Here is a 57,671-nt window from a genome sequence, read left to right as displayed (position 1 = left end):
CTTTTAATATATCTTCCTTTAATTGAGATTTTTTTGTAGAATCTGTTTCGTATATGTATAGGTTAGTAATATAGGCTAACTTATAACTTCTCATTCTTTCACTGCCCGATAAGTTTATAGCAGCAGCATCTCCATTTAATTTTGAGAGTGTATAAAAATTAGTAGCAATTATTGATAAAATAAGTGCAGTTACTAAAATTAACACTAAAAATAATTTTGTTTTAATTTTCATAGTACCTTTATTTATATCTTTCATGTAATAATCCCCCTTCGTCATTTCCGAATATAATTCCACCATATTCTACTTGTTACAAAATTATACTACAAAATTTTCACTTATGCTATACAATTTTGGAATAATTATTAAATGATAATTATTATTTCTAAAATCTATATTTAAGAAAACAACTTAAGGGTACAAAAAATAAAAAATGCTACATAATGTTTCTTATACTATTTTAATATAATGAGAAGTTCTAAAATAAATTAAGAATCTCTAGATCTTGCTCAAATGCATAAGGGCGCATCACATATTATTTTTAAGTTTTACACGATGAAATTGTAAAAGTAACTATTTAAGAGACTAAACTGTCATAATATAAATTTGAAAATATATTTTTAAACTATAAAAGAGCTAAGTATATAGTGAAATAGCGACTTTTTATTGGAGCGTCTTCACTATATATTTAGCTCTCTATTTGTAAAACTAAATTATTTTTGTAGGAATTTATAAATGTAAAAAACATTTCATAAATATATGTTTATATGGATAGCCTCTTAAATTTTTTAATAATAAATATGTACTTAAAAAGATTCTTGTTGAACCTTACTATCGATAAGCTGTAAATTATATTCCTTTATAATTTGTATGAGAAGGTCTGCATACATGTTTTTTCCAGTTTCATCTTTTTTTGTGCTATACCCTGCTTTATCAATTGCTTTAGCTTGATTTATGTAATCAACAGCATTGAAAACTCCATTTTCTTTGTATCGCTGATTATTTTTAAGGAATTGAGCATAATCAGCTAAGGAATCTTTTTGAGAATCATATGCTCTAAATGTAGCAACTATGGTATCATCATAGTTTTCAGAAGTTTTCATATCTACAGTTTTACCTTTCCACGATTTAGTAGACTTTATGCCGAATAAATTATTATGTTCAGCAGAAAGAGTAGAATTACCCCAATTAGATTCTATAATGGCTTGTCCAATTGCTATAGAGGGAAGAATATCATAATTTTTATATATGTCTATAGCTGTAGGAGTCAATTCCTCTATGAAAGCTTTTTTACTTTCATCTACCTGAACTAAATATTTATCATTTAGCTTATCTAAAAATTTATAAATTTTCTCTTGTTCTTTATTGGTATAGGAAAATTTGTTTATAACTTCATCAAAGCTTAACAATTTATATTTAGAATTCTTAAATTTATTCTCTGAAGTATTTACTTCTAAAAATTCATCAGCTATTCTCTTTGCATCCTCTATATTTGCCTTTGAAAAGTCATTATTTATACGCAAGGAATCTAATGCGGCTACATATTTCCAATTTACTTGAAGTTTATCTTCGCTTACTTCATCGCAAGCTTTAATATAAATTCTCATAGCAGATGTAGGGAGCACATCTTTGTTTAAATTAAAATTATGTAGGACTTTAAACATAGCCACTATAAATATCATAAAAAATATTGTTCTAAATAATCTTTTTAGTTTTCTCATAGCATCACTTACCTCGTATTAGTTTCATATATTTATTAATTATACCAAAGATTTATAGAGATTTTATTAAAGGAATTTGTCCAATTTCTTAATAATTTCTTAAAAATTATATTATCAAGCTATATCTGTATAAAAAATTAGCAAAATTTAATATATTATGGGGGAGAAAGAGGAATATAGTGATAAAATATGAAATAAAGTAAAGAATGGACTGTTGATATATTGACTTACTCTAATATAATTGATAAAATGTAACAGATATTAATGATATTGATAATCATTATCAGTAATATAAAATTATTTAATTTATTAGGTAAAATAAAAGATTTAAAGGATGAAATTGATTATGAATTATATTTGGATAAACCCGGTTGTTAAGAGTATGTATGGGATTAAATTTGAAAATTTATTACAAGAGCTAAAAAGAAAAGATTATGAAGTGGTAGAGCCTCCTAGTCAAATAGATGTGGTGAAAAATAAATTTAAAACCTTATGTAGTGAAAAGGAAGATAAAATAATATTGGATACAAGATGTCCAGCGGCTATTGAATACATAGAAGATAAAATAAATCATAGTAAATTTTGCATACCTAAAATAGAGCCAATATTAATTCATACAGCTAGATCTTTATATGATTTATATATAAAAGGTGATGAAAATAATAGACTTTTTATAACTACTCCTTGCAACTGCCTAAAGGACATGGGAAATAATATATTTAAAAAAGAAGGAAAGACGGGAGTGGTTTTTGAAACCTGGAATGATATATGTGAAAACTTACATATAAAAAAGGAAGATAGATGTAGTGAATCTCCCATCCCACTTGGGTTTTTTAGAGATTTAAATCTAGATGTTTTAGAGTTAAGCGGAGAAGAAGAAATATTAAAAGAGGTAGAAAATATAGAGAAAACAAAGGAAAAAGTTAATCTTATAGAGATGCTGTTGTGCGAAGGAGGATGTAATAGGGGAGATGGGGTATAAGTTAAAAGGATATATACTTATTATAGCCATAATTCTTCTATGGTATGTGGGTAGTATAAATAACTATTGGACTTCTTATATACTTCCTTCACCAAAATCCGTAGCCCAAAGCGCAGTCACCCTCATGGCCTCAGGAGTTTTATTTAAACATATAGGGCACAGTTTAATAAGAGTTTTAACAGGATTTTTTATAACTCTACTTTTAGCAGTTCCCCTTGGAATTTTATTTGGAGTAAATAAGAAAATATATATTTACTTTAAGCCAGCATTAGAGTTTATAAGGCACACTCCGCCTTTAGCTTTAGTTCCGATGCTTATTTTATGGTTCGGCATTGGGGAAAAATCTAAAATAATAATTATAATATTAGCTTCATTTTTTCCAGTGTTCTTAAATACCATAAAAGGTGTAGAAAGTTGTGATAAAAAATTAATTGAAGTGGGAAAAATTTTTGATCTCCCTAAAAAGGATATATTTTTTAAAATAGTAATTCCTTCTGCACTTCCTAATATATTAGTTGGAATGAGGCTAGGTATAGGCTATAGTTGGAGAGCTATAATAGGAGCAGAAATGGTGGCGGCTTCATCGGGATTAGGATATCTTATTTTAGATGGACAACAGCTTTCAAGGTCAGATGTTGTGATTGTTGGAATTTTGTGCATGGGAATTTTAGGAAGCTTAATGGATTATTTATTTTCCGTTTTAGTAAAAAAGATTAATGTGTAGAATATAGGGGTAGATGATAATGAGAGGATATAGCGTAAATGATTTAAGTAAAGATTACATAGTAAACGGGAAAAGTCATAGGGTTTTAGAGGGTATAAATTTAAATATTGAAAGCAATATGATAACTATAATACTTGGTAAAAGTGGATGTGGGAAAACGACTCTATTAAGATTATTAGCAAAATTAGAAGAGGCTACTTTAGGGAATATATCATTTTATAGAGATGAGGTTCAGGTTAAACCTAAAATAGGAATGGTGTTTCAAGAGAACAGACTTATGCCTTGGCTTACAGTAAGAGAAAATATAACTTTCTATTTAAAGAAAGGGAATAATGAGATAGAAGATAAATTTTTGAAGCTTATGAAGTTAGAGAAGTTTTCTGAGGCTTATCCTAGTCAGCTTTCGGGGGGAATGGCTCACAGAGTTTCCATAGCCCGTGCTCTTGCTTATGAGCCAGATATAATGTTAATGGACGAGCCTTTTGCAGCACTGGATTACTTCACAAGGTCTAATCTTCAAGGAGAAATTATAAATTTATATGAGGAAACTAAAAAAGGGATAGTTTTTGTAACTCATAATGTAGATGAGGCAATTTTACTAGGGCATAGAATTATAATTTTAGATAAAGGAAAGGTAATAAAAGATTATAGAATAGAGGAAAGTTACCCAAGAAATTTATCTTTAAATAATCTTATATATATTAAGGAAGATATTTTAGAAACTCTTTCTAAGGATGAATATTAATTAGTTTAAATAAATTGGAGGGATACACATGATAAAAGGAAAAAAGATATTATCATTATTACTAACGCTTGCCATTGGGGGAAGTGTGTTAGCTGGGTGTGCTAGTACAGAAAACAAAGCTAAAGGGGAAAATAATAAACCAATAAATATAACTTACGTAAAGGCACCTTTGAATGTACCATCAATAATTGAAAAGAATAAAGAAAGCTTTGAGAAAGAGTTTGAAAAAGACAAAATAGAGGTAAAGTGGCATGAAATAACCTCAGGACCTCAACAAACCCAAGCTCTTGCTGCTGGGGAAATACAATTTGTACATGCCCTTGGAGGAACTTCTGCTATTTTAGCTGCATCTAATGGGGTAGATTTAAAAATAATTAATGTATACAGTAGAGCACCTAAAGCTTTCATGATAATAACAAAAAATGATGATATAAAGAGCTCTAAGGATCTTTTAGGAAAAAAGGTAGCGGGACCTAAAGGAACAGTGCTTCACCAACTTTTACTTGGAACCTTAGAAAAGGACGGATTAAAACAGGATGATATAGAATTTATAAATATGGGAATACCAGAAGCTTTAGCTGCACTTAATAATGAAAGTGTAGATGTAGCACTTTTAGCTGGACCAGCAGCTCTAAATGCTATAAAGGCAGGAGGAAAAGTTGTAGCTAATGGAGAGGGAATAGTAGAAGGTACTATAGTAACTGCTGTAAGTGAAAAGTTTTTAAAGGAAAACCAAGAATTAGTTAATAGATTTAAAAAAGTTCATGAAGATACCATTGACTATATAAATAATAACCTTGATGAAGCTATGGAGATAACAGCTAAGGAAGTTGGACTAACACCTGAAGAAACAAAAGAAATGTATTCTTGGTATGATTTTGATAGCAATATAAGTGATAAAGACATAGAAGAACTTAAAAGAACACAAGAGTTTATGTTGAAGAATGGACTACAAGAAAAAGAGATTAATATTGAAGATTTAATTGTAAAATAGAATATAAATTTAACGTATAAAGGCAAAGGGGTGAGTCTCTTTGCCTTTGTATATTTATTTTAACTAGGCATAGTAAAATTGTATTTGTCAAGAACAAAAGAACGTGGTATATTATCAAGTGGTTCTTAATTTCAGAACCTATAAAACTAAAACTAAAATCAAAGCCTAGCGCTATAATAATAAAATTAAAAATTAAGATTTAAACTATGAAGGGAGGCATGTCTAAGCTTTTCTAGGCTTTCATTAGGCAAAAAAGAATATGAAAAACAGAATATCTACAGCAGAAATGATGGAGAAAGAGAGTATATCCAAGGTGCTTTTAAAATTATCAGTACCTGCAATAATAGCTATGTTAATTAATGCTATTTACAACATAGTTGATACTATGTTTGTTGGTATGTTAAATAATACTAGTGCTATTGCTGCCGTATCTATAGTATATCCACTGTTTATGTTTATTGGAGCTATAGGGGTTATGTTTGGTGCAGGAGGTGCTTCTTATCTATCAAGATTGTTGGGAGAAAAGAAAAAAGAGGAAGCTGATAAGACTCTAACATCTATTATAATAATTGGGTGCATATTTAGTTTAATTTTTACTGTAATAGCTACAATATTTTTAGATCAATTTTTATTAATGTATGGAGCAACAGAAACCATAATGCCCTATGCCAGAGAATATGGATATTCAATAGTATTGGGATCAGTTTTTACTATTGGAACAGCAATAATGAGTAATACTATTAGAGCAGAAGGAAATTCAAAATATAGTATGATATCTACTTGTATAGGAGGTATTATAAACATAATACTAGATCCTATATTTATGTTTACATTTGATATGGGTATAAAAGGTGCCGCAGTTGCTACGGTTATATCACAGTTAGTATCCTTCATTTTTCTTTTAAGATATTATTATTCTAAGAAAAGCTATATAAAATTAAGCATTAAGCTTTTAAAGCCAACTTTTAATATGTTTTTTGAAATACTTAAGATAGGTATTCCTATTTTTGTAACTCAAGTATTGGCAAGTTTTGCCTTAGGTTTTATGAATTTAGGAGCAAAACCTTACGGAGATGCAGCAGTAGCTGCCATGGGTATAGTATTTAGAGTTATGTCTATAGGATTTTATATAGTGTTTGGAATCGGACAGGGATTCCAACCTGTTGCAGGATATAATTATGGAGCTAAAAATTTTACTAGATTAAAAGAAGCCATAAAAATATCTATTAAATGGAGCACCATTGCTGCCATATTTGTATCTATTATATTTATAACTTTTGGAGAACAGTGTATGCTCGTATTTACAAGAGATAGGGAAGTTATAGATATAGGAATAAAGGCCTTTAGATCAGCAAGTTTATTATTCCCACTTTTCGGATATATAAATACCTATGCAGTATTATTCCAAGCTTTAGGTAAAGCAGTGGGAGCTTTTATATTATCTATATCCAGACAGGGAATATTTTATATTCCATTAATGTACGTTTTACCAAAGTTTATGGGGTTAAATGGAGTAATATTCTGTCAAACGGCAGCCGATGGACTGGCATTTATAGAAACTCTTATAATGTCTATTTGGTTAAATAAGAGCTTAAAAAAAGAGATGCTTGAGGAAGAGACTTTAGATAATCCTAAAAAAGTTGCAACAGTTTAAATTTCATTATAGAATTTTACATTATACTATTATAAATATAAAATTAGTGAACGGAAAATAATTAATAAAATAAGAATCTTAATAATTAAAACTAAGCTTTCCAATATGGGTAGCTTAGTTTTTTATTTTATAATTTGCATTTATAATATTTATTTAAAATTTTAGAATTCATAGTAATTACTATGATGTGAATGACTTTTATACACTGTAGCAGGAGTATTTCGGATGATAATTATAGGATGAAATTGGCAAGAAAATAATTTCTAATCATATATCTGTTTATATTTTCTTTGCGTATTAAATATTGAGACAAGCTAAATATTTAATTACAAGAGGAGGAGATAGCATGAATAAAAAAATACTTATGTTTTTACTTGTCATTGTGAGCTTATTTTCACTATTTGGATGTGGCAAAGCTACTAAAGAAGTAAATGTGTCAGTTAGAGAAATAGCAGAAAAAATTAAAAATGAGGTAGAAAGTTCACCTATGGTAGAGTTAAAAGAGGAAGAAGTAAAAGAAAAATACTACGTTAACCCTGATATTATAGAAGAGTTTGTTGTTGAAATCCCATTAATGAATGTAAAAGCAGATGAATTAGGGATAATTAAAGTAAAAGATGAAAAGAATGTTGATGAAGTAATTGAAGGAATAAAGAAGCGTGCAGGGGATGTACAGAAAACTTTTGAAACATACTTACCAGATCAATATGAAAACGCAAAAAACTATACATTAAAAAACAACGGTAAATATATATTATTTATTATTTCAGAGGATAGTGAAAAAATAGAAAGTATTTTCGATGGATATTTTAAATAATTACTAGATTTTGCTCAAATGTGCAAAGCTCATCACATAGCATTTTTAAAGTTTTGTGCAATGAAATTATAAAAGTTAATATTTAGCAAATTAAACTGTCATAATATAAATTTTAAAATATATCTGTAAAACATAGAAAGACTGAGGTATATAGTGGGAGGAGCGCCTTTTTTGAAGCGACGTCACTATGTATCTCAGTTCCTCTTTCTGATATATAAATATATTTGTAAAAATTTACAATTGCAACTAATCTTATATAACTTAATTTAGAAAATATCTTCGTAAAACCTAAAAGAGCTAAGTATGTAGTGAAATACCAATTTTTTCTGGAGAGGTTTCACTACATACTTAGCTCTCTATTTTACAACCTAAACTATCTTTTAAAAACTATTATTTTTACAGTAAGTTGCTACAAATATCAAATAATACATGGGATTTGTACAACATAAAATCTCAGAGATTGTTAAAAAAAAAGTTTTTTGAAAATTCTGTTTATATAGAGGAATCATTTGGAATATGTGGAATAATATAAAGTAGTAGTAAAGAATTAGTTAATACGATTAACTAATTACATTTATTATATTTTAAAAAAGGAGGGTATGTTATGTCAAAATCTTTTACTAAACGTTTAGCTTCTATAATTACACTAATTTTTATTGCGGGAGCAATTGTTGTTCCTAACAAAGTTGGAGCGGAACAGGTTAGAGCAGAGCGTGGGGTTGTAGAACTTTGGAAGGCTATAAAACCTCTAACTACAGTGACAAGTGTTATGAATGTTTGTGCTCATCCTGATGATGAACACAGTGCTCTTTTAGCTTATACTTCTCTTGGTTTAGGGGTAGATACCTCTATAGTAAGTGTAACTCGAGGGCAAGGGGGACAAAATGAGATTGGTTCAGAACTAGAGGATGCCCTAAGTGTTTTAAGAACTAGAGAGTATGAAGAGGCGGCTAAAATATTAGATGTAGATTTAGAGATTCTTCGTAAAGATATTGATGAACCCTTAAAGGATTTTGGTTTCTCTAAAACTTGGGAGGAAACTTTAAAAAAATGGGGAGAAGATGTGGTTTTAGAGCGTCTTGTAAGGAGCATAAGAACACATCGTCCAGATGTAATTTTCCCTGCATTTGAAAATGTAAAAAGTACCCATGGACATCACCAAGCTATAAATATTTTGACTAAGAAGGCTTATGAATTGGCACAAGATCCTACCAAATATCCGGAACATCTAAAAGAAGGTTTAATGCCTTGGAAGGCAAAGAAGTTATATGAACCTGGAAGCAAGGACAAACACACTACAGCTGTACCTGTTGGGACTTATGATAAAGTCTACGCTTCATCCTATGTTCAATTAGGAGAGGAATCACGATATATGCATAAATGTCAGGGCATGGGAAGAGATTATGAGGAAGGTCCATCTTATCGCTATTACACATTATTAAAGCCTGAGGTAAAAGGAAAGGAGAATTTTTTTGATGGCATGGCCTTTACATTTAAAGATTTAGCAGAAGAAATAAAAAAAGATAAGAATTCTAAAGGCGTGGTAGAAGCTCTTTTGAAACTTCAAAGAGATGTTGAAGATATAGAAAAGTCCTTCCCTAGCTTTGAAGCGGTTAATAAAAATATACACAAGATGATAGTAGATGTAGAATCTACAATAAAAAAAGTTAATGAGTCTTCTTTAAATAAAGAATTAAAAGGGGATCTTTTACACCGATTAAATAAGAAAGTTGACCAACTTTATAATGCTAGTAGCGTTAGTAATTCTATAGTGATAAGAGTTATTCCAGAAACTTCCGAAGTAACTAGAGGACAGACTATAAAGACTACTGTGAAGGTGTACAACGGTGGAAATCTGGATATTAAAAATTTAGGGGCAAAGTTAAATTTACCAACTGGCTGGAAGGCCAATGGGAAATCTCCTATAAAAAATACTTTAAAGAATGGTGAAACAGCTATATTTGAATTTGATGTAACCGTATCTAATAATGCAAAAACTTTTCACCCCTATGAAGAAAATATTATGAAAGCTACTGTAGAATATGAAAGCTTCGGTTCAAAATCTATTTTAAATGTTAGTTCTAAAGAGCTTTTTGCAGTATTGCCAGAGTTCTCAGTATCTCCTAATCCATCAGCAACTATATTAAATACTCTAGAACCTGAGAAGCCTATTCCTGTTACCGTGACTTTAACTAATTATACTTCTTCCTCTAATAAAGCTACAGTATATCTTGATGTGCCTAAGGGTTGGTCAGTAGAACCTAAATCCACAGTAGTTGAATTTAGTAAAAAAGGTGAAATTCAATCTGCAGATTTTACTGTAAAGCCTCCTACTAAAGTAGAGAATGGAACACATGAAATTAAAGCTAAGGCACTAAGAGGTTCCGTAGTAAGTGAAGAATCAATCCAAGTTATTGAATATCCACATATAGGTCGCACCTATTTTGTTCAGCCATCTCAAGTGAAGGTTCAGGCCTTTGATGTTAAATTTGATAAAAATTTAAAGGTAGGATATATATCTAGTGGTTTTGATGAAACTGACGAATTCCTTCGCCGTGTTGGTTTGAATGTAACAAATCTAACTAAGGAAGATTTAGAAGCAGGTAACCTATCTAATTTTGATACTATTGTAGTAGGAATTAGAGCCTATCTTGCACGACCTGACCTTGTAAAGAGCAACAATAGACTTTTAGAATATGTTAAAAATGGTGGAAATTTAGTAGTACAATATAATAAAGCTGAAGATAATTGGAAGCCAGAGTTAGCGCCCTACTCATTGACCATAGGAACACCTGTTATGAATTGGCGTGTGGTAGATGAAAACTCAAAGGTTACAATGTTAAAGCCTGAGCATAAATTTTTCAATTCTCCTAATAAAATAACAGAAAAGGATTGGGAGAATTGGATTCAGGATAGAGCTGCTTATAATCCATCTAAATGGGATAGTAAATATGTAGAGCTTATTTCAACTGGTGATCCTGGAGAAAGTGAATTTACTAGCACACTTTTAACAACTCAATATGGAAAGGGAACCTACACTTATTCATCCCTTGCTTGGTATCGTCAAATTCCTAATTTAGTACCTGGCGCCTATAGAGTTTTAATAAATCTTCTTCATAAGTAAAATATCAATATAAAAAACAAAAGAGCTAGGTATGTAGCGGAAAAGCAACTTTTTTCAAAGGAACTTTACTACGTGCTTAGCTCTCTATTTGATACAACAAACTATCTCTGTAGAAATTTACGACTGTGAAAATATATCTGTAAAATATAAAGGAACTGAGGTATATAATGGAAGGAACGCCTTTTGTGAAGTGACGTCATTATGTATCTCAGTTCTTATTTTTGATATATAAATATACTTGTGAAAATTTATAATTGTAAAATAATCTTATATAACTAAATTTAGCAAGTATCTTCGGAAAATCTAAAAGAGCTGAGTATGCAGTGAAATAGCGACTTTTTCCGGAGCGGCTTCACTACGTACTTAGCTCTATATTTGTGAAACTAAATTAAGAATTTCTAAATTTTGCTCAAATGCATAGGGCACATTACGTAGCATTTTTAAGTTGCGTACAATAAATAAGTGTTTACTGCTACACATACATAGCAAGGGGGATGACTTGAATGGCAGGGCCTTGTATTTTAGTAGTAAACTCTTTGGGCAATATGATATTATTTTTAGTTAATAAGTCTAAATATGGCTGTGATTGATTAAAAAGCTCTGTATAGTAATCACTCATGCAAGTTTTACATAATAAATCTATATAATCATTTTCATCTACAACTTTAATAACCTTGCATAAAACCTTGCAGGGACAATGAACGGTATCATACATATAGGCGTTTTTATCTGAAAAATTATTTACATTTACATTCAATACGGAGGTAAAAGAATTGCAATCCATTATCATATTTACTGTATTATTTCTATTTAAAGACGCAGATAAGTTTTTCATTTGTTTTAACATAACGGAGTAATTGTTTAAAGGTTCATCAGCATCGTTATTTTTTAATAATTTATCTAAATTTTTGCAGTCATAGCATTCAAAGATATCTATCATAGTATTTATTTGAGATAATGGAGATGTGGGAGAAATATGTCCTTCAAATTCTATAAATTCCCCAGGGTAAGTGTTATAGTCCATTATGCTATTGTTTCCTATGGATTTTAACATGCTTTTCTCTAACATAATATTTCTTAGGTCAAAAAATATTTGAAATGTAGTAAATATTTGTTTGATGCTTATTTCGTTCTTAGTGGCATCTCTAGTATCAAGAATTGCTGAAAAATCTTCGGAACAGTTTAAGGATGAATCCTTTGATACATTTTTTTCTTTATTATTATTTTTAGATTTTTTCTTTCCACTACCTTCACTGGTTTTCCATCCTTTTTGTAGTTTTAATAAATTAGCTCTGTCCTCTAAGAATCTTACTGCCCTACTTTCTATAAATCCATTTACTAATATGGAATGTAAATCTACTATTAAATTTTTATTTATATAAATAGGAGTATCAATAGATAAGCTCACCTAAAATACCTCCAAAGCATTTTTCTTACTATATGATATTCTAAAGTATTTAACTTGCTATAAAAATCAACAGAAGACAAGTAGATCTTAAACAAAGTAAAAATATTAACTTATTCTTAATAATTGTATTTTTTGTTGATAGAATAAGGCAGCTATGTCATAATTTAATATATTGAATTATAAAAGGTGATTAGTTTGAAAAAATTTTTAGCAGTAGCATTGTGCGTATTATGGATAGGATTTATATTTTATAATTCCTCTAATAATGGTGTAAAATCAAATTATCGAAGTAACAACACATTAAATATGATAAAAACTGTTTATAGAAATGCTAAAAAAATTATACAAAAAGACAAAAGTAATAAATCAGAACTTAATAATAAGGTTTTTTTAGCATCTAACAAAGCTAAGGGAGGACAAGCGTTTCAAAATTACTTAGTTAGAAGAGGGGCTCACGCTTTTGAGTACTGTGTGTTAGCCATACTAATAAGCAACGCTTTTTATCAATTTAACATTAAAGGAAAAAGAGCTTTTATTTACATAATATTTTTCTGTTTATTTACTGCAGTATTAGATGAATTTTATCAAAGCTTTGTTCCAGGTAGAACTTCCGCAGTAGGAGACATTTTACTTGACTTTACGGGAAGTATTTTTGGTACCTTTTTATTTTATATTTCTTTTTATAGAAAAAAATTAAATTAAAGTGAATTCCCTTTAAGATAGAAGTAACAAAATGTGTCTAAAATCTATTTTAAAGGGAATTTTTATGTCGAATTGTAATGGTTTTGTAAATTATCTGTAATACCCATGTAATTAGTTTGACGTTATAAAATATTATAATATATATAAAGACAAAGATTAGAGTTAGACAATGGAGATGAGCTAATATGAAAATAAGAGAAAGAAGAATTAAAAGAAGAAATAAGAGAAGGAATAAAATAATTAAAAGAACGGTTGGATTATTGGCAGTATTTATAATTGGTGTAGGTATGGGAATAGGAGCTTTTAATAAGGATAATAACAAGAAAACATCTTTAGTTTATGCTAGCCATGAAAAGTCTGAAAGCAATAGCTCAAAGGAAAATAGTAACAAGGAAAGTGACAATAAGGACAAGAGTAATGAAACAGAAGTAGATAAAGCAAAAGAAGATGAAACAAAAGATAGTAAAAGTAACCAAGCTGAAAGTGCTAAAGATAGTACAACTAATAAAGCAGTTAATGATTCGAGTAAAAATAATAATACTAAAACACCGGCTAAAACTGACACAACTAGGTCAAATAATTCTACTAATTATAAGGAGTTTTTTAAAGAAGATGTTTTCATGGGAGACTCCGTTACAGAAGCGTTATCATACTATGAATTTGTACAAGAGGAGAATGTTTATGCCAAAAAAGGAAGCCATATTAATATTATAAAAAATGAACTAAATAAAATTGAAATAGAAAATCCGAGAAATATTTATCTTTTATATGGACTTAATGATTTGGGTGCTATATCAAATCAGTGGTTTATAGATCAATACAGAGAATTAGTTCATAGCTTAAAAGCAAAGTTTCCAAATTCAAATATATATGTACAATCCATATTGCCGGTTTTACCAAAGGCTGAGGGTAGCAAAACAGGTGTTAATAATAAGAAGGTAAATGAATATAATAATATGCTTATAGAGATGGCAAAAGAGGAGAATATAAATTTTCTTAATATAGCATCTTTGTTAAATGATAGTAATAAAAATCTTTACGAACCAGATGGAATACATTTCAAAGCTGATTTTTATAAATTAATGCTAAATTATATAAGAGACAATGTAAATTAAGCAAAATAAACATCTGGAATATGAAAAACCAGATGTTTATTTTATTATTGAACTATATGTACATTTACGTATTTTAATCCCCAGTCACAAGCTTCTTTATATGTATCAAAGAAAACATCTATAAAATTTCCTTTTACTGCGGTACCTGTATCTGCTGCTATAGCATGGCCATAACCTTCAACATAGAGTTTTGTTCCTAAAGGAATAACCCTTGGATCTACGGCTATGGTACTATATCCATCGGGGTTTCTTACTGCTTTTCTACCAGATGCAGTATAGGTAGTTCCTACCCCATGAACTGCCCAATAGGCAGTAGCCTTTACTCTAAAGGAGTTCCCTTGTGAGCCATTTCCTCTAGAAGCATACATAGGTGATAAAGTACCTTGTACTACAATTTTATCCTTAGGTTTCTTAGTTACAACTTCTTTAACAACCTTTCTGGATACTTCTTTACCATTTTCATAGACTATGTTTGTAGTAATTTGTTTTTCTCCATTTTGTCCTGGCTGTAAAACCTTAGTCTTAGATTTTAATAAATTATTATCTTTTCTAACGGTAGTTTTAAAATTAACAGGAGCTGTTGATGTAACTACTTTAGTTTCAACTCTTACTACTTCTACCTCCATTCCTTCAGATAATTCTGATTCCACTCCAGGTAAAACTTTATCCTCAGGTTTTAAAGATATCTTTTCCGCATTTAACATTGAACCTATGTTATCTTCTGCAGACTTTACGTCTAGCTCCTTGCTATCTACAATAACTTTAAGGCTTACTGCCCTTTTTATGTTTATATTATCATTTTTAGCTATTTTTGAGTTTAAATCCTTGTCTATTTTATCCTTTTCATGTATTTCTATATTTGCATTTTTTAAAGCTTTATCAAAAGTACTTTGATAAGTAGTAAATTTTTTTTCTTCACCATCTATAACTACTGTAACGTTTTTTCCTGTTGAATATAGAAAGATGACTAAAATAAAGCTTATTGCAACCATAATAAATTCTGGTGCATATGTTTTTATTCTATTTTTCATCAAAGGTTTTTTAGAGTTAATTATAACCTTCATCCCCTTTCAATAGACGTATATGGAAATAATAGCGTTAAAACTAGTTTTTGTCAACAAAAAGTAAGAAAACATTGGAAGTAATAGTAAAATTTTTATTTTACAGGAAATCTATAGAGACAAAATATAAACATTTATCGATTATAAGTATATATTATTGTAAAGTGACAATGTTGATTTATATTTATAATTATGGAATAATTTACATAGAATTATACACAATGTGAAATTAAATTCTTTGGAGGGATTGTAGTGATTTATAAGGATAAATACTTTCAATGGTTAAATAATAACTATTTTGATGAGGAAACTAGAGAAGAGTTGAAAAATATTTCAGGGGATGAAAAAGAAATAGAAGATAGATTTTATAAAGATTTAGAATTTGGTACTGGGGGACTTAGGGGGATTATTGGAGCTGGTACTAATAGAATAAATATATATACTGTTCGCCGTGCTACTCAAGGATTATGCAACTATATATTAAATTATGGAGAAGAAGGAAAGGATAAGGGAGTTGCTATTGCTTATGATTCTAGATTTAAGTCTAGGGAATTTGCAGAGGAAACAGCTAAGGTTATAGCTGGTAATGGAATTAAGGTGTATTTATTTAAATCCTTACGTCCTACTCCGGAGCTATCTTTTGCCGTACGTGAAAAAAAATGTATTGCAGGGATTGTAATCACAGCTAGCCATAATCCACCTGAGTATAATGGATATAAGGTTTATTGGGAAGATGGTGGACAAATAGTATCCCATGCAAATAAAATTATAAAAGAAGTGAAGGAAATTGATAATTTTGAGGATATTAAAATAGCAAACTTTGAAGAAGCAAAGAGTTTAGGTTTAATTAAAATTTTAGGGGAAGAAATGGATGACCTCTATATTAATAGGTTAAAGGAAGAGGTTATTAATAAAGAGGTAGTCGAAAAAGTGGGGGATGAATTTAAAATTGTTTATACCCCTATTCATGGAACAGGAAATATTCCTGTAAGGAGGGTACTAACTGAAATAGGCTTTAAAAATGTTTTAGTGGTTAAAAAACAAGAGCTTCCAGACCCAAATTTCCCTACAGTAAAATATCCTAATCCCGAAGAAAAAGAAGTTTTTGAATTAGCTATAGAATTAGCAAAGAAAGAAAATGCTGACATAATTATGGGGACGGACCCTGATTCTGATAGAGTTGGAGTAGTAGTAAAAAACAATGAAGGAGAGTATACAATTTTAAATGGAAACCAAATAGGATGTCTCCTTACAGAGTACATTTTATCATCAAGTGAAAAGAAAGGAATTCTACCTGAAAATGCTGCTGTTATTAAGACTATAGTTACATCACCTATGGCAAATATTATAGGGGATAATTATGGTGTTAAGGTTATTGATGTATTGACTGGATTTAAATATATTGGGGAGATGATTCTTCAGTTTGAAAAAGATAATAGTTATAAGTATATCTTTGGATTTGAAGAAAGCTATGGTTCCTTAAAAGGAGATTATGTAAGGGATAAGGATGCAGTGAATGCTTGTATGATGATTGGAGAAATGGCTGCATATTACAAATCAAATGGATTAAGTTTATATGAAGCATTGGTAAATCTCTATGAAAAATACGGCTACTATGAAGAAAATCTACATTCTTTAACTTTAAAAGGAAAAGAAGGTTTAGAAAAAATAAATAGCATATTAAAAGATTTTAGAGAAAATACTCCTGATAGCTTTAATGGAAAAAAAGTAGTAGAGTTTAGAGATTATAAAACTAGAGAATCAATAAATATGTTAAAGGGCACTAAGAATAAGATCCACCTTCCTGAATCCGATGTACTATATTTTACTTTGGAAGATGAATCTTGGGTAGCAATACGTCCTTCAGGAACAGAACCTAAGATAAAATTCTATTTTGGAGTTAAGGGGGATTCCTTTAAGGATTCTAAGGATAAATTAAATTCATTATGTAATTGGGTTGTTAATTATGTGAGTAAATAAGTCATAAATATTTGGTAAAAAGTTAATAGAAGAAAAAGCCTATATAAACTAAGTTTTATTTGCAAAGGGTGTTTATAAAAGCGTAAAAGCAGAGCATAAAGAGATATGATATTTTTTATGCTCTACTTTTAATTTGATTTTATTTAAGTTGTATATAAACGTAAACTATTTAAACATAAATCATTTAATTGATATAGTGATTAACAATTAACATCTTTAGAAGTAGGATTTTCAAAGTTATATATGATTTTATCCATAACTTCATCCATATTTAAACCGTTTTTTTCTAATATATATTTTATCCTTCTAGCTATAGATGGATGAGTTTGTAGTTTTTCATCCAATTTATTAAATTTCATTACAGAATTGTTGAGTTTTGCAAGTTTGTAAAGAGCGCTGGCATATACCATTGGATCAATTCCCATTTCTAAAGCAAAGGCATCTGCTTGTCTTTCTTGAGTTCTGCTTATGAAATATTTTAAGAATACTAAATATCCAATCATAACTGCTGCTAGTATAAGTAGACCAAGCCAAAATGGTATTTCATAAAAATTATCTTCAAAAAGCTCCATTAAATTTCCTAATACAGGACCTAGAATAAATAAACCTAGAATAAGAGCTGTTCTTATCCATAAATGATGTTTTTTTATGTGGCCTATTTCATGGGCTAAAATACCTTTTGCTTCTTCTGTTGAGAAATTTTCTAAAAGATAGTCTGACATAAATATTTCTTTGGTTAAAAGTCCAGAAACTAAAGCATTAGCATGTTTGTTATCTTTTGTAGCCCATAGGTATAATTTAAATTTTTTAACACCTGATTTTTCTACGAAGGCTGTAAAGTCATCCTTTAGCTCCCCTTCTTCAAAGGGTTTTCCTTTTAACATGTATTTAGTGAAAAGAGGCATTATGAATGATAATAAAATGTATATTACCATTGGCGTTAATATTTTTATATATTTTTGCATCTTAGCGCTGCCTAAGTTTTTAAAGGGTTGAGTGTCTATTATAACTAACATTATTATCATAGGTATTACGGAAAATATTAAAACTCTCAAAAGGAGCTTGATATCCTCCCATTTTGTTGAAGTAGTTTTTCTCAAGGATTTATTTAAATCATGTAGTATAAGTGAATTTAAAATTAATATTATAAATAGATTAAAATATACAAAAATCAAAGCCCCTAATATTTTCAAATTACCCATCCATTCTAAATGAGGCATTATAGATAAAGTTAAAAGAAAAGCTGTTATAAGAGTGGAAATAAACTGAAGATATTTACCTAACATTTGTTGAAAATACAAGGTCTCTTCCACTGAATTAGTTTTCTTATATTTTTTCTTTGTAGCTGATTTTATAAACAATGATAATAAAATATTTATAAATATCATACCTATGTTCATAAATATTACTTGTGCTAATGACAAGTTAAATAGAAATTCAAAAAAGTCAATCATTGATGTCCCTCCTAAAATTGAAAAAATTATAGTTACCATTATATATATGTAAAGTAAATTATTTTAAATATATCACATGTGATTTATAAAGTAAAACTAGTTTTTATAGATATATAAGTGGTTTTAAAATGGAGTATAAAATTTATCTTTAATATTTAAATAAGAAAGTAATTTGAAATAAATCTAAAATATGTTAGTAAAAAGCTTATATATTATGAATAGTTTGTGAATTGTATATGGAATATGTTGATTTTGGAAGTGACAGGAATATAATGATACTAGACGATTAGTCAGTTGTTATTAAAAAGGCAATTAAAAATCATTTTTATGTCGGGAGGAATCATAAATGAGAGTTATGGAGTCCATGGAAAAGTCAGCAAAGGATGTGCTTGTAAAAAAAGCTGCAGAATTGCTCAGTAAAGACCCGGAGAAAAATGTTGACAAGGTGTTTGACATTATTAAAAGGGCTGTAAAGGATGAGGAAAACCTAAAGAAAGTTTATAATGTGGAAAAGTACTACAAAGAAATGCCTTCAGTGAACGAATATGTACAAAACATATTAAAAACTACAGATAAAAATTGCCTACAAAAACTATTTACAAATTTTTTTGCCAATGCTGTTTGGTATGGAATGCCTAAGAGGTCTAAATTACTAGAGAAAGAGGATATAAAAACTCCTTTTGTTATATTATTAAGCCCTTCAATGAGATGCAACCTTAGGTGTACTGGATGTTATGCAGCAAGTTATAGTAAAGAGGACGATATACCTTATGAAGAAGTAGATAGGATAGTTAAGGAAGCCAGAGATATTGGAATATATTACTTTGTTATACTTGGAGGAGAGCCATTCTTCAATGAATATATGCTAGATATATATGAAAAATACAATGATGTAATATTTACTCCTTTTACTAATGGAACTTTATTTGACGAAAAATTAGCAGATAAAATAAGAGATTTAGGGAACGTTCTACCTATGTTTTCATTGGAAGGATTTGAGAAAGAAACCGATGAGAGAAGAGGAAAAGGTGTATTTAAAAAAGTAATGCATGGAATGGATCTTTTAAGAGAAAGAGGAGTTTTATTTGGAGTATCTTCAGCTACAGGTAGACATAATGTAGATACAGTAACTTCAGATGAATTTATAGATATGCTGATAGAAAAAGGTGCAAAGATGAGTTGGTACTTTATATTTATGCCTGTTGGGGACGAGCCAGACTTCGATCTTATGCTAACTTCAGAGCAAAGATTAATGTTAGGAGAAAGGGTAAGAGAAATTAGAACAACGAAACCTTATTTTGTCATAGATTTTTTCAATGATGCACCTTATGTTGGAGGATGTATTGCAGGAAAATATTATTGTCATATAAATTCTCATGGAGATGTGGAGCCGTGCATATTTGCACACTTTGCTACAGATAATGTAAAAGGCAAGCCTTTATTAGATGTTTTTAAAGGTCCTTTCTTTAAGGAGATAAGAAAAATGCAACCATACAACGATAATTTATTATTGCCTTGTATGATGATCGATAATCCAGAGACCATAAGAAATTTAGTAGTAAAGACTGGTGCTAAGCCTACAGACAAAGGGGCAGAGATGATGATACATGATGAGGAGTTTAAGAAAAATTTAGATAAACTAGCTGAAGAATTTAAACCTTATGCAGAGAAGGCTTGGAAGGAAGAGTTTAATTCGACGGGCAATTATGCAATGTCTAAGGGTTAATAAAGATAATTAATTAAAAAATAATATAGATTATAGATTATAGATTATAGAGTATATTTAAAAATACTCTATTTTTTTATGATATTGATATGTTAAACTAAGTGAACTTTACGTTGTATATGATATAATTAAAAGAGTTGAATTTGTTTATATGATATCAGATGATTTATTGAAGTATTGAAGTATTGGAGTATAGAATGAATAAAATAAATTATAAAAAAATTTTAAAATATTTTTTGGTGATTGCTTGGATGATAGTAATCTATAAATTTTCCTCAGACCCTGCAGATATATCGGATGGTAAAAGTGGACTTGTAATTGAAGTATTAACTTCAATAGGTATAGATATGAATAGTATTTTTGGAGAGTTCACTAGCTTTGTAGTGAGGAAACTGGGACACTTTACTGAGTATTTTATATTGAATTTATTGTTGATAAATGCCTTAAAGCAGGACTATGAATTAAGAAAAAGCTTTAAAATGGCTTTAGGTATTTCATTTTTATATGCTTGCAGCGATGAATATCATCAAACCTTTGTACCGGGTAGGGGTGGGAAGTTTACTGATGTGTTAATAGACACTAGTGGAGCGTTGTTCGCTTTGTTATTGTATTACATAAGAGTAAAGAAGAGAAAATAAGTTAACAAATATATATTGAGAGCATACATAGAATTGTGTAAATTAAATCTATGTATGCTCTATTTTTATTTAATAATTTGAGTCAAATAATTCATAAAGTTATCTCTTAAATCTTCTCTTTTTAAAGCAAATTCTACAGTAGCTTGCAAGAAACCTAACTTGTCTCCTACATCATATCTTTTGCCTTCAAATATATAGGCATACATAGCTTCGTCTTTTATTAAAGTTTTAAGAGCATCTGTAAGTTGGATTTCTCCGTTTTTACCTGGTTTTGTATTTTCTAATATATTAAATATTTTTGGAGTTATTATGTATCTTCCTAGTATAGCGATGTCAGATGGAGCTTCCTCCATACTTGGTTTTTCGACTAAGTCTTTAACTTTGTGAACTCTATCCTCTATGTGTAATCCTTTAACTATTCCGTATTTAGAAACGTCTTCTTGGGGAACTTCTTGCACTCCAAGTATTGTAGTTTTATATTCGTCATAACAATCAATTAATTGTTTTAAGCAAGGAGTGGTGCTGTCTACTATGTCATCACCTAGCATAACTGCAAAGGGTTCATCACCAACGAAGGTTTTAGCGCAACTTATAGCATGTCCTAAACCTCTTGGCTCCTTTTGTCTTATGTAATATATATTAATCATATTAGATATATCTTTGACCATGGACAATAATTCTTCTTTATTGTGATCTTGTAACTCTTTTTCTAATTCCACAGATTTATCAAAATGGTCTTCAATAGCACGTTTGTTTCTTCCTGTGATTATAAGGATTTCCTCAATGCCTGAAGCCACAGCCTCTTCAATTATGTATTGTATTGTTGGTTTGTCAACGATAGGAAGCATTTCCTTGGGTTGCGCTTTAGTAGCAGGTAAAAATCTCGTTCCTAATCCTGCGGCAGGTATTACTGCTTTTTTTACTCTCATATAATTCATCCTCTCTAAAGTATTCTTTTAAATGTATATCTAAAATAAATTATTCTATGAAATTCCATAAAACCCTTTTAATATTAAATAATTAGAGATTTGGATTCAGGTTAATCTACATAAACAAACAAATAAATAAAAAGAACCCTTCTGTGGATTCTTTTAAATATAAGATATTAACATTGTTATACCTACTACGAAGACTACTGCAAGGATTGATAATGTCCAAGTTAACTTTTTTATATGCTTCTTTCTTGCTTCAATGGGGCTTAATTGTTGCACAAAATATCACCTCTTGTTATATATTGTAAAAAAATAATGCCTAAACAAAACTATTAAAAAAATTTTAATATTATTATAATTTAAATTATATAATTAATATAACATAATATCAATAAAAAATTAAGATAATTTGTAGATTAATTTTACTTACATGGTAATTTAGGTTAAAATAGGTTTATAAATGTAGAATAAAAGGTTATAATTTCAAAAAAAAGAGCAATAATTTATTAATTTTTTAAATTATTAAACGATAATTAATATAATATAAAATAATCAAAAGGTGATGTTTAATGACAAAGAAAAGAGTTATAGTAGTAGCGACCTTAATATTATGTCTCATTAGTAGCAAGGTATTAGCTGCTCCAAAAACCACTCGTATTTATGGAGATGATAGGTATGAAACTGCTGCAAAGGTTTGTAATACCGGATGGAAAGGCAAAAGTAATTATGCTGTAGTTGTTTCTGGAGAGAATTTTCCAGATGCGGTATCTGCTGCTCCGCTAGCTAAAAAGTATAATGCTCCTATACTTTTAACAAATAAAAATGTTTTAAATATGTATACATCAGTAGAACTTAAAAGATTAGGAGTTAAAAATGTATTTTTAGTAGGACAAAAGGGAGTTATTTCACAGAATGTAGAAGATGGTTTAAAAGCCATGGGAATTAAAACTACTAGAATTGGTGGAAAGGATAGATACGAAACTTCACTAGAAGTAGCTAAAAAGCTTGGTAAGCCAAAGCAAATTGCTATCGTAAATGGAAGCTATTTTGAAGATGCTGTATCTATGGCACCTATAGCAGCTATAAAGGGAATGCCAATTTTAATGGTTGGCAAAGACAGTGTAGACAGTAAGGTAATGAGTTACATTAATTCCAATAAGAAAGCAGAACAAATATATGTAATTGGTGGAGAAGATATTATAAGCAGGAAGGTTTTTAATAGCATACCTAATGCTAAGAGAGTCGGTAAGGGAGATAAGTATCAAAGAAATATTGATATTATAAATTACTTTAGAAATGAAATGAATATGGATAACTTATTTCTAGCTTCGGGTAGATCCTATGCTGATGCTTTAGCTGGCTCTACATTAGCAGCTTTGGATAATGGATTTATTTTATTAGGGGACAGTCCATTACCTAGTTCTACTACCAAATTTTTATCCACTGAAGTAGTAAATAATTTAACTATACTTGGAGGGCCTTCAATTATAGGTTATGACCTAGAAAGTGCCGCTAAGTATTTACCTAAGGAAGTTTCATATGTATCAGATGTCTATGACAATATATATCAAAATGATGATTACACTCCTCCTAAGTCTCTTATCGCTAGGGCGTCAGATGGATCAAAGGTGGAAGTGGATGTTAATTGGAACCTTAAAAAAGTTAATACTTCTAAGCCAGGATTATTTACTTTTTATGGTGATGTAGAGGGATATTATAGAAGAGTAGCATTAAATTTAGTTGTAAATCCAATACCTATAAAAATACCGGATGTTTACAAAACTTCCTATAGTAGATATGACTTTGTGTTACCAGAGAAAGTATTGGCAACTTTGAGCGATGGTACTTCTACTGAACTTCCAGTAGTCTGGGATTATGGAACACAGCAGAAAAATTCTCCAGGTTTATATGTGTTTAATGGTACTGTAGATAGATACAATAAGAAAGTTAAATTAACTTTACAGATAACAGATACTGGTGGAGGATATCCATCAAACATATTTGATGATACAACAATGGAAATAGTTCAAGGTGAACCTTACAAGCTTCCTAAAACTGTACTTGATAAAGTTACTAATAAAAATATGCCAGTAACTTGGAACACTAGAAGTATTGATACAAGTAAAACAGGTATAGTAAGACTTGAGGGTACGGTGAAAGATTCTCCATACAAGGCTTATATGACATTAATAGTTCTTCCAAAGATTAAGGATATTCCAGAAATACGTGTAAGGAAAGTACAGGGAGAATATTACTATCTTCCAAATCAAATATTAGCTACTACATCAGATGATAGAAATATTTGGGTTGATGTTACTTGGGACAATCCTTTCATAGATATGGGAACACCACAAACTTACTATATTAAAGGTAGGGTTAAACATTATGACAAGCCAGTATTATTAGTACTTGAAGTAGTATCAAACTAAAAATTATGCAATATAAGTAAGTTGAATAAATCTAGGCAAAGTTAGTTAAAGTTAGGGACGGTTCATGAAAATTGATGAAAAGTCTGTGATAAGAATCAGGGACAGTTCGTGAAAGTCATGAACCGTTTGTTGAAAAAAACTTAGGAAATTTAGGGACAGTTCGTGAGAATTCGGGCATTAATAAGGAATTAAAATTAAGAAAAATTAGGGTCAATTAGGGGCAGTTCATAAATTTCAATTTTAAAATATATAAATATGAATATTTGGAAAGGTGGATTTAAATGAAAAAAACAAAGGCTTTTGTGGCTTCCATAGTTTTAGCTACAATGTTGTCATCTTCTGTTTCAGCAGCACTACCTTATGGTGCTATAGTTATTGGAAATAAATCATATAGCGTAGAATATATAACTAATAACGCGAAACAATTTAATGATATTTTAAATAATTCATCCTATAAGGATCTTTATTATGTAAAGGATAGTTCAGGGACAATAACTTCACTATTCAATGGTGGTGACTTAAAGCCAGGAGATTCAGGATATGTAAGTGAGGATATTATAACTCATTATGTATCAAATGGGAAACAAGTACCATATAAAAAACAATCAAATGGAGATTATTTGGCAGATAGTAATTTAACAGTAAAGCTAGAGATAAGCAGTAAGGTTACAAAGCTTGGGAATAGTGGCTTAATGCTGATGAGTATAACTATACCAGATAAGGATAAGATGGATTTATCTCCAAGCAGTTTAAAAGGAGAGCATTTCAAAGTTATAAATAAGAACAATAGTGATTTAGTTAAAAAAATAGGTAAGATTCCCCAGGGACAAGAAGATGATTATACAATTAACTTATTGACTACAGATCCAAAGGTTAGAATTCAAATATTAACTTCAGATAAGTCACCTATAGCAACTACAGAAACTGTTGAATTAAAAGAGGGAATTACAACGGTACAATTTTTCAATTTAGAAAATTCCAATCCGGAAAATGCGTATAATGGAAAAAATGGAAATGGATTAGGAAATCTAAATAATAACGGATTGATAGCTCAAGATGGAGGGTGGAAATACTATAGCCATTCAGCAGATGGAGGCGGAATTTACAGGACTAACGATGTTATTAGCGAAAAAATCTGTGAAGATAATGCTAAATTTATAAACGTTGTTGGAGATTATATTTATTACGTTAACTATTCAGATGGTCAAAAGATTTATAAGATTAAAAAAGATGGTACAGGAAGAAGAATAGTGAGTACAGACCAGGCTTCTTATTTAACAGTTTCAGGTGAGCATATTTATTATACTTATCATTCAGGAAGAGGCGTTGGGAACATTAGAAAAGTTAGCAAAAATGCTAATAAATCAACAGGTATCAATATAACCAATGACGAGGCTGAATATTTAATTGTAAGTGGAGATATAATTTACTTTGTAAATAAAAATGAAGGAAATTCTATATATTCAGTTCATACAGATGGAACTTATAGAAGTAAAATCTCTAGCGATAGAGCAAAGTTTATAACCCTTTCAGAAGCAAAAGGTAAAATTTATTATATAACAGATTCTGGACAATTAAAGGCTATGAATAAAAGCGGATCAAATTCAGCTCCTATTTCAGTAACTAACGGAAGCACTGGAAATAATGCTATTATAACAGCTATGAATGTAACTGATAATGGAAATTACATTTATTACACAGATGCTTCAGATGGAAATAAAATATATAGAGCACCGTTAACTGATTATTTTAGAGTTACTGGAGAAAAATACTCAAATGACTATGCTAACTTTATAAATATAGTAGATGATAAGATTTATTACACTAAAGGAAATAATATGTCAATTGCTAATGAGCCACAGATTTCTCCAAATAGGGATCCTTATGGAAGAGCTATATATACATATTCATCTACTCCTTTAGCAAAACCTAAGAGAGATTTAAAAATAATATCTTATGATAAAATTGCTACCCCAAAGAAGGATGCAATAGGGGCGGATATAAATAATTTGGAAGAATATTTACCAGATAAAGTTACAGCTGTAATGAGTGATAACAGTGTAAGAGAGCTTTTGGTCAACTGGGATTTAAATCCTAAGAATAATGGCAAAGGCGGGGCAGCTAGCTACACTGGTGTTATTGTTGGATATGGTGCAAAAGTTACATTAGTGTTATCTATGGCAAGTGAGGCTATTCCTTCAGAATCTGTAAGGGTTGTAAATAATGCTGGTTTAGCAGAGGATAAGATATTTGTAAATATAGAAAAAGACGGAACACGTACACCTATACAAGCTAACTTACAAATAGGAGATGTTATAAAAGTATACAGGGATAAGAATATGACTCAGTTGCTTGGACAAGAAGTTGTATTCCCATCAATTGATGATAAACTAAATGTTACAATAATACTCAGAAAAGATAAGACATTGCCAGATGATGCAACAGCTGTATATGTAACTAGAACCTCTCAAAATATGATAGAAAGTGCACCAACAGTATGTACAATAAAACCTGAAGATGATTTAATTGGAGTGCCTGATGGTATAGACAAGAGTTTAATTAAAATAATTAAATATGGTATAATGCAAGACGGTTATACAGTAAATAGTAAAGTTAAAATTATGCCAAATACTACTTTAAAACCTGGAGATGGTGTAAATGTTTATATCAAAGATAATAACCAAAGATATGAAAGAATAGGATATGGAATAGGTACGCCAGTATATGATTCTGATATATGGGCTGACATAAAATGCGAGGCAACTATAGACCTTTCTGCTCAAAGTTTAGCAAATAGTAGCGATGGAAGATTATATATTACTAGAAGTACACAACTTGCAGAAAGTAAAGATTCTACTGGTATAGAAATACCACAAGGTATAGCATTACCATTAGAAGGATTAGATGTTATAGGAGATCCAAATGATTTAACTGTAATAGCAGAAGGATTGAATTCATTTAACGAAGAATATGACAACTATGAATATAAGTATAAAATTGTAAGAGGCGGAGTTGGAAGCAACAGAATACCAGAAGAGGAGTTGCCAGTATTAGGATCAAGCGTAGCAGATGGATGGACAACTATAGATAAAGAAAATCCTAGAATTACTGGAGAAAATTTAAGAAGTGGAGACATTGTATATGTTGTTAACACTTATAATGGTAAAGCATTTAAAGCTGGCTATGTAAATTATCGTTAATAAAGATGTACAAGCATATTTATTAAAATAATATAGTATTCATACTTTTAAATGCATGTTATAATTATTGTTGCAAAATTAAAAGCTTAATGATGTCATAAATTCAGGGACGGTTCATGAATTTGTGATAATTAATTACAGAATTAATAGGGGAAAGTTTAGAAAGGTTAAGGACAGTTCACAAACTTTCCCTCTGTTAATTTATATAAAGAAAGGAGAGTTAAACTTGAATTTAACAAAAAAAATGAAATATAGAAAACTTAGTTTGTTTTTATGCGTATTAATATTAGGGACGGTTCAGATTAATTTACCTAATGGATTAATAAATAAAAAATCAGGAGTAGTTTATGCAGCAAACAACGAAGACACAGTAAAAGAGGTGCTCAATAAAGCTACAACAGATACGAATAAAGTTTGGACTATTAAGTTTAATTCAGCGGTAGAATTTCATTCTGTAAAAGATAGAATTCAAGTAAACGAAGTTAATAACAATATTTTAGGTAGTTCTGTTTCAGTAGGTATTGAACAAAATGATAATATGTCTATAAAAATAACTCCACCATCAGGTGGTTATAAAAAAGGACAGACATATCAAATAACTATTAGAAAAGGTGCTCAAGGAAAAGATGGAAAGTTTTTAACTAAAGACAATATTATGAGATTTTCTATTCAAAGCGAAAATACAGTTATGGCAAGGGTAGAAGTATCACCAGTATTAGATATTTTTAAGGCAATAAATATAACAGCTACTACTAGAAATGATATAAGAAAGTATAAAGTAGAAGGAAATGATCATTTATTTGATATAGGTGAACCTTCATTAAACGTAATTAATGATAAGACAAGTGTTCAGATATATTTTTATGGTATTGATGGAGCTAAAATAATAGGCAGAACAACATTAAATATATCAAATAATTCTTACGATGTACCCCTAAATATTACTTCATATTAATAAGAATGTAAAAATATTACTCATGTTCATTAATTAACTATTAATATATTCTATTATGAAACTTTGTCTATATAAATTCCTATGTTATAATATAATGGATAATATGAAAATTGATGTTAGGAGGAGAATTATGATACAAAAGAAATATGGTAAAATGGCAAAAATTGCTGCAATGGGACTAATTGTATCAACTATATTGAACTCCACTAGTGTATTTGCGGCTTCAGTAAATAGAATTGGTGGACAAGATAGATTCACAACGGCAATAAGTGTTGCTGAAAGCATGTTTAGTAGCAGTGAGAATGTAGTTTTAGTAAATGGAGAAGGATATGCAGATGCTGTTAGTGCTACTCCACTTGCAAAACAGTTAAATGCGCCTATATTGTTAACTAAGAAGGATAAATTACCTAATGGTGTTTTAGAAGCGATTAAAAAGATAGGAGCTAAAAATGTTTACATAGTTGGTGGCGAAGGAGTTGTTAGCGCATCAATATTTTCTACATTAAAATCAAATAATCTTAATGTAGTTCGTCATCATAAAGCTGGTGGAAATAGATTTGATACTAATGCGGTTGTGGCAGCTGAATTAATAAAATTAACTGGAGCTAATAAAGCTATATTAGTTAATGGTCAAGATGGATATTCAGATGCTTTAAGTGTTGCATCAATTGCAGCAAAATTAGGAGTACCAGTATTAATATCTGACTCAAAGAAATTAAATCCAGCAGTTAAAAAAGTAATCGATGATAATAAATTACAGATAATGGCTGTTGGTGGAAGCGGAATATTACCAGATTCAATAATAAATTCAGTTAATGGTAATAGAATAGCTCAAGGTAAAGATAGATTTAAAACTAATTTAAGCGTTCTAGAATATTTTAAAAAGGATATTTCTTTTGATAAGGTTTATGTAGCGTCAGGTGGTAATGATAGAGTTAAGAACTTTGCAGATGCATTAGTAGCTTCAGCAGCAGCAGCTAAGGACGGTTCTCCTTTAGTTTTAAGTGGAAACATAGCTGCTCAAGAAGATATGCTTTCATATGAAATGTTTATAAAAAACAATATAAATAAAAGTTCAAACATAGTTTTAATAGGACAAACTGGCGTATTATCACAAAACGTTGAAACAAGATTAAACAAGATAGCAGAAGAAGCGTCTGAAGAAGATTTAGAAATAATTAGTATAGACTAGTGAATGTAGATATAATAGTAGTAATAGAATTGGAGGACAAATAATGAGTAATAATGGGGACGGTTCACAAAAAATCAAGGAAATGGATCCATTAAAAATCCAACTTTCATTAAATCAAGACACTCTTGATAAGATATCCGATGTTCAAAAAGATTATCTTGAAGATGAAATGAATGAAGTAATACCTCAGATAGAAGATGGACAAGTTAATGTATCAGGTGTATACATTTTTGATGATGGAGATAAATTTGAAGCAAAGATATACATAGTAAATGGTTTGAAAAAGGCAATAAATTTAGATAAAGTTCCTTTTTGCATAGTTAATTCTAAGGGAGAGCAATTAGCATATCAAATCTTTGATTTGAATGCAATGGGGGATATACCTTCTTATTCAGCTAGACCTTGGAAGATATATTTTGATAAGAAAAATGTATCTGTAGATGAAATTTCACAAGATGATTGGAAGATTGTTTTTGATGACAATATTAAAGCTGTAAGCTATGTAAATGTTGAATTGGAAGAACTTCCTGAAGGATTAGATGAGAAGGAAGCTAATACCTTTAGAGAGTTTATAAAAACTTTACCTAAATTAGAACGTAACCAAGTTAGTGTTTCAGTATTTACTATAACACAATATCAAAATGATGATTTATTGATGACTTTAATAGTTAGAAATGGAGTTAATAAGTCTGTAAAATTAGAAAAACTTCCAGTAACTATAGCGACTGCAGATGGAAAAACAGTTCTCTCAGGATCTTTTGAGCTAGAAGATTTTGAAGTTAATGCAAATAAGGCAAGAGTTTTAAGTTTAGTATTCAAAAAGGACTTGTTACAAGAGGAAGAGTTTGAGTTATCAGCTTGTAAAGTAACGTTTACTGCTAATTAAAAATTAGATAAGAATTAGGGACGGTTCATACATTATAAAAAAGTTAATAAAGGACAGCTTATAAATTAAAATAATCAAGTTTAATTTATGAGTTGTTTTTTATTATGCTGCAAAAGTTTAATTGCAGTTTATATTTATAGATTTTTATAGCTTGGACAATAATGATTTATTTGTATATATTTTTGATAATGTAATTTTAAAAATTAGCTATATTTATAATTATAATTGACAGAATGTTCTTCTAAGAAGGCATCTATTATATCATTATAATATTTGTCATTTGATATAAGAAAATATCCCTTAGTACACAACCGTGATAAAGATGAATGGGTGAAATTATTTATTATATTAGAAATTTGTTGAAAGGTATAATTACAAAAAGATCTCATTACCAAAACGATAATTGATCTGTAATTAGATATTTTTCTATTGTATTTAATGTTAAGGAGACTATTGTTCAAACTGAATTCTTTAAAAAAGAAATTAAGAACCTCTTCAGGTGTTATATCTTTAACTAGAGGTTTTATTCCACTAAGATAACAAGACGTGTCGTTAGATAAATTGTACTTTAAATTTAGTGTATCACTAAAATTTACAAGGATATCTTGAATATACTGGTCTCTATCTGTACATCTATTTTTAACATAAGAATAATATTGCTGTGCAGCTTTAAGTGGATCTTTACAATAATAATTTAATAAAAATCTACAGTTAATAATTTTGTGTCTATCCTTAGTTTTTCCAATATATATTCCAAAACTAGAATAATCATAGTTTTCAACACTTTTATTATACCCTCTTATGTCTTTAGGGTTATTATGTATATATGCTGACATTGAAGCTATCTGTTCTTCTTTTAAAGCTACAAAACTTTTAAATCTATCGATAAATACATGACCACATCTATCATATATCCTATTGTAATATTGAGCATAACTTTGATTAATTGATTTCATAAACATACTGATGTCAGCATTTTTAGGATCAATCAATAGATGAACATGCGTATTCATTAAACAGTAAGCAAATACATCGAATAAGAATATATTTTTATATTTTTTTAGTATAGCAAGAAATCTATCCTTATCATTTTTAGTTCTAAATAGATTTATTTCCTTAGGTCCACGCATTATAACATGGTATATTCCGTTATCTACTTTTACTCTAGGGGCTCTAGGCAAATTATTTCATCCTTTCTATTTATTTAAAGTATATTTTATTTTAAATTGACATTAATAATTATAGACATAATGAATATATTTAAACAATATATTTAAAGTGGTAAAATATAAAGGATAAAAATAGGGAATTGGTGTGAACCGTCCCCAATTTACATATTGGAGGTTTGTCATGACTTTTTATTCAATATTTTTAATTGGGTTAGCTTTATCATTAGATGCTTTTGGTGTGGCTTTGTGTATTGGCTTAAATAAAAACGTAAATGTTAGGTATAAAATGCTATGCTCTTTATCTTTTAGTTTTTTTCAGTTCTTGTTTTCTTTTATAGGGGCATATGCAGGTTTTCTTTTCAATACATACATTGCATCAATGCCACAGATAATTGGTGGAATTGTGATATCCATAGTAGGTGTTCTTATGATAAAAGAAGGAATGGATAATAAAGACGAGTGTGCCCTTGTGAAACCAGGGATGTGGGCAATTCTTGGAATTTCTGTAAGTATTGACGCCTTAGTTGTTGGATTTACTGCATTAAACAATATTAGCAATAAAATTTCAATGCTAAATAACACTTTGATTATTGGCTTAATTACTTTAGTAAATACAATATTGGCATTTTTTATAACTAAATATTTAAAGCGAATTGAATTAATTGGCAAGTATGCCGACTATATTGGAGGAATAATTTTGGTTTTGTTTGGTATTAAAATGATGTTTTTTTAAAAATTAGGATTAATATAGTATATTTATGATATAATAATTTATTATAAGTATAAGGTGATAATATGAGCATAGATAAGTTTTTAAGATTAAATAATATTAAGATAACCAAAGGAAGAATAAAAATAATTGAAGTATTAAAGGATTGTAGTGTTGGAGTAACAGCTGAGTATATTCATGATCAGTGTAAGAATAATGGATGCAATGTCGATTTATCTACGGTTTATAGAAACCTAGAATTGCTGAATAATAAAGGTATTGTTGATAAATTCGATATTGGAGATGGTAAATACAATTATGTAATAAATCATAATAAACATACTCATCCATTAGAATGTACTATTTGTCATAAAGAGGTTGAGATTGATTGCCCAATTCAACAATTAGAACAAATTATTAAAAATAAAACAGGATTTACCCTTGCTGAACAAGAGGTTAATATAAAGTTTAAAGGAGTCTGCAAAGATTGCCTAATTAAAGAATAACTATTAACTTTCAGGAATTTGGTATAGTTTTTTTACTTTCCAAATTCCTTTTGAGTTTTTTTCCACTAGGACATCATATTTTACCTTTTTATAAGGAGACTTTTTTTGTGGTCCAATAACTTGTACAACAGCAATTTTCCCATCAGAAAATGTTATGTGAAAGTTGTTCACGTGGTGCAGTTTATTACGATTAAATATGCCGCTTGTTACATATCTCTCTACTGAGTAAGTTATTTCTCTGCTATTTATTCGTATAATTCTTATTCTTATGAAAGCTAAAATCACTAAAATTACTATAAATATGATTAAATTATACTTATGTTTATTCTTCATTTTCTTTATTTTCATTGAAGTCACCTCATGATAAAATATTTGCAAGTATTTAATAAATTTCTATTTACTACGATAAATAAATTATGTTTAATTACATATATAATATTTAATATAAATATACAATTACATTATATACAAAAAATGGTAAAAAGTAAATCGTTTATAGGAGGGAGGAATTTAAATGGAATTTTCATCACTTATTTTAATGGAAAAAGAAAATAATATTTTTGTAAAAGAGTTAGGTAGCTATAAAGTTGATGAAGGAGCAGAATATATAACTCAATTTTTCTATGATGGGGAAAATATAAATTTATACTTCGACACAAAGGATGATGTTGAGGAATGGGAATATACTGCTATTTATGATTGTTTTAATGAGGAAATATTTAAAGAGAAGGGCTATTATATAGAATATATAGATGATAAATATAATCCAACATGGTTAATTAAATTTGACTATACAGAAGATATTGAAGAAGTGGAAAATAAATTAAGCGAAATTTGCTACCTGATTAAAAATGAAATTAATAGGGTTTTTGAAGAAATTAAGTTGAAAAAAGATGAATATTTATAAGGTGTGTATTATCTATAATTATTTTGTTAATTGAATAATAATTTTGACAGAATTATTCTAATTTTGTATTTATTTCATGAATGCACTATGTTATTATCATAGTTAGGTGACTAAACCAGTATTAGTATGCTTGTTTTTATGTAAATGTTATTTTTAAGGAGAATAATCATGAGACTTGAGTTTATTAATCGTGTAAAAAATAATGAGGTACTGGGCAAAAGTATCTTAACTAGTGATGGGAAAATACTCTTGAAAGCAGGAGTTAAGCTTTCAAATAGCTATATAAAAAAACTAAAAGAAATAGGCGTATATTATGTTTATATTGAAGATAAAAGACTTGAAGACGTAGTCCTTGAAGATGAGCAACTAGTAGAACTAAAACAATTTACAATGCAAAGCATGTCTCAAATAATTAAAAATATTCATAGTTGTAATGGCAAAGAATTACGTCAGACTTTAAATGTTGTAGAAGATCTTGTGCAATATATAATCGAAATGGGAGATGTAAACAAAAGTATATATGATATCAAAACTTATGATAATTATACATATATTCATTCTTTGGATACGTGCATAATGTCTTCTTTCCTAGGACTTTCAGCTGGATTTAAAGAAAAAGAGATAAAGGACTTAGGAATTGGAGCTGTTCTTCATGATGTAGGAAAAACTAAGGTGCCTATAACCATTTTAAATAAAGAAGGTAAGTTAAGCGAAGAAGAATTTGATGAAATAAAAAAACACACGATTTATGGCGGGGAAATATTAAGAAAAAACTATTCAATATCTGGTGATATAATCGATATTGTCGAGCAGCATCATGAGAGAGTTGATGGTAGAGGGTATCCTTACGGACTAATAAACAATAATATTTCTAAATTTGCTAAAGTAGTATGTATTTGTGACGTGTTTGATGCAGTAAGTAATGATAGATGTTATAGAAAAAAGTTTAGTCCTAATGATGCTTACGAGTTAATTTTAGCAGGTTCTGGTGCAATATTTGATGAAAAGCTTGTAATGAATTTTAAAGAAACCTTTGCAATTTATCCATTAGGTAGCTGTGTAAGCCTTTCAACCGGTGAAGAAGGATATGTAGTAAGACAAAATAAAGGTTTCCCAGATAGACCAGTGGTAAGGGTATTATATGATAGTAAAACAAAATCACCAATACCATTTTATGAAATAGACTTAATATTAAATCCAAGTGTTGTAATTTTATCTTTAGTTTGAAATAAGAATAAAAAAGAGCTGTCGACTATTAATTATATAAACAAGTTGGCAGCTCTTTAAAATATATAGATGGAAGTCCAGTGGAAGTTGGGGACGGGTCATGAAATTTAACTAAAATAAATTTTCTATTTATAAAGGTAATATTGATAAAACTAATATATAATAGTATATATTAGTTTTATCAATATTACTGTTTGAAAAGGGAGATTATTAGAAATGAACAATAGAGATAAATTTATAAATCTTATATTAGAGGGATGTGTAAAAAATCTGGACTACTCTATACAAGAACTAAATATAGATTATGCAGGAACTATGAGTAAATGGATATTAGTAAAAAGAATAAATGAATATAATCATAAAGTTATTCTACTATGTCATGAATACTATGATAATAAAAATGATCAATGGATCATAAGAGACTTACAGGATAATTTAAATATTAGTAATGTAACTATGACTAAAATATTTTTTACTGACGATTATCAATGGATCGAAAACTATACTAAGCAGATTGATAATGAATCTTCACAGTATAGTTCAGCATATAATTTTTATAATATAGATAAATCTTGTGTTATATTAAGTGAAAATGCAGATAGGATATTTTATTATACAGGGGATAATGAAGAACTTATTAATCTAATATCATATTATATAAATGCTAACGTAAATAATAATAGTAATAATGTTACTAGAAAAAGGGGTTTAGAGAAAGCTACAATTACCTATATATTTATGGGAATTAACATATTTATGTATATAATAACAGCTCTTTTATCAGGAAATTTAATAGATAGCAATGTTAATGTGCTAGTGTTTTTAGGTGCAAAGTTCAATCCTTTAATTGACAGAGGGCAGTACTATAGATTACTGACATGTACTTTTCTTCATGGAGGAATAGTACATTTAGCATTCAATATGTATGCTTTATATTCAATAGGACCCTTTGTAGAGAAAGTGTATGGTAAATGGAAATATGCATTCATATATTTAGTATCAGGCATAGTTTCATCTACTTTTTCTTATATATTTTCGCCAAGTATATCAATCGGAGCATCTGGCTCAATTTTTGGATTGCTTGGAGCTTGTGCTGTAATGGCATTGAAGTATAAGGACAGGATTGGTAGAGGGTTTATAAACAATATAATGTCAGTTATATTTATAAACTTAATCATTGGGTTTTCAATAGCAAATGTAGACAACTTAGGCCATATCGGTGGACTAATTGGTGGTTTAATTATATCATTTATATTTATAGGAAGCATAGAAAAGTAAAAAACAGCGAAAAACAGGGACGGTTCACTCAAACACCCTGTTTTTTCTGTGTTTATTTTATTGAATTTAGCTAAAAATGTGTGAACTGTCCCCACATATTTCATTAGTTTAGAGGTGAAAATGTGTGAACTGTCCCCATTAATTCATCATGATGTAGGGTTTCTTTGTCTAGAAGTTTTGTAGATATTTCTTCTAGAGATGAGATCTCTCTAGCTAAAAGTTCTTTCGTTTCTTTATATAGTCTGTCTACAAGATTTTTGCATTCAAGTATTATTTTATCTTGATTTATATTGAGATCCATTAATTGTTGCATATTTAATAGACCTAAAGTCTCTCCCATTCCATATTGTGTTATCATGTGGAATGCTATATTAGTACATTGTTTTAAGTCGCTATGTGCACCAGTAGTTATTGAGTTCTCGCCAAATTTTAAATCTTCGGCAGCTCTTCCACCTAGCAGTACCATAATTCTTTTTTCTAAGTAGTCTTTGCTTTGGTACATGCTATCTTCAGGTATACTTATAGTGTAGCCACCTGCTCCTTTAGTACTTGGAATAATTGTTACTTTATCAACTCTTTCATTAGGAAGAGTTTTAAGTGATACTAAAGCATGTCCTGCCTCATGATAAGCTGTTATTTTTCTATCTTTTTCCTTTATATAATCTCTATTTTGTTTTTCATATCCTGCCATAACTATTGAATAAGCTTTATCTAAATGTGAATTTTCGATAAAGGAACTATTTTCTTTACAAGCAATTATAGCAGCTTCATTTACAAGACTCTCTAGTTTAGCACCTGAAAAATAAGCAGTTTTATGTGACCAGTTTTCAATATCTATATTATTTGTTGGTTTGTTTTTTAAGTGAAGTGATAAAATCTTTTTTCTAGCACTTAAGTCTGGTAGTGATACTTCAATATGTCTATCAAATCTACCTGGTCTTAACAGGGCTTCATCCAGCATGTCTAATCTATTCGTTGCTGCCATAATTATTATCCCTTCTTTTTCATTAAAGCCTGACATCTCAGTTAATAGGGCATTTAGAGTTTGATCTCTCTCATCAGATCCCCCGTTTTTTGAATTCTCTCTTTTTTTACCTATGGCATCAATTTCATCTATAAATATAACAGCTTTTCCGTGACCTCTTGCCTTTTTAAATAACTGTCTTATTCTACTAGCACCAACCCCTACGTAAACTTGTACGAAATCTGAACCTGACATGGCATAGAAAGGAACATTAGCTTCACCAGCTACAGCTTTAGCTAAAAGAGTTTTTCCAGTACCAGGTTCACCATATAATATAATCCCTCTAGGCATTCTTGCACCATAGGAACTATATTTTTCGGGATTTTTTATAAAATCTACTACATCCATAACACTTTCTTTTGCCTCTTCATTACCAGCTACACTATTAAAATTAAAAGGTATATCTTCTGTAGCAGAAGTGTCAAGAGAATCTACGGATAGCATTCCTCGTGAAGCTACATTTGATGATTTAACCAATCCAACTATCAATGAAATTATTGAAATCATAAAGGCTGACATAAAAACAATATTAACAGTGTTTGAAGGTGCGTTTTCTGAAACTCGCACTCCAGACTTTAACATAGTTTCTTTAAAGTTATCCATTCTAGGATTATCTGTTTCATATATTTTACCATCTGTTAGTTTAATTTTAATGGTAGGTGTATTTGTAAGATATACTGTAGATACTTTTTTATTTGATAGATCTGCTAAAAATTCTGTATAACTTTTATTACCGGTAGATTTAAAAAAGAAGTTTACTCCTATTAATAACATTAAGGATATAACCGCCGTAATTATAGGAATATATATATGCTTTTGCTTAATTTTGCTCATCTATATACCTCCTTTAGATAAAAATATATAGCGAAATTCGACAAAATCTTCATTTCAGCAATATATTATAATATTTTTATATAATAGTCCAATGAAAATCATAAAATTTTCTATAGTAAATTATGTATATTATTGCAGAAATCAATTTTTGCTGTATACTTTAATATATAAATACTATTGAATAATATGTAAATAAAGCTAAGGGGGAACACCTCTTATATTTAAAGGCGGGGGGATAATATGAAAATTTCATCGGTAAAAGCTTTAGTAAAAGAAGAAGATATTTTAGGAGCATTAAAAGAATTTATTAAGGTTGAAGGATTAGAGTTTAATAAAGTATCAATAAATGAATTTATAACTGTAGAAGGAAGCTATAAAAAGGTAGTTAATATTCCCTTTTCAGCAAATCTAGCTATTGGAAGTATAAAAGATAATTTATTAAATGTGAGTATATTAAAAGTAAAGGTAGCTAAGATAGGCATAATAAATGGGATTAAAAACTTTGCATTAAACAAGGTGTTAAAAGATTTTGAAGAGTATGGAGTTAAAGCAGGAAAAGAAACTTTATCAGTAGATATTAATACAATAGCAAAACTAGTGCCATATATTAATTTTGATTTAAAATCTGTAACTTTATTTGAAGGTTCTTTAGAAGCAGAAATAGAAAATATAGTGTACACTCAAGATAAAGAAACCTTAAAATTTGAAAAGAAAGAAGAAAATGAAAATTATATTCCCCAAGATGATTGCTACACTGAAATTAGAAACGAAGTTGGACAAAGGGTTCCGAATAAGTATGAGAAAATTGTAGAATATGGAATGATTATACCTGATATTGTAGCACTACTTTGGAGATTGTTAAGGGATAAAAGAGTCAGTACTGTTACCAAGGCTAAAGTTGCGGGAACTATTTCATATTTAGCATTACCTTTTGATATTTTACCGGATTTTATACCACTAATAGGTAAAATAGATGATATAGCAATAGCCTTTTATGGTCTAAATTCTCTGCTAAATGATATACCAGAAGAAATTATTCTTCAGAATTGGCAAGGAGATAAAGATATAATAAGAACTATAAAAGAAGGTACTAAATATATATCTGCTTTAGTAGGCACTGATAATGTAACAAGATTAATAAGCACAGTGAAGGGATTTAATAAAGATATCAGCAAAATGGATTCAAAAGAAGTGGAACAAGAAGAAGTTCAAGAAAATTTAAGTGTATAAAAATGTGCTTTTAGGGTATTAAGTAAATAGATGGTTAAAGGGAGGAAAAAGTTTTAATGAAAAAAATTACGATATACACTGATGGGGCTTGTAGAGGTAACGGAAAAGAAAATACTATCGGTGCATATGGCATAGTTCTCATGTATAATGAGCATAAAAGAGAGATAAAAAAGGCAGTAAGAAATACTACAAATAATATTATGGAGTTAACAGCGGTTATAGAAGCTCTAAAAATCCTTAAAGAGCCTTGTGAAGTTCAACTTTATAGCGATTCTGCTTATGTAGTAAATGCCATAAATAATAAATGGATTGATTCGTGGCTTAAAAATGGATGGAGAACTTCTTCAAAAGAACCGGTAAAAAATAGAGAATTATGGGAAAAGTTAATAGAACTATTAAGCTATCACCATGTGAAATTTATTAAAGTAAAAGGTCACTCTGATAATGAGTACAACAACAGATGCGATAAACTAGCTAATGAAGCCATGGATGAAATGTTAAAAAATGAAGTTTAAAATTTATATGAAATAAATTCCATCAAATTATTGAATTAAAAAATTATAAATTGCATAATCTATTGTTATATTCTATATAGGAGAGGTGATGGATTATGCGTAATAGAATTATAACAGGAATGGTACTTGGAGCAGCTGCAACAATGCTATTAATGCCTGATATGGACAGAAATACAAGAAGAAGAATGAAAAGGGCTAATAGATATATAAGAAATAGTGCAGAAGATGCTTATGCGGGCATGATGAGATGGATGAAATAATGTACTAAAAAGGGAAGTGATTAAATTACTTCCCTTTTTAGTATTCTTTGTTTTTACATAAAAATCATAAATTTGTTTTATAGTGACAATAATAATGAAAATTATAAGAAAATTATATCTATTTATATAATTTTCTTATAATTTTCATTTATTTCAATTATACATCGTTAAAATATGTTATAATATACTAGTATTTGTAATAGATTAAATATAATTAATATAAATTTTCAAGTAAAGGAAGAGTGGACTATGGAAATATTGTCACTAGGTGAAAAAATTAAAAGAACAAGAAAAGAACTAAATATGACCTTAAAAGATTTAGCAGGTGATAGGATTACTCCGGGTCAAATAAGTCTTGTAGAATCAGGTAAATCTAATCCTAGTATGGATTTACTAGAATATTTAGCTGTGGCTTTAAATACTACAGTAGAGTATTTGATGGAATCTGAAGAGACACAGGCAGAAAAAATATGTACCTATTATGAAAACATAGCTGAATCATACATATTAAATAAGGATTTTTGCTTAGGAGAACAATATATTGAACAGGCCTTTTTTTATGCGGAAAAATATAATTTAGATTATAGAAAGGCTAGAATCTCTTATCTAAGAGCATCAATATACATGAATAAGGGTGAAATGACCATAGCTCAACAATTTTTCTTATCTGCTAATGTAATTTTTATAAAGGAAAATAGATATGAAGAAATAATAAATACCTTTGTAAACTTAGGTAAAATAACTTTAAAACTAAAGGCATATCACTCTTCAGCAAGCTATTTTCAACAGGCTGAAAAGGTTTATACTGATAATAATATAGGTAACGACTTTTTATTAGGAGAAATTTACTATAATATGGCAAATGTTCAATATGCTTTAGAGAATGTTGGAAAGGCTATAGATTATTCATTTCTAGCAAAGGAAAAATTTAAACAAATTGATGATAAAAAATCTTATGCAAGTACATTATTAATGATATCAGAACAATATAATAAAAAAGGCGATATAGATAATGCCATAAAATATTCTAAAAAAACCCTAGCTTTATATAAGGAAATAAATGATGAAGTTTATGTTGCTCAAATTGAAAATAATCTAGGAAAGTTATTCTATCAATTTGATAATATAGAAGAATCTTTTATTCATTTAAATAAGGCAAAAGAAATAAGAAGAAATATAAGGGATTCAAAGCTTATTGAAACTTTAGTTAATATATGTGAAAATTACATTAAGCTAAAAGATGTAAAAAATGCTAAGACAACCCTAGATGAGATTATAGAAAGCATGAAAGATGGAGATAATAGCGCATTAATACAATACTATTTATTAAAATATAGAGTTCATATGTTGCAAGGGGATTTAAAGGAAGCTGAGAGCTCTTTACTATTGGCTTTAAATTTTGTTAAAAATATAAATTATTTAAAAGAAGCGGCAGAAATATCAATTATGATAGGAAAATTTTATATAGATTATGGTAAAGAAAGTGAGGCAGTACAATATTTAAATTATGGAGTTGAAGTCTTTAAAAAGTTAGGAATAATAAAAGAGTGTTAAATGGATAGGTGAAGAATTATGGAGATACTTTCTACTGGTGAAAAGATCCGAAGAGCTAGGATATATAAAGGATATACCCTGAAATATATATGTGAAGATAAAATTTCCGTATCCAAAATGAGCTGTATAGAAAATGATAAAGTTGTACCAGAGGAATGGATATTGAAATTTTTGTCAAAGAAGTTAGATCTAGATATAGATTATTTAAAGGATGATGTGAGAAGTCAAATTAATAAAAACTTAGAGAGACTAAAAAAATTAGATAGAAACGACTATCAAGAACAACTTATATACAATTTATCTTACGCAGAAGAGTATGGATATTATAAAGAATCCTTTGAAATTATGCATTTGATGTTTGTTTACAATATCCAAATGAAAAGATATGAGAAACTCCAAGTTTTAATGTCTAAGTATTACGATACTTGTTTAAAATCAAAATCCGATGAAAATCAATTAATATACTATATGGATATAGCGAAATATTTTTATTGTTCCGAGGAATATATGCAAGCAGCAGGGTATTACAACACAGTGAAAGAAGAGGCTAAAAAAAGAAAGGATAATGAATTTATTACAAGAGCAACATTTAACGAATGTCATTGCTATATAATGGCGAAGCAATATGATATAGCTTATGAAATAGCTAAAGGACTTATGGATTTAATAATTTTTTTCGATAATGACTTAAAGAAAGCAGAAAGCTTTCATATGATGGCACTCTTAACTTTAATTAATAATAAAGATGATTTTCAGCACTACGAGAATAAAGCTTATGAATTATATGGCGAGAATAAGATAAATATAGCTAATGCTGTATTTAACTATGCACAGGCTATGTTTACTCTAAATTTAAAAGACAGAGCAGTTGAATATATTAGAAAAGGTTTAAGTTGTTGTCCTAGTGAAGAAGAAGAAACTTTAGTTAAATATATGCTTAAATGTATAGAAGAGCTTATAGAGAATAATATAATTGAAGAAGCGGAAAAAATAAGTGATGGAGCAATAAACTATGCTATAAATTTAAAAGACATGAGATATATAGAAAAGGCTTATCATTTAAAAGCTCTTATATTAGGTAAAAAAGGAGATCTTTCTTCAAAAGAAATGTATATGAATTTATCATTAGATGCTTTAATGAAGTATGGAACGAAAAAGCAGGTATATGAAAGATACATGGAAATGGGACATATGTACTATAAAATGAAAAATATAAATGAATCTATAAAATATTTTAGTTTGGCCTTAAATATTAATAAAACTATATAATAGAGAAATTTGAAGCAATTAATAAAAAACTTTTAAAATAGAAAACTTATGCTATAAAATGCATAGGTTTTCTATTTTTTAGGGTAAATTAGACTTTGACTTTCTTTGACCAATATTATATAAAAAAGATAGATGTTTAAAACATGAAAATATTTATGGAAAATATTCAGGGACGGGTCATGAAAATTAGCAAAATATAAGTGAGTAAATTGAATAAATGAGTAAGATAATAATTAAAGAGTTAGCGAAAATTCATGACCCGTCCCCGATTAATACAAAGGTACGCAAAATAAAAATATAAAATAAAAAATATGCAATATAAAATGGAGGTGCTTATTTTGGATATTGAAAAATTAACATTAAAGGTTCAGCAGGCTATAAATGATTCACAATCAGTTGCTATAAAACATAATCATCAACAGATTGATATAATTCATCTTTTTGCAGCTTTAAACTCTGAAGATGATGGACTTATCCCTAATATTTTTGGAAAAATGGGCGTAAACATCAAAGTGCTAAGGGAAGAAATAGATATAGAATTAGATAAGATGCCTAAGGTATTAGGTGAAGGTGCTCAAAGTGGTGGTATATATGCTACAAGGAGATTTGAAGAAGTTTTTATAAAGGGTGAAGAAATAGCTAAAAGATTTGGCGATTCATATATTAGCGTAGAGCATGTTACCCTTGCTATTATGGATATTGATAAAAATGGAATAGTAGGAGGAATATTAAAGAAATTTAATATAAATAAAGATGATTTTTTAAACGCTTTATCTCAGGTGAGAGGAAACCAAAGAGTTGATACTCAGGATCCAGAAGGAACTTATGAAGCTTTAGTAAAATACGGAAGAAACTTAACAGAGGACGCTAAAAATCATAAAATAGATCCAATCATAGGTAGGGATGAGGAGATAAGAAGGGTTGTTAGGATATTATCTAGAAGAACAAAAAACAATCCAGTACTTATTGGAGAGGCAGGAGTAGGTAAGACCGCCATAGTGGAAGGATTGGCATTAAGAATAGTAAAAGGAGACGTACCAGAAGGGCTTAAGAATAAGATTATATTCTCACTAGATATGGGAGCTTTAATTGCCGGTGCTAAATACAGAGGGGAATTTGAAGAAAGACTAAAGGCAGTATTAAAAGAAGTTCAAAGCAGTGAAGGAAAGATAATATTATTTATAGATGAGATACACACCATAGTAGGAGCAGGAAAAACAGAGGGGGCTATGGATGCGGGGAATCTTATAAAGCCAATGTTAGCTAGAGGAGAGCTACATTGTATTGGTGCAACTACCTTTGATGAGTATAGAAAGTATATTGAAAAAGATAAAGCTTTGGAAAGAAGATTTCAACCAGTTATTGTTGAGGAACCTACAGTAGAAGACAGTATATCTATACTTAGAGGGTTAAAAGAAAGATTTGAAATTCATCATGGTATAAGGATTCACGATTCAGCAATTGTAGCTGCTGCAAAGCTTTCTCAAAGATATATTACAGATAGATTCCTTCCAGACAAAGCTATAGACTTAATTGATGAAGCAGGAGCTATGATAAGAACAGAAATAGATAGCCTTCCAACAGAATTAGATATTATAAAAAGAAGAATATTTCAACTAGAGATAGAAAAAGAAGCCCTATCTAAAGAAAAGGACCATCGTTCACAAGAAAGATTTAACGAATTGGAAAAAGAATTAAGCAACTTAAAAGAAAAAGATAAAGAAATGACAGCAAAATATGAAAAAGAAAAAGAACAAATCACTTCAGTAAGAAATTTAAAAGAGAAGCTAGATAATGTAAGAGGGGAATTAGAAAGAGCGGAGCGAACCTATGATTTAAATAAAGTGGCTGAATTAAAATATGGAGTAATACCTGGAATAGAAAGAGAAATAAAAGAAAAAGAAGCCATAATCAATGAAAATCAAGAAGGAAATATGTTAAAAGAAGAAGTTACTGAAAATGAAATAACTCAGATAATTTCAAAATGGACTGGAATACCTGTATCAAAGCTAATGGAAGGGGAAAAACAAAAATTATTAAGACTTGAAGATGAATTAAGTAAAAGGGTAATAGGACAGGAAGAGGCAGTTAGAACAGTATCTAATGCAGTAATAAGAGCCAGAGCGGGGATGAAGGATCCTAAAAGGCCAATAGGTTCATTTATTTTCTTAGGACCAACAGGAGTAGGTAAAACAGAACTCGCTAAAACTTTAGCAAGAAATTTATTCGATAGTGAAGAAAGTATAATTAGAATTGATATGTCTGAGTACATGGAAAAATACTCTGTATCAAGACTTATTGGTGCTCCTCCAGGATATGTAGGATATGAAGAAGGTGGACAGTTAACTGAAGCTGTAAGAAGAAAACCATATTCAGTAATTCTATTCGATGAGATTGAAAAAGCTCATGAAGATGTATTTAATGTATTTCTTCAGATATTAGATGATGGAAGACTTACAGATAATAAAGGAAAAACAGTGGACTTTAAAAACTGTATAATAATAATGACATCTAACATTGGAAGTAGCTATCTTCTTGAAAATAAAAGCAATTCAGGTATAGAAGAACCTATTAGAAATAGGGTTATGAATGAGCTTAGAAATAGATTTAAGCCAGAATTTTTAAATAGACTTGATGATATAATAATGTTTAAGCCTTTAACCAATAGTGAGATTACAAAAATTATAGATATATTCTTAGAGAGTATAGAAGGTAGATTAAAGGAGAGAAATATAAGCTTAAAAGTTACGGATGAAGCTAAAAAAATTATGGCCACAGAAGGATATGACCCTATTTATGGAGCAAGACCTTTAAAAAGATATATTGAAAATACTTTGGAAACTCAAATTGCAAAAGAGTTAATAAAAGGGGATATAATACCGGGAGATGTAATAGGGGTAGATGTTAAAGGGGAAAATATTATAATAGAAAGAATATAATAATAATTTCCTTCAATTACTAAGCATGAATGAGGAAATAGAGGTTAATCTATTATTAAAAGGTAGATTATATTTTAAGAAGGTGCTAGTGTGAAAAAAAATCGATATTTCCTTATTTATGCATTAATTTTAATAAGTATTTATTCAACTATAGGTATTAATGAAGTAATGGCCCATAATAGTACAAAAGAAAAAGTAGTTTTTTTAACTTTTGACGATGGACCTTCGCCAAACAATACTCCTGAAATACTAAAGATATTAAAAGATAATGATGTAAAAGCAACTTTTTTTGTAATTGGAACTTCCGTAGAAAGCTATCCTCATGTAGCAAAAAGATTATATAAAGAGGGAATGTGCATACTTCCTCACACCTATTCACATAACTATGGAACTATATATAATAATTCAGAAAGCTATTTTAATGATCTTAATAAATGTATTAGTTCTATAAAGAACATAACGGGGGAAGAAGTAATTCACTATACAAGATTGCCAGGTGGATCTGATAATCTTGTATCTAATTCGGAAGTGTTGAGAACCATAAGAAATAAACTAAATGCGAAGGGTATTGACTATATAGATTGGAATGTTAGTTCGGGAGATGCAGAAGGTGGAGTAGTGGCAGTTAATATTTTAAATAACAATATAAAATATCAGTGCACCGATTTAAATTTAGCTGTAATATTAATGCATGATAGTTACTATAAAACTACCACAGTAGAATCTTTAGATAGCACTATTAAACATTTAAAAGCTCAGGGATATAAATTTAAAAAAATAAACGAAATGACACCTAATGAAAGAAATAATTTGATAAAAATGAGAGTTATAAATAGAAGATAGGTATAACCTAAATATAGGTGTATTCTAGGTCTAAGTTATAAAAAAATATAATTTAGACCTATTTTATTTCGCTTTCATAGGCCAATGTAACTTTATGAATATATTTGCAATAATATGAGAAATATTGAAAAAATAATTAAGGGGATATACAATATAATTAATATATTGGAAATAATATGCCAAATACATACCAAATATATGAATTTAATACTATATATTCAAATAAATAATAAAAAAATATAATTTTATGTATTATTATAGGTAATATAGAAAATATGAGAAAAGGGAGGCGTTAATACATGGAAAGGAGGTGATAATATTGTTCACTGTAAGAAAAGAGATAAATTACATTGTAGAAAGTTGTATTTCTGGTATAATTAAGAAGGTCGTGGGAAAGGGACCAGAGAAGACCAGAGTGGATATTAAAGAAAATAATATTAATATCTACATTAAAGGAATACTTTCACAAATTGAAAAAACTGCTCTACAAAGAGAAAAAAATTATGAAAGAGTAAAGTTTTTTCGACAAGGATTAACGCCTATACTAACAGAAGAGATAGAACATGAAATATCTCAAATTCTATCTAAGGAAGTATACATAGCTTTTAATGATGAAAATATTCATGAAGACTATATGGAAATAATACTAAAAATTATATAATGGTTAAGCTAATGGAGGGGTAAAAATGAAAAACTTTGTCCAGAAGTGAGCCGGTGCAAGTGTAATTATTACTTTGTACGGGCTCATTTATTATTTACAATTATTTTAATAAATTGAAAATAATAGCATATAGTAAGTATAAATATGAGGTATAAATACTAGGTATAAATTTATCTTTGATGAAAAGAGGTGAGATTTAATTGGAAACTTATTTACAAAGCGATAATTATGCACAAATTCACCAAGACAAATTATTACAAGAAAGTTGGGAAAGAAATATAATAAAAAATATAAAAATAGGGTTATTAAAAGAAGAGTTTCAAGTATATTATCAACCTCAAATAGAGCTAAAAAGCAAGAAAATAGTTGGTATTGAGGCCCTGTTAAGATGGGAGAATTCTAATTTTGAAAATATACCTCCAAATAAAATAATAAGCTTAGCTGAAAAATCAAGTTTAATATTTGAAGTGAGCAATTACATTATGAAAAAAGCTTGCTATGAAGCTAATGAATTTTTAGATATTGAATTAATAGATATAGATTTAGCAGTGAATATATCTAGCAGAGAATTTGAAAATTTAAATTTCGTATCTTGGATCAGTGGAATACTCAATGAAACGGGGTTAAGTGCAGAGAGATTAGAAATAGAGATAACAGAAACTACTGCTGTAAAAAATATTGATTGGACGGTAAAACTTTTAAACGACATAAAAAAAATGGGGATTAAAATTGCTTTAGATGATTTTGGAACAGGATATTCTTCTTTTAAGTATTTAAATATATTACCTATAGATATTATAAAAATAGACAAGTATTTTATTGATAAAATTCAAGTAGATAGGAAGCAACAGATAATTGTATCAAAAATTATTGAAATGGCTCATTCTTTAGGATTAAAAGTTATAGGAGAAGGGGTTGAATCCCTTGAAGAACTACAAATTTTAAGAGAATTTAATTGCGATGAAGTACAAGGATATTACTTTAGTAAACCTATAAATAAAGAAGATTTAAAACAACTAATGATATAAAAAGATATTAAATAATTACAAAGGAAGGAATGGTTTTACATGAATTTTTGGAAAAACATTAGCGTAAAAATCAAATTATTGTTTAGCTTTGCTCTTCTTGCTGCTTTAATTATAGTAACAGGATTTCTTGGAATTAGAGGAACAGATGTCATTAATAAAAATGCTCAAGATATGTATTCTAATAACTTAAAGAGTATAAAATCCTTAGAAAATATAAAAGGAAGCTTTAATGATATGAGAGCAAATATAATATATTTAATTCTAGAAAAAAATACAGCAGAAGGTAGTGAACAACTAAAAAATATAGAAGAAGAAATTGGAGAACAACTAAAAATTTATGAAAAAATTCATATGAATGAAGATGAGAAGCTGCTCTATGAAGAATTTAAAAATAAATATGAAGAGTACGTAGATCATAAGAATCAGTTAGTAAAACTTATGGAAGAAAATAAATATGAACAAGCTCTTAATTTATATAATTCAGAGATGATAAAATTAAGAGAAGATGCTTTTAATAGTATAAATAGAGTTGTAGAAATAAATGATCTAGAGGCATTAAAACAATATGAGGATAATGAAACTATATATTTAGCAGCTAGAAATCTAATAATTATTGCTACAATTCTAGGGGGAGTAATCTCTGCAATATTTATTGTGCTTATGAGTATTGATATTATAAAACCTTTAAATAAAATTCAAGATTTTGCTAAGAGGCTTTCACAATATGATTTCTCTTCTAACATTCAAATCGAAAGAAAAGATGAGTTTGGAATAACTGCTCTATCTTTAAATGATGCAAGAGATAACATGCAAAAATTAATTAAAGAAATAATTAAAGATTCCAACTATGTATCTGAGTCAAGTGAAGAACTTTTTACTACCGTTGAAGACTTAACAGAAAGCATGAATGATATTAACACTTCAACTATTGAGATAAATAAAGGAATTCAAGAGTGGAGTGCAACCACAGAAGAAATGTCTGCTTCAATGACACAGGTTGATTCAAGTGTAGAAGAACTATCAAAAAGGGCGGTTAATGGAAGTGGTTATGCCATTGAAATAAAAGAGAGGGCGTTAGAAGCAGAAAAGAATGGACAAAGTGCTTATGATGAAACTCATAAAATGTATTATGAAAATGAGAAAGATATTCTAAAAGCAATTGATGAAGGAAAAGTAGTAGAAGAAATAAAAGTTATGGCAAATACTATAGCTAATATTTCTGAACAGACCAACTTACTGGCGCTTAATGCAGCAATTGAGGCTGCTAGGGCAGGAGAGCATGGGAAGGGATTCTCTGTAGTAGCTGAGGAAGTAAGGAAACTTGCTGAACAATCAAGTGAAGCTGTCGCCACAATACATATTACCATAGGAAGAGTACAGGAGGCTTTCACTAATTTATCACAAAGTAGCCAACAAATATTAGATTTTATTCAAAATCAAGTAAAAGAAAAATTTCAGTTCTTTATAAAAATAGGAAATCAGTACAGTGATGATGCTGATTATTTAAATAATATGTCTCAAGATTTAGCTTCTATGACTGAGGAAATAAACGCTACAGTAGAACAAATAAGTTCAGCAATAAATGAAATAGCTAGTAGTGCGCAAAACAATGCTTCCTTTACAGGAGAGATTTTAGCTAATGTAGAGCAAACAACAGAAAATATGGATAAAGTAAAAACTACTGCAGAATATCAAGCGAAAATTTCTGAAGAATTAAGGGAATTGGTAATTAAATTTAAGATATAAGGTATATAGAAAAGTAAATAATACCTCGTAGATTAATATCTACGAGGTATTATACTGTAAATCATCATACATAAATAGGAATTGTTTATATTATTTAGTTGAGAACAATAGGGACGGGTCATGAAAAATAGGCATTAATTATGCCTATTTTTCACGACCCGTCCCCACTTTATTTAAAATATCCGCTTCTAATAAGTTTATCCGATATATTTAGAGCTTCTATGGCGTGACGCTTTTCTTCTTCAGTTTTATAGTCACCTATATATACGCCGTTACTTAATATTGTAAAGTTTTTACGAGTTTTTAGTAAATTTCTTCCCATGGCAGTATTGATATATTCTTCTTCAGGTACACCCATAAGATAAGCTACTGTTGGCATTATATCAATTTGTCCACCTATAGTTTTGAAGCTTTTTCCTTCTAAATCCTTTGAATATATTATAAGAGGAACTGTAAAGTTATCTTTGTACCACCAATTTTCTTTTGGATTTATAGCTTCCAGTTTATCTTTATAATATTTATGAACACCAGTGTGATCACCGTAAATAACCAGTACTGTATCTTTTAATAAATCATTTTGCTCTAAAGAATCTATAAACTTTCCTAAATGCTTGTCTGTATAATGTATGCTTTGGAAATAGTCACCTAATATATTATTATCCATTTCCTCAGGTAGCTTCATATGCCTATATTCTTTTGGTAGGTCAAAAGGCATATGACTTGTTAAGGTAACTAAGAAAGAATAAAAAGGTCTAGGTTGAGAAATTATTTTTTCGCTTAGCTGTTTTAAGTAGCTTCCATCGCTAAGGCCTAAGCCAATGGTTTCATCCAAATTAAATCCTGTAACATCAGTGCATTTATCAAATTCCATGGACTGCAAAGCAGGCATCCAATTCCAATATCCACCGCCATCTGGATGAAAAGCAGAGGTATAATAACCTAGTTTTTTCATGAGCCTAGGCAAAGAATTATATTTATTACTTGGAAAACGGAAGAAAGTAGAGCCGTTTTTCACTGGATGCATGGAGGTATTAGCCATTAAATCTCCGTCTGAACTATTTCCACCGCTAACCTGTTCATATATCTCTGAAAAGTGAAGGGAATTTTTTAATAGTTTATTTAAATTAGGGGTTATCTCTTCTCCATTCACTTTTGCTCCTATTAAGAAACTTTCTAATGATTCTATTTGCATAAATATTAAATTTTTACCCTTTAAAGCTCCTTTATAGGAGTTATCTTCAATATTCTTTTCTTTATTATCATACCAGGCGTTTATTTCCTTATGATCTTTTTCTGTTAACTCTAATTGTTTAGAGTTTTTAAAATATAGGTAACTATCGTATATATGATATCCTATAGGGGACATGCTCCCCATACTATAAAGGGGGGACCAATATATATGAAAATATCTCTTATTTTTACCATCTTCCAATATATCGTAGCGGTAGTGATAGTAAAAAGATAAGGAACTACTTGCTATCAATAAAATGAAAAACAAAGAAACTTTCCTCTTAGCTTGTCTATAACTGGTCTTTTTCCTTAGAATTATAACTAGAAATATTATAATATCAATAATAAATAATATGTCCTGTGATCTTAGCATTGAAATTATCGTTTCCCCAAGGTTATCTAAATTTCCTCCCTGAGATAAACTATATAAAGAAATAAAACTTTGAAATCCTCTATAATATATAAGATCTGCTACCATAAATAAAGATAGTAAAAGATTTATAGTTACAAAGGCAAAAGCTTGCCCTAAACCTTTAAATAAATATCCAACAGATAGAAAAATAGTTATAAGACTTACATACAGTATAAAATTAACTAAATATATAGGTAGTTTAAAAAGTGCAATGTAGTTTCCAGAAGAAGAAGCGATAAAACCAAGAAAAAATATGGATTTTATTAACAAAGATAATATAGTAAGAAAAAAAATACGATTTTCATTAAATATGAGAATAGCTTTATTAATATAATCTCTAACTGTAAATGGTTTGTATGAATTATTTACAACTAACTTCATTTATTTAAAATCCTTTCCAATGTTACCTTAAACTTATTAGAGGATCAGAACTAATTTCTGACCCTCAAGCTTTTGTATTCGTTATATAGTTTTAGTCTTTATCAATCTTTTTTGTATTCGTTATATAGTTTTTTAGTCTTCATCAATCTTTTTATATTTATTATATAGTCTTTAATCTTCATCAATGTTTTTGTATTAGCTATATATTCTTTAGTTTTCACTAATCTTTTTTATTCATTATATAGTCTTTAGCCTTCATTTCTAAAGTGTCATCAAGAGGTGATAGTTCAATTTCTTCGCCATATTTTTTCTCAAGGGCAATTTTTAATAGCCTATCAGCAAGTTCAGGGTTTTTAGATAGTAAACATCCGTGGAAGTAAGTGCCGAAGGTATTTTTATAAATGCATCCCTCATAACCATCTTCACCATTATTGCCAAAGCCCCTTATTACTCTACCTAAAGGTTTTAAATCTCCAATGTAGGTTCTGCCAGAATGATTTTCAAAGCCTACATAGGTTTCAGAAAAATCCTCATTAATTATTACAGTATTTCCTATAAAACGTCCCTTGCCGCTATCTGTATATATGGGTAAGATGTTTAATCCATCTAATTTTTCACCCTCTACAGTGGTATAATATTTACCAAGCAATTGATATCCCCCACATATTGAAAGCATCACTTTTTCTTTTTCTATATATTCCTTTATAGCATCTTTTTTAGTCTCCATTAAGTCTTTAGAAACTATGGATTGTTCATAATCCTGTCCTCCGCCGAAAAACACTATATCGTAGTCATCACCTTTAAACTCTTCATTAACTGATAAGTTTAGTATATTAACTTTGATATCTCTTTTTTCTCCTCTGTATTTCAGTATATGAATGTTTCCAATATCACCGTAAACATTAAGGAGGTCAGGATATAGGTGACAAATATTTAATTCCATAAATTTTCCTCCCTTACTACCAAAGTTTATCTATATAGTTTTTACTGTGAAGATATTTTCTAAAATTAATCATGGCAGTGTATGTAGCTAATACATATACTACGTTACTTTCACAGCCTTTAATTCCATCTAATAATGTATCGTAGTTTTCACATAAAGAGAAATCTTCTTCTGGTAATCCAGCAATTTTAAGTCTTATGGCCATGTCGTAGAGCCTTTCCCCAGAGATCATAATTTTTTCTACATTTAAGGAAGAAAGATTTTCAAACTTTACATCCCATATCCAAGATATATCCCTTCCATCAGCGTAATTATCGTTTAACATTGTAACCAAATTGATTTTTCTATCGTCTAAGGACACTGTATTTATGGCTTGATCATAACCAGCTGGATTTTTAACTAGTATTATTTTAACCTCTTTTTCATCTATCTTAATCTCTTCTTGCCTTCCAAAGCTACTTTTTTGATTTTTAAGAGTAGCTGATATTATATCTTTATCTAAACCTAATTCTCTACCTATAGAGTATGCACAAAGGGCATTGTATATATTGTAGATACCAGGTTGATTAATGTAAATTTCTTTTTCATCAATGGTAACTACTGACCCCTCTCTAGAAAGATCTTTTATATCATCCACCTTGTATTTTAAAGGCGGTCTTTTATATCCACAACTTTCGCATAAATAATCACCTAAATGATTATAGGTTATAAAATTATATGTGTAAGGACTTTTACACTTTTTACAAAACTTTGAGTCAGCATTATTATCTAGACTTTCAGAATCTTGTAGAGGAAAGTTTAGCCCATAATACACTCTTTCATTAGGTACTGGCAAATCTCCTAACAAAGATTCATCTCCATTTAGAACTAAAGTGGAAAAAGGAGATTTTTCAACCCCTTCTAATATCTTTAAAAGAGTTGTGTACACTTCTCCATATCTATCTAATTGATCTCTAAATAAATTAGTAATAGTTATTATTTCAGGAGTTATGAACTCGGTAACAAACTTTACATTTGCCTCATCTATTTCAATTACAGCATATTTTTCCCCTGTATAATTATCATTAAATTTAAAGTTTTCCACAAAACAAGACACTATACCGGGAAGCATATTAGCACCAGTGTGGTTAGTTATAACTTTTCTTGAACTATCCTTAAGCATGTTATAAATCATGCTAGTGGTGGTTGTTTTACCATTGGTTCCCGTGATAAGTATTACCTTATAATCCTTACCTAAAGTTTTTAATATATTTTCATCTAGTTTTAAAGCTACTTTTCCTGGGAAATTTGATCCCCCTTTAAAGAAGGTTTTTGAAAGTTTCATAACTATTTTTGAAACTATTACGCTTATGTAAAATTTAATATTAATTTTAAACACACCCTTTATTTAAAATTTAGGATATCACGCAATCTCACATTAGTATATTATAATACATAACATCAATTTTTCCCATCGTAACTTATTTCATAAAACTCGTCTGATATGGTAAAACCAGCATTTTTAGAGAGATTATTTAGTTTCTTCAAGAGTCTTGCCTTATTATCGCCTTCCATAGGAGTAGGACAATAATCGTTAATATAATCCACAGAAGAAATACTAGTTGGTATAGCTCTTACAGCATATGACTGAGGAACACCATTTTTCAATTTATACTTAACCTGTAATATAAAAGTATCTTTGTCTCTAGGATTGAAGTTTCCACCGAAGCAGAAATTACCTAAACTATAGGCTATAATTTTACCCTTATATTGTTCTATACCCTGGATTACGTGAGGGTGGTGTCCTACAATTAAGTCAGCGCCTACATCTATAGCAAAACGAGCCAAAGTTTCTTGAGAACCCACAGGGTAATAGCTATTCTCTACCCCCCAATGGAAATTAATTATAACAATGCGACCGTCATCCTTTAATTTTTTTATATCCTTTTCTAATTTAGTTCTAAATTCAGGGTAATCGTTAAAGCCCATATATCCTAAAAATCCGAACTTAGCTCCATTTACCTCAGTAGTCCAAACGTTATTTTCACCAAAATAGTTTATATTGTTATCTTTCAAAGCCTTTATAGTATCATTAAATCCCTGCTGTTTATAATCATAAATATGGTTATTTGAAATATTTACCCCTTCAATATGACCTAAAGTAAGAGATTTTGCATAGGATGGATCCGCTTTAAAATTAAACTGTTTCGACTCTCTATCATTGGATTCAGTAAAGGTAGTTTCTAAGTTTACCACTGAGATATCATCTTCTTTAAATATTGGGGCTACATTTTTAAAGAAGTAAGAAAAATCATTATTGTTCTTATTAAGCACATAAGGAAGACTATTAGCAAAAGCAAAGTTGCTATCATGACCGATAGTTGAATCTCCTGCAAAGCTTAATGTAACTTCAGAGAGAACGTCTTTTTTAGGCGCCTCTTTTGTTTCTTTCTCTTCATTTTTCGACACGGAAACTTCCGTATCTTTTTCTTTAGTATCTTGGATTTGAGCAATATTTTTAGAATAGTATATTACATAGGAAATAGTTCCTGTTAAAATAAGCAATCCAAATATTAAAAATGTAACAACTAAATTTGAAGTTTTCTTTTTACTCATAAAACCTCCTATGATTTAAAATATTCTACTAAATAAAATAATAATGTATTTTTATATCTCTGTCACTATAAAATACATTATAATCCTATGGCATTTTTTGAGTATATTTGATAAAATCTATATAAACGTAAGTAAAAATGTTAGTTTATAATGGGAGGATTAATATGAACAATACTGCTACCTCTAAGGATTGGGTTGATTTAGCGAAGAATAATAAAAAGATTTTAGTGGGAATTTTGTCGGCTATTTTAATAATTTCTACGTTTATATATTATCAAAAAACTCAAAAGGATAAATTTAGTATAGCCACTAATAAAGCTGAACAATATTATTATAACGCAGAATTCGATAAAGCTATACAAGAGTTTAATAAACTTTATGAAAAGGACAAGTCTCCTCTATGGAAAGCTAAAATAGCACAAATTTATTCAGTGACAGGAGATTTAGAGAACTCTAGAAAATATTTAGAAGAAATAGAAATAGAAGAACTTAAGAAAAACCCTGAAGATGTAATTAATCTCATTGTTTTTACTGAATATATGAACAAGGACTTCAAAAAGGCATTAGAACATGGTGAAAAAGCCTTAAAGAACAGCCCAGAGGATAAGCAGCTTATAAAAATAATGTTTGCAGTTTATATGGCAAATGACAATTATGATAAGGCTAAAGAAATTTTATCCTCATATCCCGTAGATGAAAAATCATCTTATGATATGGCGGAGTATAGCAGAATGTTAATGCTCACTGGTGATAAAGAAACAGGTTTTTCAGCTCTTAGAAAGGCCTGGGATATTGATAAAGATGAGTTTAAAATATATGATGTGTTAGTTCAAATTGCACTTAATGACAAAGATACTCTTTTAGAGGATATACACAATCTTTCTACTAAAAATCCAGAGGATGTAGCCTATAAAATGTGGATGGCTAAAATATACTCCATGAGTAAAGACACCGTATCACAGGCTACTAGTATAATGGATTCAATTAAGGAAGAAGATATTGGAAAGATTCAAAAGGCTATAATAGAAGCTAATATACAACAAGACCTAGGTAAGGATGAGGAAGCAGAGAAGATTATAAATGATTTATTAAATAAATATAAGGAAGATTATAGAGTTTTACACAATGCTGGATGGTTCTATTTAAATAAAGATAATTTGGACAAGGCTGAAGAGTACGCAAAACAATCTCTATATAAAAATGAAGATTATCCAGATAACTATGCTTTTTTAATGCCACAAATATTAAAGAAGAGAGGCAAGACTTTAGAAATAGAACCTTATTTTAGAACAGCTATGTTTATGGAACCTTATAATTATAATATAATGCTTAACATAGCTAATCATTACTGGAATGCAGATAACGATGATAAGGCATTAGAATATTTTAAATTCGCTGAAATAGTGAAACCAGAGGATGCAGAGATTAAATATAACATGGCCATTATTCATCTATCAAAAAAGGAAGATGATAAAGCCATAGATATATTGAATGAAACCATAAAACTTAAAGATGATGTTCCTAAATATCACAGGACATTAGGTACCATATATTATCTTAACGGCAAAAATGAAGAGGCTATAAAAGAAATAAGGTTTGCCTACGAAGCAGACAAAAACGATCCATTAACCTTAAATAATGCAGGATGTTACTATATAACTGTCCCTGTAGATATTCAAAGAGGAGTTTATAATTTACAGGCAGCGGTTAAAGCACTTACAAATGATACGGATGAATATACAAAGAAAACAGTAAAAGATAATTACGAAAAGGCTAAAAAGCTTTATGAGGATTATCAAAAATCACAAGCTAATACAAAATTAAAAATACCTGATTTAGTAATGTTTTATTAATATGAACTGCACCCTGTCAAGTAGACAGTGAAAATAACAAAAATTGACCTAACCGGTCAAAGCTCTAAATTCCATTGGGCTTAGGCCGTTTAATCTTTTTTGTAGTCTCTTAGTATTATAG

At 29.2% G+C, this 57,671-nt stretch carries 46 protein-coding genes (1 of these 46 running past the window's edge); 33 read left to right on the top strand and 13 right to left on the bottom strand.

Annotated elements, in window-relative coordinates:
* Both KQI86_RS15540 and KQI86_RS15535 read right to left on the bottom strand, forming a co-directional pair.
* Positions 1-256 carry the start of a methyl-accepting chemotaxis protein gene (locus tag KQI86_RS15540; RefSeq protein ID WP_216440306.1) on the bottom strand. Its footprint begins 1,436 nt before the window's first position, so only the first 256 of its 1,692 coding nucleotides appear in the window; it begins with the start codon at positions 254-256; its stop codon lies beyond the left edge, outside the window.
* Between the two features lie 548 nt (positions 257-804).
* Positions 805-1,719: a glycoside hydrolase family 73 protein gene (locus KQI86_RS15535; RefSeq protein ID WP_216440305.1), complete on the bottom strand. Its 915-nt coding sequence runs from the start codon at positions 1,717-1,719 to the stop codon at positions 805-807.
* Positions 1,720-2,065: 346 nt separating this feature from the next.
* On the opposite strand from KQI86_RS15535, the gene KQI86_RS15530 reads away from it, so the two are divergent.
* The 7 genes from KQI86_RS15530 to KQI86_RS15500 all read left to right on the top strand — a co-directional run bounded on the left by KQI86_RS15530 (position 2,066) and on the right by KQI86_RS15500 (position 10,759).
* Entirely contained in the window at positions 2,066-2,701 is a 636-nt protein-coding gene (locus KQI86_RS15530; protein WP_216440304.1) for a hypothetical protein, read from the top strand.
* Positions 2,691-3,425 (top strand): ABC transporter permease, encoded by a 735-nt coding sequence (locus KQI86_RS15525; protein ID WP_216440303.1) that lies wholly within the window; start codon positions 2,691-2,693, stop codon positions 3,423-3,425. The genes KQI86_RS15530 and KQI86_RS15525 overlap by 11 nt, the downstream gene beginning before the upstream one ends.
* Before the next feature lie 19 nt (positions 3,426-3,444).
* Positions 3,445-4,170, top strand: coding sequence for an ABC transporter ATP-binding protein (locus tag KQI86_RS15520; RefSeq protein WP_216440302.1), 726 nt, complete (start codon positions 3,445-3,447; stop codon positions 4,168-4,170).
* Positions 4,171-4,198: 28 nt separating this feature from the next.
* Positions 4,199-5,164, top strand: a complete 966-nt coding sequence (locus KQI86_RS15515) for an ABC transporter substrate-binding protein (protein WP_216440301.1) — start codon at positions 4,199-4,201, stop codon at positions 5,162-5,164.
* Positions 5,165-5,423: 259 nt separating this feature from the next.
* A complete protein-coding gene (locus KQI86_RS15510) occupies positions 5,424-6,818 on the top strand; it encodes an MATE family efflux transporter (protein WP_216440300.1) in 1,395 nt (464 codons plus the stop codon).
* A gap of 346 nt (positions 6,819-7,164) precedes the next feature.
* Positions 7,165-7,635, top strand: coding sequence for a DUF4358 domain-containing protein (locus KQI86_RS15505; RefSeq protein WP_216440299.1), 471 nt, complete (start codon positions 7,165-7,167; stop codon positions 7,633-7,635).
* A 604-nt stretch (positions 7,636-8,239) separates the two neighbouring features.
* Positions 8,240-10,759, top strand: coding sequence for a PIG-L family deacetylase (locus KQI86_RS15500; protein WP_216440298.1), 2,520 nt, complete (start codon positions 8,240-8,242; stop codon positions 10,757-10,759).
* A gap of 472 nt (positions 10,760-11,231) precedes the next feature.
* On the opposite strand, the gene KQI86_RS15495 is transcribed toward KQI86_RS15500, so the two are convergent.
* A complete protein-coding gene (locus KQI86_RS15495) occupies positions 11,232-12,167 on the bottom strand; it encodes a DUF6414 family protein (protein ID WP_216440297.1) in 936 nt (311 codons plus the stop codon).
* 195 nt (positions 12,168-12,362) lie between these two features.
* Between KQI86_RS15495 and KQI86_RS15490 the strand changes: the two genes are divergently transcribed.
* Together KQI86_RS15490 and KQI86_RS15485 are read left to right on the top strand one after the other, a co-directional pair.
* Positions 12,363-12,869, top strand: a complete 507-nt coding sequence (locus tag KQI86_RS15490) for a VanZ family protein (RefSeq protein ID WP_216440296.1) — start codon at positions 12,363-12,365, stop codon at positions 12,867-12,869.
* A 185-nt stretch (positions 12,870-13,054) separates the two neighbouring features.
* Entirely contained in the window at positions 13,055-13,984 is a 930-nt protein-coding gene (locus tag KQI86_RS15485) for a GDSL-type esterase/lipase family protein (RefSeq protein WP_216440295.1), read from the top strand.
* A gap of 44 nt (positions 13,985-14,028) precedes the next feature.
* Here the strand turns inward: KQI86_RS15485 and KQI86_RS15480 are convergent, their stop codons facing one another.
* Positions 14,029-15,015 (bottom strand): resuscitation-promoting factor, encoded by a 987-nt coding sequence (locus tag KQI86_RS15480; RefSeq protein ID WP_216440294.1) that lies wholly within the window; start codon positions 15,013-15,015, stop codon positions 14,029-14,031.
* Between the two features lie 282 nt (positions 15,016-15,297).
* Here KQI86_RS15480 and KQI86_RS15475 point away from each other — a divergent pair, with 282 nt between their 5' ends.
* Positions 15,298-17,025, top strand: coding sequence for a phospho-sugar mutase (locus tag KQI86_RS15475; protein WP_216440293.1), 1,728 nt, complete (start codon positions 15,298-15,300; stop codon positions 17,023-17,025).
* A 200-nt stretch (positions 17,026-17,225) separates the two neighbouring features.
* On the opposite strand, the gene KQI86_RS15470 is transcribed toward KQI86_RS15475, so the two are convergent.
* Positions 17,226-18,479, bottom strand: coding sequence for a M48 family metallopeptidase (locus KQI86_RS15470; protein WP_216440292.1), 1,254 nt, complete (start codon positions 18,477-18,479; stop codon positions 17,226-17,228).
* 346 nt (positions 18,480-18,825) lie between these two features.
* Here KQI86_RS15470 and KQI86_RS15465 point away from each other — a divergent pair, with 346 nt between their 5' ends.
* Both KQI86_RS15465 and KQI86_RS15460 read left to right on the top strand, forming a co-directional pair.
* Positions 18,826-20,205, top strand: coding sequence for a radical SAM/SPASM domain-containing protein (locus tag KQI86_RS15465; protein WP_216440291.1), 1,380 nt, complete (start codon positions 18,826-18,828; stop codon positions 20,203-20,205).
* 197 nt (positions 20,206-20,402) lie between these two features.
* On the top strand, positions 20,403-20,843 hold the full coding sequence (locus tag KQI86_RS15460) for a VanZ family protein (protein ID WP_216440290.1): 441 nt from the start codon (positions 20,403-20,405) through the stop codon (positions 20,841-20,843).
* A gap of 65 nt (positions 20,844-20,908) precedes the next feature.
* On the opposite strand, the gene galU is transcribed toward KQI86_RS15460, so the two are convergent.
* Positions 20,909-21,772: a UTP--glucose-1-phosphate uridylyltransferase GalU gene (gene galU, locus KQI86_RS15455; RefSeq protein ID WP_216440289.1), complete on the bottom strand. Its 864-nt coding sequence runs from the start codon at positions 21,770-21,772 to the stop codon at positions 20,909-20,911.
* Between the two features lie 572 nt (positions 21,773-22,344).
* Here galU and KQI86_RS15450 point away from each other — a divergent pair.
* The 5 genes from KQI86_RS15450 to KQI86_RS15430 all read left to right on the top strand — a co-directional run bounded on the left by KQI86_RS15450 (position 22,345) and on the right by KQI86_RS15430 (position 30,437).
* Entirely contained in the window at positions 22,345-24,204 is a 1,860-nt protein-coding gene (locus KQI86_RS15450) for a cell wall-binding repeat-containing protein (RefSeq protein WP_216440288.1), read from the top strand.
* 281 nt (positions 24,205-24,485) lie between these two features.
* Positions 24,486-27,404: a DUF5050 domain-containing protein gene (locus KQI86_RS15445; protein ID WP_216440287.1), complete on the top strand. Its 2,919-nt coding sequence runs from the start codon at positions 24,486-24,488 to the stop codon at positions 27,402-27,404.
* 226 nt (positions 27,405-27,630) lie between these two features.
* Positions 27,631-28,359 (top strand): hypothetical protein, encoded by a 729-nt coding sequence (locus KQI86_RS15440; protein WP_216440286.1) that lies wholly within the window; start codon positions 27,631-27,633, stop codon positions 28,357-28,359.
* Between the two features lie 130 nt (positions 28,360-28,489).
* Positions 28,490-29,551 carry a cell wall-binding repeat-containing protein gene (locus KQI86_RS15435; RefSeq protein ID WP_246582853.1) on the top strand — a complete coding sequence of 354 codons (1,062 nt, stop codon included), beginning with the start codon at positions 28,490-28,492 and terminating at the stop codon, positions 29,549-29,551.
* A 43-nt stretch (positions 29,552-29,594) separates the two neighbouring features.
* Positions 29,595-30,437: an SLAP domain-containing protein gene (locus KQI86_RS15430; protein ID WP_216440285.1), complete on the top strand. Its 843-nt coding sequence runs from the start codon at positions 29,595-29,597 to the stop codon at positions 30,435-30,437.
* 203 nt (positions 30,438-30,640) lie between these two features.
* Here the strand turns inward: KQI86_RS15430 and KQI86_RS15425 are convergent, their stop codons facing one another.
* Positions 30,641-31,618, bottom strand: coding sequence for a transposase (locus KQI86_RS15425; protein ID WP_216440284.1), 978 nt, complete (start codon positions 31,616-31,618; stop codon positions 30,641-30,643).
* 169 nt (positions 31,619-31,787) lie between these two features.
* Here KQI86_RS15425 and KQI86_RS15420 point away from each other — a divergent pair, with 169 nt between their 5' ends.
* Positions 31,788-32,339: a manganese efflux pump MntP gene (locus tag KQI86_RS15420; RefSeq protein ID WP_216440283.1), complete on the top strand. Its 552-nt coding sequence runs from the start codon at positions 31,788-31,790 to the stop codon at positions 32,337-32,339.
* Positions 32,340-32,401: 62 nt separating this feature from the next.
* Positions 32,402-32,821: a Fur family transcriptional regulator gene (locus KQI86_RS15415; protein WP_216440282.1), complete on the top strand. Its 420-nt coding sequence runs from the start codon at positions 32,402-32,404 to the stop codon at positions 32,819-32,821.
* Between the two features lie 3 nt (positions 32,822-32,824).
* Here KQI86_RS15415 and KQI86_RS15410 read toward each other — a convergent pair whose 3' ends face one another.
* Positions 32,825-33,169, bottom strand: a complete 345-nt coding sequence (locus KQI86_RS15410; RefSeq protein WP_216440281.1) for a hypothetical protein — start codon at positions 33,167-33,169, stop codon at positions 32,825-32,827.
* A gap of 166 nt (positions 33,170-33,335) precedes the next feature.
* Here KQI86_RS15410 and KQI86_RS15405 point away from each other — a divergent pair, with 166 nt between their 5' ends.
* The 3 genes from KQI86_RS15405 (at position 33,336) to KQI86_RS15395 (ending at position 36,233) form a co-directional block, all read left to right on the top strand.
* The gene (locus KQI86_RS15405; RefSeq protein ID WP_216440280.1) at positions 33,336-33,728 is read left to right on the top strand and encodes a DUF6762 family protein; all 393 of its coding nucleotides are present in this window, start codon (positions 33,336-33,338) and stop codon (positions 33,726-33,728) included.
* Positions 33,729-33,896: 168 nt separating this feature from the next.
* Positions 33,897-34,955: an HD-GYP domain-containing protein gene (locus tag KQI86_RS15400; RefSeq protein WP_216440279.1), complete on the top strand. Its 1,059-nt coding sequence runs from the start codon at positions 33,897-33,899 to the stop codon at positions 34,953-34,955.
* A 216-nt stretch (positions 34,956-35,171) separates the two neighbouring features.
* Positions 35,172-36,233 carry a rhomboid family intramembrane serine protease gene (locus tag KQI86_RS15395; protein ID WP_246582852.1) on the top strand — a complete coding sequence of 354 codons (1,062 nt, stop codon included), beginning with the start codon at positions 35,172-35,174 and terminating at the stop codon, positions 36,231-36,233.
* Between the two features lie 103 nt (positions 36,234-36,336).
* Here KQI86_RS15395 and KQI86_RS15390 read toward each other — a convergent pair whose 3' ends face one another.
* Positions 36,337-38,091, bottom strand: coding sequence for an ATP-dependent metallopeptidase FtsH/Yme1/Tma family protein (locus tag KQI86_RS15390; protein WP_216440278.1), 1,755 nt, complete (start codon positions 38,089-38,091; stop codon positions 36,337-36,339).
* 240 nt (positions 38,092-38,331) lie between these two features.
* On the opposite strand from KQI86_RS15390, the gene KQI86_RS15385 reads away from it, so the two are divergent.
* The 10 genes from KQI86_RS15385 (at position 38,332) to KQI86_RS15340 (ending at position 50,136) form a co-directional block, all read left to right on the top strand.
* Complete coding sequence (locus KQI86_RS15385; protein WP_216440277.1) at positions 38,332-39,321, top strand: YkvA family protein; 990 nt, start codon at positions 38,332-38,334, stop codon at positions 39,319-39,321.
* 56 nt (positions 39,322-39,377) lie between these two features.
* Positions 39,378-39,836: a ribonuclease HI gene (gene rnhA, locus KQI86_RS15380; protein ID WP_216440276.1), complete on the top strand. Its 459-nt coding sequence runs from the start codon at positions 39,378-39,380 to the stop codon at positions 39,834-39,836.
* 95 nt (positions 39,837-39,931) lie between these two features.
* Complete coding sequence (locus KQI86_RS15375; protein ID WP_216440275.1) at positions 39,932-40,096, top strand: YtxH domain-containing protein; 165 nt, start codon at positions 39,932-39,934, stop codon at positions 40,094-40,096.
* Positions 40,097-40,345: 249 nt separating this feature from the next.
* On the top strand, positions 40,346-41,650 hold the full coding sequence (locus KQI86_RS15370) for a helix-turn-helix domain-containing protein (RefSeq protein WP_216440274.1): 1,305 nt from the start codon (positions 40,346-40,348) through the stop codon (positions 41,648-41,650).
* Between the two features lie 18 nt (positions 41,651-41,668).
* On the top strand, positions 41,669-42,919 hold the full coding sequence (locus KQI86_RS15365; RefSeq protein WP_216440273.1) for a helix-turn-helix domain-containing protein: 1,251 nt from the start codon (positions 41,669-41,671) through the stop codon (positions 42,917-42,919).
* Positions 42,920-43,257: 338 nt separating this feature from the next.
* Complete coding sequence (gene clpB / locus KQI86_RS15360; RefSeq protein WP_216440272.1) at positions 43,258-45,858, top strand: ATP-dependent chaperone ClpB; 2,601 nt, start codon at positions 43,258-43,260, stop codon at positions 45,856-45,858.
* Between the two features lie 90 nt (positions 45,859-45,948).
* The gene (locus KQI86_RS15355) at positions 45,949-46,701 is read left to right on the top strand and encodes a polysaccharide deacetylase family protein (RefSeq protein ID WP_216440271.1); all 753 of its coding nucleotides are present in this window, start codon (positions 45,949-45,951) and stop codon (positions 46,699-46,701) included.
* A gap of 319 nt (positions 46,702-47,020) precedes the next feature.
* Positions 47,021-47,362: a Na-translocating system protein MpsC family protein gene (locus KQI86_RS15350; protein ID WP_216440270.1), complete on the top strand. Its 342-nt coding sequence runs from the start codon at positions 47,021-47,023 to the stop codon at positions 47,360-47,362.
* 200 nt (positions 47,363-47,562) lie between these two features.
* Complete coding sequence (locus tag KQI86_RS15345) at positions 47,563-48,390, top strand: putative bifunctional diguanylate cyclase/phosphodiesterase (protein ID WP_216440269.1); 828 nt, start codon at positions 47,563-47,565, stop codon at positions 48,388-48,390.
* 39 nt (positions 48,391-48,429) lie between these two features.
* Positions 48,430-50,136 (top strand): methyl-accepting chemotaxis protein, encoded by a 1,707-nt coding sequence (locus tag KQI86_RS15340; protein ID WP_216440268.1) that lies wholly within the window; start codon positions 48,430-48,432, stop codon positions 50,134-50,136.
* A 169-nt stretch (positions 50,137-50,305) separates the two neighbouring features.
* On the opposite strand, the gene KQI86_RS15335 is transcribed toward KQI86_RS15340, so the two are convergent.
* The 4 genes from KQI86_RS15335 to KQI86_RS15320 all read right to left on the bottom strand — a co-directional run bounded on the left by KQI86_RS15335 (position 50,306) and on the right by KQI86_RS15320 (position 55,697).
* Positions 50,306-52,159 carry an LTA synthase family protein gene (locus tag KQI86_RS15335; protein ID WP_216440267.1) on the bottom strand — a complete coding sequence of 618 codons (1,854 nt, stop codon included), beginning with the start codon at positions 52,157-52,159 and terminating at the stop codon, positions 50,306-50,308.
* A 220-nt stretch (positions 52,160-52,379) separates the two neighbouring features.
* Positions 52,380-53,102 (bottom strand): type 1 glutamine amidotransferase, encoded by a 723-nt coding sequence (locus KQI86_RS15330; protein ID WP_216440266.1) that lies wholly within the window; start codon positions 53,100-53,102, stop codon positions 52,380-52,382.
* 16 nt (positions 53,103-53,118) lie between these two features.
* A complete protein-coding gene (locus tag KQI86_RS15325) occupies positions 53,119-54,480 on the bottom strand; it encodes a Mur ligase family protein (RefSeq protein WP_216440265.1) in 1,362 nt (453 codons plus the stop codon).
* A 62-nt stretch (positions 54,481-54,542) separates the two neighbouring features.
* The gene (locus KQI86_RS15320; RefSeq protein ID WP_216440264.1) at positions 54,543-55,697 is read right to left on the bottom strand and encodes a CapA family protein; all 1,155 of its coding nucleotides are present in this window, start codon (positions 55,695-55,697) and stop codon (positions 54,543-54,545) included.
* 164 nt (positions 55,698-55,861) lie between these two features.
* Here KQI86_RS15320 and KQI86_RS15315 point away from each other — a divergent pair, with 164 nt between their 5' ends.
* Entirely contained in the window at positions 55,862-57,550 is a 1,689-nt protein-coding gene (locus tag KQI86_RS15315; protein ID WP_216440263.1) for a tetratricopeptide repeat protein, read from the top strand.
* The last annotated feature ends 121 nt before the right edge of the window (positions 57,551-57,671 follow it).

The organism is Clostridium mobile, assembly GCF_018918285.1.
In the GTDB taxonomy this organism is placed as follows: domain Bacteria; phylum Bacillota; class Clostridia; order Clostridiales; family Clostridiaceae; genus Clostridium_AW; species Clostridium_AW mobile.
The sequence above is the reverse complement of the archived record's forward strand: the minus strand, read 5'-3'. Positions and strand labels throughout refer to the sequence as shown.

Excerpts from the sequence above, each read along its gene's own strand:
- KQI86_RS15525 (WP_216440303.1), top strand. The coding sequence starts at position 2,691 with ATGGGGTATAAGTTAAAAGGATATATACTTATTATAGCCATAATTCTT.
- KQI86_RS15465 (WP_216440291.1), top strand. The coding sequence starts at position 18,826 with ATGAGAGTTATGGAGTCCATGGAAAAGTCAGCAAAGGATGTGCTTGTA.
- KQI86_RS15485 (WP_216440295.1), top strand. The coding sequence starts at position 13,055 with ATGAAAATAAGAGAAAGAAGAATTAAAAGAAGAAATAAGAGAAGGAAT.
- KQI86_RS15500 (WP_216440298.1), top strand. The coding sequence starts at position 8,240 with ATGTCAAAATCTTTTACTAAACGTTTAGCTTCTATAATTACACTAATT.
- rnhA (WP_216440276.1), top strand. The coding sequence starts at position 39,378 with ATGAAAAAAATTACGATATACACTGATGGGGCTTGTAGAGGTAACGGA.
- KQI86_RS15385 (WP_216440277.1), top strand. The coding sequence starts at position 38,332 with ATGAAAATTTCATCGGTAAAAGCTTTAGTAAAAGAAGAAGATATTTTA.
- KQI86_RS15395 (WP_246582852.1), top strand. The coding sequence starts at position 35,172 with ATGAACAATAGAGATAAATTTATAAATCTTATATTAGAGGGATGTGTA.
- KQI86_RS15315 (WP_216440263.1), top strand. The coding sequence starts at position 55,862 with ATGAACAATACTGCTACCTCTAAGGATTGGGTTGATTTAGCGAAGAAT.
- KQI86_RS15405 (WP_216440280.1), top strand. The coding sequence starts at position 33,336 with ATGGAATTTTCATCACTTATTTTAATGGAAAAAGAAAATAATATTTTT.
- KQI86_RS15320 (WP_216440264.1), bottom strand. The coding sequence starts at position 55,697 with ATGAGTAAAAAGAAAACTTCAAATTTAGTTGTTACATTTTTAATATTT.
- KQI86_RS15515 (WP_216440301.1), top strand. The coding sequence starts at position 4,199 with ATGATAAAAGGAAAAAAGATATTATCATTATTACTAACGCTTGCCATT.
- KQI86_RS15415 (WP_216440282.1), top strand. The coding sequence starts at position 32,402 with ATGAGCATAGATAAGTTTTTAAGATTAAATAATATTAAGATAACCAAA.
- KQI86_RS15445 (WP_216440287.1), top strand. The coding sequence starts at position 24,486 with ATGAAAAAAACAAAGGCTTTTGTGGCTTCCATAGTTTTAGCTACAATG.
- KQI86_RS15390 (WP_216440278.1), bottom strand. The coding sequence starts at position 38,091 with ATGAGCAAAATTAAGCAAAAGCATATATATATTCCTATAATTACGGCG.
- KQI86_RS15470 (WP_216440292.1), bottom strand. The coding sequence starts at position 18,479 with ATGATTGACTTTTTTGAATTTCTATTTAACTTGTCATTAGCACAAGTA.
- KQI86_RS15400 (WP_216440279.1), top strand. The coding sequence starts at position 33,897 with ATGAGACTTGAGTTTATTAATCGTGTAAAAAATAATGAGGTACTGGGC.
- KQI86_RS15530 (WP_216440304.1), top strand. The coding sequence starts at position 2,066 with ATGAATTATATTTGGATAAACCCGGTTGTTAAGAGTATGTATGGGATT.
- KQI86_RS15460 (WP_216440290.1), top strand. The coding sequence starts at position 20,403 with ATGAATAAAATAAATTATAAAAAAATTTTAAAATATTTTTTGGTGATT.
- KQI86_RS15335 (WP_216440267.1), bottom strand. The coding sequence starts at position 52,159 with ATGAAGTTAGTTGTAAATAATTCATACAAACCATTTACAGTTAGAGAT.
- KQI86_RS15450 (WP_216440288.1), top strand. The coding sequence starts at position 22,345 with ATGACAAAGAAAAGAGTTATAGTAGTAGCGACCTTAATATTATGTCTC.
- KQI86_RS15480 (WP_216440294.1), bottom strand. The coding sequence starts at position 15,015 with ATGAAAAATAGAATAAAAACATATGCACCAGAATTTATTATGGTTGCA.
- KQI86_RS15535 (WP_216440305.1), bottom strand. The coding sequence starts at position 1,719 with ATGAGAAAACTAAAAAGATTATTTAGAACAATATTTTTTATGATATTT.
- KQI86_RS15510 (WP_216440300.1), top strand. The coding sequence starts at position 5,424 with ATGAAAAACAGAATATCTACAGCAGAAATGATGGAGAAAGAGAGTATA.
- KQI86_RS15330 (WP_216440266.1), bottom strand. The coding sequence starts at position 53,102 with ATGGAATTAAATATTTGTCACCTATATCCTGACCTCCTTAATGTTTAC.
- KQI86_RS15375 (WP_216440275.1), top strand. The coding sequence starts at position 39,932 with ATGCGTAATAGAATTATAACAGGAATGGTACTTGGAGCAGCTGCAACA.
- KQI86_RS15410 (WP_216440281.1), bottom strand. The coding sequence starts at position 33,169 with ATGAAAATAAAGAAAATGAAGAATAAACATAAGTATAATTTAATCATA.
- KQI86_RS15430 (WP_216440285.1), top strand. The coding sequence starts at position 29,595 with ATGAGTAATAATGGGGACGGTTCACAAAAAATCAAGGAAATGGATCCA.
- KQI86_RS15505 (WP_216440299.1), top strand. The coding sequence starts at position 7,165 with ATGAATAAAAAAATACTTATGTTTTTACTTGTCATTGTGAGCTTATTT.
- KQI86_RS15520 (WP_216440302.1), top strand. The coding sequence starts at position 3,445 with ATGAGAGGATATAGCGTAAATGATTTAAGTAAAGATTACATAGTAAAC.
- KQI86_RS15365 (WP_216440273.1), top strand. The coding sequence starts at position 41,669 with ATGGAGATACTTTCTACTGGTGAAAAGATCCGAAGAGCTAGGATATAT.
- galU (WP_216440289.1), bottom strand. The coding sequence starts at position 21,772 with ATGAGAGTAAAAAAAGCAGTAATACCTGCCGCAGGATTAGGAACGAGA.
- KQI86_RS15420 (WP_216440283.1), top strand. The coding sequence starts at position 31,788 with ATGACTTTTTATTCAATATTTTTAATTGGGTTAGCTTTATCATTAGAT.
- KQI86_RS15435 (WP_246582853.1), top strand. The coding sequence starts at position 28,490 with ATGATACAAAAGAAATATGGTAAAATGGCAAAAATTGCTGCAATGGGA.
- KQI86_RS15370 (WP_216440274.1), top strand. The coding sequence starts at position 40,346 with ATGGAAATATTGTCACTAGGTGAAAAAATTAAAAGAACAAGAAAAGAA.
- KQI86_RS15340 (WP_216440268.1), top strand. The coding sequence starts at position 48,430 with ATGAATTTTTGGAAAAACATTAGCGTAAAAATCAAATTATTGTTTAGC.